Raw genomic sequence first — 57,010 nt, 5'->3', positions numbered from 1 at the left:
CTGGTCACCGTGGCGACCCTCGGCTACGGCGACATCGTTCCCCAGCAGCCCTGGTTGCGGCTGACCTCGCCGGTGCAGGCGCTGATCGGCTTCGCGCTGCTCACCGCGGCGGTGTCGTGGGTCATGCAGATCTACCCGGCGCTGGCCCGGCGCCGGGCCCTCGCGATCCGGCTGACTCTGCTGGAACGGGCCGGCGCCGCACAGCTGCTGCCCGCGGCGGACTCCTCCTCCTCGGCCACGCTGCTGCACTCGCTGACCGGTGAACTGGCTCAGGTGCGCGTGGACCTGACCCAGTACGCCGAGACGTACTACTTCCGGGAGACAGACGCGGCGGCATCGCTACCGGCGAAGCTGCCCTACGCCGGTGAACTCGCCCGGGCCGGCCAGGAATCCGCACCCGCGGAGCTGCGACTGGCCGGGACAGTGCTGGCCGAGGCCGTGCAGGACTACGCACACCTCCTGGCCCAGCAGTTCCCACTCGCCGGAGACAGCACCGACGACGTGCTGCAGAACTACGCCACAGACCACGGCTACACCAGGCCCTGAGCATTCGAGCGGCGACGGTCAGGCGACTTCTCGCCCCGGCGACGTGGCGGCTCGCCTGCCGCCTGCACGGGCAACATTGAGGCACGTGGAAGGCACGGGATCCGTCCACCCAGGCTGCGACCAGCGGGTTCACGGCTCGAGTGATCCAGCCTTCCAAGCTGGCCATGCCGGTTCGATCCCGGTCACCCGCTCTCACCGCCCGACGCCGGGCACCCGCCCAGCGGCGGGCCAGTGCGTCCAGCTCGCGCACCAGCCCGCCGGCGACGGGGGTGTTCCACAGCGGCCGCTGCACAGCCAGGTGCAGCGGGCGCCGGTCACCGCGCCGGCGACGGGTTGCGGGGCAGGCCGAAGAGGTCGAAGAGCCGGGGGCCGAGGAACGCCGTCATCCGTACGACCAGGCCGTCGCGGAACTCCAGGGCGTGCACCGCCCACGGCTCGAAGGACCCATCCGGCCCGCTGGGCCGCCACTGGGCGAAGCCGGGGTTGCCGTTGAGCTCCAGCGGGACGACGTGCGACCCGCGGCACCCGTGGCCGGGGCCGGTGAACCAGGTGGCGATGTCGGCCGAACCCCGCAGCCACATGGCGTAGGGCGGCATGTCCATCACCGCGTCCTCGTGCAGCAGCGTCACCAGCGTCTCGACGTCGTAGCGCAGGAAGGCATTCAGATAGCGGTCGAGCAGCGCGGTGTCGGCCTCGGCGACGTCCCGGGCGGGGGCGGCGCCGGCGCCCTGGTGGGCGGCGAGGGTGGCCCGGGCCCGCTGCAGCGCGCTGTTGGCCGCGGCGACCGACGTCTCGAGCAGCGTCGCCACCTCGTCGGCCTTCCAGCGCAGCACGTCGCGCAGCACCAGCACCGCCCGCTGCCGCGGCGGGAGCAGCTGCAGCGCGGCGATGAAGGCCAGCCGCACCGACTCCTTCTGCACGGCGAGGTCGGCCGGGTCGCTGCCCACCGGGAGCACCGCCCGGTCCAGCGCCGGCTCCACCCAGGACCCGTCGGGCAGCACCCCGGCCAGTGACTCGACCACCGGCGCACTGGCCTCGCCACCGGACAGGTCGACCGGGAGCGCCCGGCGCTTGCGGCCGTCCAGGGCGTCCAGGCAGACGTTGGTGGCGATGCGGTACAGCCACGAGCGCAGCGCGCCGGCGCCCTGCAGGCGGTCCAACGAGCGCCAGGCGCGGATCATCGTCTCCTGGACGGCGTCCTCGGCGTCGAAGGAGGACCCGAGCATCCGGTAGCAGTAGCCGGTCAGCTCCCGGCGGTGCTCGGCCAGCCTCGGCTCCAGGTCGGCGGCGTCCGCCACCCCCGGGCGTTCGGTCGTCACACCGGTCATCGCGCAGCTCCCGCCTGCTCCGCCGCCCTGCCCGTCGCCTCGGTCGAGGCGCCCTGCGACGTCCCGGCCGATCCTGCCGGAGGGGTCGGACAGAACCAAGGAGTCCGGCTACTGGTAGGTGACCAGCTCCGGGGTCGGGTGGACCTGCTCGATGGTCTCCCTGGGCGAGATCATCGGGACGTCCTCGTCGATGAAGTTCTTCCAGCCCCAGTACAGCGGCGCCGGGGCGTTGCGGTGCAGCACCTCCCAGGTGTCCTGCTTGGCCGGCTGGGAGCCCTGCCCGTCGACGTGCACCATGATCGCCAGCTCGTCCCGGGAGGTGTCCAGCCGCTCCCGGTCGGTGATCATCCGCACCTGGAACTGGTGCAGCACCAGCAGCTTCTGGGGCAGCGCGTTCGCCCGGGTCAGGTCGGCCAGCCAGGTGACCACCTGGTTGACCTCGTCGACGCCGACCTGGCCGATCTGGCGCAGGTGCACCTCGTTCGGGCCCAGCCGCCACTCCGGGTCCAGCGCCAGGCCGACGTAGGGCAGCTCCAGCAGCGACTGGTACTGCTTCGCCTGGGTGAGGAAGTCGGTGCGACCCGGCTGCAGGTCGAGCACCACGTACATCCCGGCGGCACCGGCCTGCTCGACCCAGGGGCGGAGGGTCTCGACGTCCTGCTCGGCCGAGTAGTTGCCGTCCGGGCCGGCGCTGGCCGACGCGACCGTGGCGATGATCTCGAAGGTCGGCACGACGGTGGTGTCCACCAGGGGCCGGTACTCGTCGGCGTACTGCTGCGCCCGCGCGATCGAGGCCGGCAGGTCCTGCTCGCCCAGCAGTCCCAGCGCGCCGCTGCCCGGGATGCCGTAGAGGGCGATCATCGTGTGCTCCGGGAAGAGCAGCTGGCCACCGCCGGGCAGCTGGGTGCCCGATGCCGCCGTGTCGAGCTTCCAGTCGATCCCGGGAGCCCCCGCCAGGTCGGCGCCCAGGACGACGACGGTGGGCTGGTCGGCCATCCGCTCGACCACCTCGGTGGAGGCGCGGGGGTCGGCGACGTCGCCGGTGAGCAGCACCTCGGCACCGGCGGCCCGGGCCGTGGCGATCCCGGCCACCGACTGCGGGCGCCCGCTGCTGATCACCAGGACGTCGGTCAACGGCTCGGGCGCCGCCAGGTCCGGCAGCTCGGCGTCGTCCCCGGACGAGGCCGACGACGACGAGGCCGACGACGACGAGGCGGACGACGACGAGGCCGACTCCGACGACCCGGGCGAAGTGGACTCGGACGCCGACGGGGCAGCCGGGGCGGCGGCAGCCGGCTCCGCGCGCAGGGCCGGCAGGGCGTCGGGCGCCAGCTCGGCCACGGCGGCCGCGCGATCGGCCTCGGGCACCTCGCGCCCGTCGTCGAGGGTCAGACCGGTCGCCTGCTCCACCGCTTCCGCGTCGGCGGGCACCGCCACGACGTCGACGTCCTCCGGCAGCAGGGCTCCGGCGCCCTCCCCCACCGCCAGCACGGTCTGCACACCGAGCCGGTCGAGCTCGGCGGCCAGCGCGTCGCCGCCCGCTTCGCCGCCCAGCAGCATCGGCACGCCGAGGCCGACGGCGGAGACGGCCCCGAGCAGCTCGTCGCCGGTCTCCCCGGCCGCGGTGACCACGGCCACCGGGGAGCTCTGGAAGAGCGCCCGGCTGGTGGAGACCGCGGCGGCCACCGGGTCCGGGTCGGCGACCAGGGTCCGCTCGGCGTCCGGCGCCACCGTGACCGCCGCCGCCGGCGCGTCCTCCGACCCCTGTCCCGCGGGCTCGTCGGAACGGTCCTCGCCGGTGCACCCGGCCAGCAGGACCAGGGCGAGGGCGGCGGACGGGACGGCAGTGGCGGGGCGCATGGCCTTCTTCCTGTGGCCGCGGCACCGGGGAACGGGGGTCCCCGACTGCGGGCGGGCACGAATGCGGTCGACAGCGTCCCGAGCCTAAGGCCCCGCACCGGGCTCGTGGGGGGCGACGGTGCTGGACTGCGGATCCGGCGGCCTGGATCATCCCCGCCGAGATGGACACCGACAGGTCGGGACAGCCCGAAGGCGCGGCGGCCAGCCTGCGGGCTCGGCGCGGGCCCACCGGCCGACCAGGCTGGTCGCCATGATCACCGACACCGCCGTGCTCCCGGCCGGACGCCCCGGCCGGCTCCCGCAGCGCAGCTGGTGGCGGCAGCTCGGCGTCGACACCGGTTACGTGCTGCTGGCCTTCCCGCTGTCGGTCCTGGCCTTCGTGCTCGTGGTCACCGGGTTGTCGGTCGGCACGGGCCTGGTGGTCGTCTGGGTGGGCGTGCCGCTGCTGGTCGGCACGCTGTTCACCGCCCGCGGGTTCGCCGCCCTGGAGCGCAGCCAGCTGCCCGCGGTGCTGCGGCGGGCCGTCCCGACGCCGGGCTACCGCACCGCCGCGCCGGGGGCCTCCGCCCTCCGCCGGTCGGTCACGCCGCTGCGGGACGCCCAGTGCTGGCTGGACGTGCTGCACGCGCTGCTGCGGATGGCCGTCGCGATCCCCGCGTTCGTCGTCGCGGTCGTGTGGTGGTCGATCACCCTGGCCGGCCTGACGTCGGCGACCTGGGACGGGGCGATCCCCTACGGCCGGGCCGAGGAGCCGGAGAACCACACGCTCCCCGAGATCCTGGGCATGGCCGACACCGGCACGAACCGGGTGCTGCTCTACACGGCGATCGGCCTGCTCTTCGCGCTCACCCTGCCGGCCGTCGTCCGGGGCTGTGCCCTGGCCCAGGCCCAGCTGGGCCGTGGCCTGCTGACCTGGCGGGGCGAGGCGCAGGCGGAGATCGGCCGGCTGGCCGAGGGCCGGGACGCCGCGGTGGCCGCCGAGGCGGTGGCGCTGCGCCGGCTGGAGCGGGACATCCACGACGGTCCGCAGCAGCGGCTGGTGCGGCTGAGCATGGACCTGCACCGGGCCGAGCGGATGCTGGAGCGCGACCCTGCCGGTGCCCGGACCACCCTGCGGGAGGCGGCCGAGCAGACCCGGGAGACCCTGGAGGAGCTCCGGGCGCTGTCCCGGGGCATCGCCCCGCCGGTGCTCGCCGACCGCGGGCTGGCCGCGGCGCTGGCCGCCGTCGCCGCGCGCTCCCCCGTGCCGGTCGAGCTCGCCGTCGACCTCGAACCCGGCCAGCGGCTGCCCCCGGCCGTGGAGAACTCCGCCTACTTCCTGGTCAGCGAGGCGCTGGCCAACGCCGCCAAGCACAGCGAGGCCACCGTCGCCCGGGTGACCGTGGGGTGCGCGGCCCGCCGGCTGCGCGTCGAGGTCGAGGACGACGGCCGCGGCGGTGCCGTCCTGGCGCCCGGCCACGGCCTGGCCGGGCTGGCCGACCGGCTGCGCGCGGTGGACGGGGCGCTCGCGGTGGACAGCCCCCGCGGCGGACCCACCCGGCTGATCGGAGACCTCCCGTGTCCATGACCACCACCCCCACGACCACGCCCCGCCGCGTCGTCCTGGCCGAGGACTCGGTGCTGCTGCGCGAGGGCCTGGTCCGGCTGCTCGGGGAGGCCGGCGCCGAGGTGGTCGCCGCCGTCGCCGACGGGCCGAGCCTGGTGCGCGCCGTCGTCGAGCACCGGCCCGACGTCGCCGTCGTCGACGTCCGGATGCCGCCGACGCACACCGACGAGGGGCTGCGCGCCGCCGTGGAGGCCCGCCGGCTCGCACCCGCGACGGCGGTGCTGGTGCTCAGCCAGTACGTCGAGGTCGCCTACGCCGACGAGCTGCTCGCCGACGGCGCGGGCGGGGTCGGCTACCTGCTCAAGGACCGGGTGGCCCAGGTCGAGCAGTTCCTCACCGCGCTGGACGACGTCGTCTCCGGCGGCACCGTCCTGGACCCGCAGGTGGTCTCCCAGCTGTTCGCCCGGCGCCGGCGCGACGACCCGGTGCAGTCGCTGTCGCCACGGGAGCGGGAGGTGCTGGGGCTGATCGCCGAGGGGCACTCCAACGCCGCGATCGCCCGGCAGCTGGTGGTCACCCAGGGCGCGGTGGAGAAGCACACCCAGCACATCTTCGCCAAGCTCGGCCTGGCCCAGGACGAGGACCAGCACCGCCGGGTGATGGCGACCCTGGCCTACCTGCGCAGCTGAGCCGCCGGCGCGCGGGGTGCCGCTGCCGGCCGCCATGAGAGCGCTGGGCGATCGCACGCGGTCGCTGCGCCGGCCGCCGGCCGGTGGAACTGGTTGGCGGATCGTCACCCCCGCCCGGTAGACACCACGCGTGACCGATCTCGCCGACCAGTTCCGCCCGATCACCGCCGAGGAGTGGCCGCGGTTCGTCCGCACCATGCGCACCACCTTCGGCCATGACCACTCCGGCCCGTACATGGACACCCCGGCCCCGGTCGCCGAGCTGGACCGGTCGCTGGCCCTCTTCGACGGCGACCGGGTGGCCGCCACCTCGGGCATCTACAGCCTGGAGATGAGCGTGCCCGGAGCGGTGGTGCCCACCGCCGGCGTCACCTGGGTGACCGTCTCACCCACCCACCGGCGGCGCGGCGTGCTGACCGGGGTCATGCGCCGGCAGCTCACCGAGGTGCACGAGGCAGGGCGGGAACCGGTGGCGGCGCTCTGGGCCGCGGAGTGGCCGATCTACGGCCGCTTCGGCTACGCCCCGGCCGCCTGGCGGGGTGGCTGGACCGGGCAGACCGAGCGGCTGCGGCTGCGCCCGGACGTCGACTGCGGCACCGGCACCGTGCGGCTGGTCGAGGTCGAGGAGTTCCGCCCCGCGGCCGCGACGCTGCACGAGCGGGTGCGCCGGTTCGTGCCGGGCAACATGGCCCGGGACGAGCGGTGGTGGGAGCGGCGGCTGCACGACTCCACCGAGCTGGCCGCGGGCGGCCCGCCCCGCCAGCTGGCACTGCACACCGAGGCCGACGGCACGGTGACCGGGTACGCCAGCTACCGGGTGCGGGCCTCCTGGACCGACACCAGCGAGCCCGAGGGCACGCTGACCGTCGAGGAGGTGCGGGCCAGCACCCCGGCCGGCTACGCCGCCCTGTGGCGGTACCTGCTCGGGCACGACCTGATGCGCACGATCGAGTACCCGCACGGCCCGGCCGAGGACCCCCTGGTGCACCTGCTCGTCGACGGGCGGGCCTGGCACTCCCGACCGGTCGACGCCCTCTGGGTGCGTCTGGTCGACGTGGGCGCGGCGCTCTCGGCCCGCCGGTACCCGGCCCCGCTGGACATGGTGTTCGAGGTGCGCGATCGGTTCTGTCCCTGGAACGACGGGCGCTGGCACGTCTGGGGACACCCGGCCGGTGCTTACAGTGACCGCACCGACCGCGACCCGGACCTGGTCATGGACGTGGAGGCGCTGGCCGCGGCCTACCTGGGCGGGGTCTCGTTCGCCGCCCTGCAGGCCGCCGGGCGGGTCACCGAGGTCAGTCCTGGAGCGGTCACCCAGGCGTCGACGGCGTTCAGTTGGCCGACCGCACCCTGGTGCCCCGACCAGTTCTGATGACGGGCCCCCGTGCCCCCCACCACTCGCAGGCTCGCGGCGGGCCCGGCACGGGGGCCGGACAGCGGCGGCTGTGGGAGGAGCTAGCTGGGCTGGGTGCCGTCCCACTCGTCGAGCGGGGCGCAGTGCCAGCGCCAGGAGGTGACCGGCTCGCGGCCCGGGACGTCGCCGCGGCCGGTCGCCCACAAGAGTGCGGCCCACGGGTCGGGCTCCGCCGGCGCCCACGGGAAGAGCCGGGCCCGGGTCGCCTCGGCCAGCCGGGACGGCGGCGTCCAGTCCAGCCCGCGGTCCATCGCCACGTCACCGGTGTGCAGCAGCAGCTCGGCGCAGCCCATCCCGGCGAACCCGGCGGCGTCGGCGAGGCCCCACTCGTGCGCGCCGCGCTCCTCCGGTCCGGCGGCGTCGACCACCCGGGCCAGCACCTCGGTCGCCGCGGCCAGCTGCAGGCAGGTCTCGGCCAGGTCGGCGTCGGGCCGGCGGACCACGTCGAACGCGCTCACCTCCACCGGACCGGCGACCAGGTCCTGGGCGTACCAGGTCAGGCACGAGGTGATGTGCGCGGCGACCCCGAGGACGTCGGTGCCCAGCGTCGGCACCGCCGCCGAACCGTCGGGCACCCGGGCGAGGAGCTGCTGGACCGCGACGCCGGCGGCCCGCAGGTCGTCCCCGGTCACCGGCGCGGGCTCACGGGGTGCGGGTGGGCAGCCCGCCGGCCGGGCGGTGCCGGTCGCGCTCGTAGTCGGCCAGCAGGGCGATCCGGCGGGCGTGCCGCTCCTCGCCGCTGAACGGCTCGCGCAGGTAGGTCAGCACCAGCGCGGTGGCTTCTTCGACCGTGTGCTGCCGGTTGCCCACCGCGGCGATGTTGGCGTCGTTGTGCTGGCGGGCCAGCTGCGCGGTGGACTCGTTCCAGATCAGCGCAGCCCGGACGCCGGGCACCTTGTTCGCGGCGATCTGCTCACCGTTGCCCGAGCCGCCGATGACGATGCCGAGGCTGCCGGGCTCGGTGACCACCCGCTCCCCCACCTCGAAGCAGAACGGCGGGTAGTCGTCCTGCGGGTCGTACTCGAAGGCGCCGCAGTCGACGGGCTCGAAGCCCTCGTCCGCGAGCACCTGCATCAGGTGGGACTTCAGTTCGAGACCGGCGTGGTCGGTGCCGAGGAAGACGCGCATGGTGCCGATCATCGCAGCACTGCTGGCAGGCTGGCCGGGTGGCGGTGCTCGGGGTCGACGGCTGGCGGGGCCAGTGGGTCGGCGCGCTGCTCGACGGCCGGTCGGTGCGGCTGCAGGTGCTGGCCGACGCCGCCGCGGTGCTCGCCGTCCCCGGCGTCGAGGTGGTGGCGATCGACATGCCGATCGGGCTGTCCGAGGACGGCGTCCGCGCCTGCGACGTGACCGCCCGCAACCTGCTGCGGCCCAGCGGGGCGGCGAGCTCGGTGTTCCCGGCCCCGGTGCGCGCCGTCCTCGCCGCCGCCGACTACGCCGAGGCCCGGGAGCTGAGCCGCGCCGCCGCCCACGGACGGGCCCCGTCGGCACAGACCTTCATGCTGGCCGCGGCGATCCGGGACCTGGACGACGTCCTCGGCGACCCGCCGACCGGGCGGGTGGTCGAGGTCCACCCCGAGCTGGCGTTCCGCCGCGGCCTGGGTGGGGTCACCGACCGGAAGGGCACCGCCCGCGGCAGCGTCCAGCGGCTGCGGGCGCTGCGCGCGGTGATGGACGTCGAGGACGCGCTCGCCGGGGCCCCCGCCGGCGTCCCGCTGGTCGACGCGCTGGACGCCTGCGCCGCCGCCTGGTCGGCCCGGCGGCTGGCGGAGGGCACCGCCGAGTGCGTGGGCGACGGGACGACGGACTCGCGCGGCCGGCCGATGCGGATCTGCTGGTGACCGCGGGCTGGCGGGAGGTCGGCGACCGGGTGTTCGTCCGCCGGCACCGGGAGCTGGATCTCAACTGCGGCCTGGTGGTCGGCGACGGGGGCTGCCTGGTGGTCGACACCCGCTCGCACCTGGGCGAGGGCCGGGCGTTGGCCGAGGCGGTCCGGTCGATCACCCCGCACCCGTGGGCGGTGGTGAACACCCACGCGCACTTCGACCACTGCTTCGGCAACGCCGCCTTCCGCCCGGCCGACGTCTGGGGGCACCGGTCGTGCGCCGCGGAGCTCGAGGCCACCGGGGAGCAGCAGCGCGCCTCGGTCGTCACCGGTCTTCGGGAGGACGGCGACCCGGCCGCCGAGCTCGTCGCCACCGCGCCGATCGACCCACCCGACCGCCTCGTCGACGACGTCGCCGTCCTCGACGTGGGCGGCCGGGCGGTCACGTTGCGCCACCTCGGTCGCGGGCACACCGGTGCCGACCTGGTGGTGGCCGTGGACGACGTCGTGTTCGCCGGTGACCTGGTCGAGGAGGGCTCGCCGCCGGCGATGGAGGACGCCTACCCGCTGGAGTGGGCGCCGACGCTCACCGCACTGCTCGAGCTGGTGCGGGGGCCCGTCGTCCCGGGGCACGGCAGCGTGGTGGACGCGGACTTCGTGGCCGCCCAGCGCGACGAGCTGGCCCGGCTGGCGGCCTGGCTGTCCGACCCGGCCACGCCCCCGCCCTTCGACGATGTCACCCGGGAGACCGCCCGGACGAGGGTGTGACGCGAGCCCGGCGAGGACCAGCACCCTGGGTCCTTCTCCGGCACGGGGGTGTCGTGATGAGATCTCCGGGCCTGGTCCGAGCAGCGGCGGGGCGCGCCCCGCCGATCCGGAGGATGCCCGTGCCCCACCGGGCCATCGCCCACCCGCTCACCGAGCCCGGCCGGGCCGGCGCCTGGGCGGAGTCCGTCGCCATCCCGCTGGTCTGCATGGACCACGGCTTCCGCTGGGTGTACGTCAACGCGGCCGCCGAGGAGCTGCTGGGGGAACGGCGGGAGGACCTGATCGGCCGCACCCAGTGGGAGATCCACCCGCTGACCCTGGGCACCGACGTCGAGCGCGCCTACCGGCACACGATGAGCACCCGGGAGCCGGTCGACTTCGAGCAGTTCTACCCGCCGCACGACCGCTGGTACCGGATGTCGGTGCGCCCGGCCGACGGCGGCATGGACGTCGAGTTCCACGACATCACCGCCGAACGTCGCCGCACCGGGGCACCCGCGGCGACGGTCGAGGACCCCGCGGCGGTGGACCTGCTGGACCTGCTCACCGAGACCTCGGCGGCACTGACCACCACCCTCGAGGTCGACGAGGGGGTCCGCCGGCTGGCCCGGCTGGTGGTCCCCCGGCTCGCCGACTGGGTCATCGTCAGCACCTACGACGCCGCCGGCGGCGCCCTGGCCGACGTCGCCGTGGTGCACCGGAGCCCGGAGCTGCAGCACGCCGCCGACGTGTACGCCGAGTCCCGCGCAGGCGCCCTCGCCGCGGACTCCCCGGCCCGCCGGGCGATCCGCAGCGGGCGGCCGGTGGTCCTCGGGAACGGCCGGGCCGACCAGGTCGACTCGTTCGTCGCCGAGCTCGTGGTCACCCCGCGGGCCCGGCAGCTGCTGGCCGGCCTGCGGCCGGGCAGCGTCGCCGCCGTCCCGCTGCTGGCCGGTGGCCGCACGGTGGGCCTGCTCAGCCTCTTCCGGGACGTCGGCTCCGCCCCGTGGACCGCCCGGGAGCTGCGCGCCGCCACCGACGTCGCCTCCCGGGCCGGCACGGCGCTGGACAACGCGCGCCTGTTCACCCAGCAGCGCCAGGTCGCCGAGGGCCTGCAGCGCAGCCTGCTCACCGACCCACCCGAGCCCGACTCCTCCGAGGTCGTGGTCCGGTACCTGCCCGCCGCCCAGGCCGCTCGCGTCGGCGGCGACTGGTACGACGCGTTCATCCAGCCCGGCCGCACCACGATGGTGGTGATCGGGGACGTGGTCGGGCACGACATCGAGGCGGCGGCCGCCATGGGCCAGCTGCGCAGCCTCCTCCGCGGCATCGCCGTCTACAGCGACGCCGGACCCGCCGAGGTGCTGTCCGGGCTGGACCGGGCGGTGGACCTGCTGGCCGTCGGCACCATCGCCACCGCAGCGATCGCCCGCTTCGAGCAGACCGGCGCCGAACGGGCGTGCGGTGTCACCCGGATGCGCTGGTCCAACGCCGGGCACCCGCCGCCACTGCTGCTGGACGTCGACGGCCGCGTCACCACCCTCGACGGCCCCCGGCCGGACCTGCTCCTGGGAGTCGACCCGACCGCCGCGCGCACCGAGCACGTCGTGGAGCTGGAGCGCGACAGCACCGTGTTCCTCTACACCGACGGACTGATCGAGCGGCGCGGCCCCGAGGGCCCCCTCGACCTGGACGCCGGACTCGACCGGCTGCGCGAGGCGCTGGCCGAGTTCGCCCACCTGCCGCTGGGTGCACTGTGCGACGCGGTCGTCGAACGGCTGGTGCACGGCCGCCCCGAGGACGACGTCGCGCTCGTGGCGGTCCGCCTGCACCGGCAGGACCGGCCCCGCCCGGCGGAGGCCGGCCCGGGACAGGTGCCGGACGCGGTCCCCGCACCGCCAGGGTCCTGACGCCCCCTCAGGTCAGCCGGCGGACCAGCGGCAGGGGCAGCACGCGCAGCAGACCGGCGATCGGCCGCCAGGGCCACTCCGGTACGTAGGCCCGCACCGGCTCGCGCTCGATCGCCGCGGTCAGGGCGGTGACGCCGGTCTGCAGGTCGACGGTGAACGGCCCGCGGCGGCCGACGTTGATGTCGGTCTCGATGAAGCCGGGGTGGATGGTGCTGACCCGGATCCCGCGGGTGCGGCGGTCGCCCAGCAGGTCGGCGCGGATCCCCTCGGCCAGCACGGCGTCGGCGGCCTTGGAGGTGGCGTACGCCGTGCGGGTGCCGCCCATCCCCCGCACCCCGGCGACCGAGGAGATCACCACCAGGTGACCGCTGCCCTGGGCACGGAACAGCGCCACGGCCGCCTCGCAGCAGGCATGCGTGCCCAGCACGTTGGTGACCAGCACCTGCCGGTTGGGCCTCGCACCGCCGGTGCCGACGGGCGCGCCCTTGCCCAGCCCGGCGTTGGCGACGAACCGGTCGACACCGCCGAGTTCTCCGGCGAGCGCGGGGACGGTCGCCGCGACCGCCTCAGGGTCGTCGACGTCCAGCTCGCCGATGACGACCCGGATGCCCGGGTGCCGGCCCAGCAGCTCCTCGCGGAGCTCGGCCAGCCGGTCCAGCCGGCGGGCCACCAGCACCAGGTCGCGGCCCCGGGCGGCGAACTCCCGGGCCATGCCCTGGCCGAGCCCGGCGCTCGCGCCGGTGATGAAGATCCGCTGACGGACGGGGTGCGGCACCCGGTCATCGTGCCGCACCCCGCCCGTCGCGGCCTGGCACGGCCCCCGTCCAGAGGCTCGGCCCGAGCCTGCGAGGGTGGAGGAGGACGGGGGTCCTTCCTCAGCGGGTGCCGGTGAGCTCCAGGGCGTCGGCGGGGACCGAGGACATGTCCGGGCCGGCGGTTCGGGTGCGCTTGAGCTCCCAGAAGTCCGGCAGGTTGGCCAGCAGGACGGCGCCGTCGAAGGCCTTGCCGGCGTCCTCGCCGGTGGGCACCTTGCTGATCACCGGGCCGAAGAAGGCCACGCCGTCGATGTGCATGACGGGGGTGCCGACGTCGTCGCCCACCGGGTCCATGCCCTCGTGGTGGCTCTTCTCCAGCGCCTCGTCGTACTCCGTCGAGGACGCCGCCCGGGCCAGCTCGGCCGGCAGGCCCGCGCGCTCGAGCGCCGGGGCGATGACGTCCTCGATCTCCAGCCCGTCGTGGTGCCGCAGGGTGCCCATGGCGGTGTAGAGGTCGCCCAGGACGGCGTCACCGTGCTGCTGGGCCGCGGCGACGGCGACCCGCACCGGGCCGATGGCCTTGGCCATCATCTCCCGGTACTCCTCGGGCAGGTCGCGGCCGCGGTTGAGCACCGACAGCGACATCACGTGCCAGTGCAGGTCGATGTCGCGCACCTTCGCCGCCTCCAGCACCCAGCGGCTGGTCAGCCAGGCCCACGGGCACAGCGGGTCGAACCAGAAGTCGACGCGGGCCGTCACGGGGGCGCTCTGCACTGCCTCGGTCATGGGTGCTCCTCAGTCTGTCGTCGGTGCTCCGGGCGCTCGTCCGAGCGGCGACCGGTCGTCTGGGGCCTGCAAGGCAGGCCGTGCCCGGCGTGTTCCCAGGCCCCGTCGCGACCACACCAGACGAGACCGTCGGCCCCGCATGGGAGGCTCCGGGGCGTGGCAGTTCCCAATCTGACTCGTGACGACGCCGCGGCCCGCGCCGCCCTCCTGGCCGTCTCCAGCTACGACCTCTTCCTGGACGTGACCGACGGCCAGGGCCATCCCGGCGAGGAGACGTTCCGCTCGGTCACCACCATCCAGTTCCAGGCCCGCACCGCCGGCGCGGACACGTTCGTCGACCTGGTCGCCGAGCGGGTGCGGTCGGCGACCCTCAACGGGGTGGAGCTGGACGTCAGCGGCTACACCGAGGAGGGCGGCCTCGCCCTGCCGGACCTGGCCGAGTCCAACGAGCTGGTCGTCGACGCCGACTGCCGCTACTCCCGCACCGGGGAGGGCCTGCACCGGTTCGTCGACCCCGAGGACTCACAGGTCTACCTCTACACGCACTTCGAGCCGGCCGAGGCCAAGCGGATGTTCGCCTGCTTCGACCAGCCCGACCTCAAGGCCACCTTCACCGTGCACGTCACCGCGCCCTTCGACTGGCAGGTCGTCAGCAACACCGGCGACCGCACCATCGAGGCCGGCGAGGCCGGGTCCCAGCTGGTGCACTTCACCCCCACCAAGCGGATCTCCACCTACCTGGTGGCGCTGGTCGCCGGCCCCTACGCCCGGGTCACCGACCTGCACGACGGCATCCCGCTGGGCATCTACTGCCGGGCGTCGCTGGCCCAGCACCTCGACCCCGAGGAGATCTTCGCGGTCACCAAGGCCGGGTTCGACTTCTACCACCGGGTCTTCGACTACCCGTACCCGTTCGACAAGTACGACCAGCTCTTCGTGCCCGAGTTCAACGCCGGGGCGATGGAGAACGCCGGCTGCGTGACCTTCCTGGAGGACTACGTCTTCCGGTCCAAGACCAGCCGGGCCCGCTACGAGCGGCGCGCGGAGACGATCCTCCACGAGCTGGCGCACATGTGGTTCGGCGACCTGGTGACCATGCGCTGGTGGGACGACCTGTGGCTCAACGAGTCCTTCGCCACCTACATCTCCACGCTCTGCCAGGCCGAGGCCACCGAGTACACGACGGCCTGGACGACGTTCGCCAACACCGAGAAGAGCTGGGCCTACGCACAGGACCAGCTGCCCTCCACCCACCCGATCGCGGCCGACATGGTCGACGTCGCCGCGGTCGAGGTGAACTTCGACGGCATCACCTACGCCAAGGGCGCCTCGGTGCTCAAGCAGCTGGTGGCCTACGTCGGGCAGGAGGACTTCCTCGCCGGGGTGCGCCGGTACTTCCGCAAGCACGAGTACGGCAACACCACCCTCGACGACCTGCTCAGCGAGCTGTCCGAGGCGTCGGGCCGCGACCTGTCGGACTGGTCGGACCAGTGGCTGCAGACCAGCCAGGTCAACACCCTGCGCCCGGTCTACTCACTCGACGACTCCGGCCGGTACTCCTCGTTCGCCATCGAGCAGACGGCGGTCGCGGCGCACCCGGTGCTGCGTCGGCACCGGCTGGCCGTGGGCCTCTACAGCGACGGCCCCGACGGGCTCACCCGGTCCCACCGGGTGGAGCTGGACGTCGACGGGGCCAGCACCGAGGTCGCCGAGCTGGTCGGCCACCCGGCCGCGGACCTGGTGCTGGTCAACGACGACGACCTCACCTACGCCAAGCTGCGGCTCGACGAGCGGTCACTGGCCACCCTGCGCAGCCGGATCGGCGCGATCCCGGACTCGCTCCCCCGGGCGCTGTGCTGGTCGGCGGCCTGGGACATGACCCGCGACGGTGAGCTCGCGGCCCGCGACTGGGTGCAGCTGGTGCTGGCCGGCGTCGACGCCGAGACCGAGATCAGCGTCGTCCAGTCGCTGCTGGCCCGGGTGCAGACCGCGCTGGCGTCCTACGCCGACCCGGCGTGGGCACCGACCGGCTGGGCGCTGCTGGGTGACAAGGCACTGGCGGCCCTGCACGGCGCGGAGCCGGGCAGCGACGCGCAGCTGCAGTGGTCCCGGACCCTGGCCGCCGCCGCCCGCACCGACGAGCACGTGGCTGCGCTGCGCGGCCTGCTCGACGGCTCGGTGACCGTCGAGGGCCTCGCCGTCGACGCCGACGCACGGTGGGCGTTCCTCCAGGGGCTGGTGGCGCTGGGCGCCGCCGGCGACACGGAGATCGACGCGGAGGCCGCCCGGGACGCCACCGCCACCGGCGCCCGCCGCACGGCCACCGCCCGGGCGCTGCGGCCCACCGCGGAGTCGAAGGCGGAGACCTGGGAGCGGGCGTTCACCGACGAGTCGATCGCCAACGCCGTCCACGAGGCGATGGTCGCCGGCTTCTGGCACCCCGCCCAGCAGGAGCTCACCGCCCCCTACGTGGACCGGTACTTCGCCGACATCCGCGGGCTGTGGGACCGGCGTCCGGGCGAGATCGCGAAGAACGCCGTGGAGTACCTGTTCCCGAAGGTCATCGACGACGCGACCCTCGCCGCGGCCGACGCCTGGCTGGCCGACGAGTCCGCCCCGGCACCGCTGCGCCGGCTGGTGAGCGAGGGCCGGGACGGCGTGGCCCGCGCGCTGTGGGCCCGTCGCCGGGACGCCGCCGCCGGCTGAACGAGGAGCCCCCGGCCCCACCGCGATCCCCACGGCTCGCGGTGGGGCCGGTTGCGGCTGGCTCCAGGCACGGCAGTGGAGCGGGCTCGTGACGGAGGCCGGACAGCGACGAGGCCCCGTCCCCTCAGCGGGGGACGGGGCCTCGTCGCGTCCCGGCGGTGGCCGGGTCGTCCGTGGTCGGCGGGCGTCAGTGGCCGGTGGCGATGCCCCGCGGCGCGTGGTCGCCCAGGCGGCCCGGGTGGCCGGCCGCGTCGGACATCTGCCGCAGGCCGTTGATGATCGCGCCGACGAGGTCACCGGAGCCGAGCCGGCTGGTCATCGACAGGACGGCGAGCGCGCAGGCCCGGTCGGGCAGCCGGCGTGCGGCGGTCGCACCGGTGACGATCTCCAGCACCCGCTGGCCGGGCGACAGGGCGACGAGCACGCTGTTGGCGGTGTCCCCACCGGACCTGCTGTGCAGGTCCTCGGCGGTGGCCCGGGTGTCGGTGCCCAGTTCGCCCACGTAGAGGGTGAACCGCAGCCCGGTCTCCCGGGAGGACATGGTCAGCGCCTCGTCGAGCCGGGCGAGGTCCCGGTAGCTGAACGGCCCGGAGCCGGGCTCCATGACCGAGCTGTTGCCGGTCTCCTGTGTCGCGCTGGGCCCGTACTGGTCGGCGGCCGGCTGCCGGTTGAGCTGCTGGGTCATCGGGGGCGTGTCTCCGGAGGATGGCGGGAGCTGGGCGGCGGAGGTGCTCATCGTCGGTTCACCAGGTCCCGCGGGCGCCACCGGCGGCGGTGCGCCGGGTCGCATCATGGCTGTACTCGGAGCCGTGCGGGTGCTGGCCGATGGCCAGCGCCGAGGCGGTGGCGCCCGGCCCCGGGGCTGCGTGCCCGGTGGCCCCGTGGTCGTCGTCGTGGCCACCGACCACGCCGGGGACGTCGGGGTGCGGCTCGTACCAGACGGCTTCGTGCTGCCAGGGCTGGCCGGGGCGGTACTGCGTCCGGTCCTTGCCGCGGCCGGGGATCAGCGTCGCCGCCGCGAACAGCAGCACCACCACCAGCGGGACGACGCCGTAGATGAGCACGGTCTCGATCACGGGCATGGCCGCAATCTACCGGGAGCCCCGCTCACCGGCCCGGCAGGACGGTCACCAGAGCGCGGGGTGTCGGTGCGCCCAGGGCCGGGCCTCCTCGAGCTGGGCCGACAGCGAGATCAGCGTCGCCTCGTCGGCCGGGCGCCCCACCAGCATCGTGCCGACCGGCAGCCCGCCCGCCGTCCACCACAGCGGCACGCTGACCGCCGGCTGGCCGGTGACGTTGTAGACGGCCGGGAAGGCGGCGTAGCGCTTCTGCCGCTCGAAGTCCTCGGCCCCGTCGTCACCGAACCAGCCCACCGGCCGGGGCGGCATGGTGCAGACCGGGGCGAGCAGCACGTCGAGGTGGCTGGTCGCCTGGACGAACCGTCGGGAGAAGACCCGCAGCCGGAACATCGCCTCCATCGCGTCCTGGGCCGAGAGAGCCAGGCCGCGGTCGCGGAGGAACCGGGTCAGCGGCCGGAGCTCCCCCAGCTGCGCCGCCGGGACCGGCAGGGTCGTCGCCGAGAGCGCCCAGACCACCTCGAAGGCACCGAAGACCTCCGGGGTCAGTGGTGAGGCCGGCAGGTCCTCGACGTCGTGCCCGAGGTCGGACAGCAGGGCGGAGGCGTCCTCGAAGGCGGCCCGCACCTCCGGGTCGAGGTCGGCGCCGGGCATGCCGGAGTCCAGGTAGCGGCCGATCCGCAGCCGGCCCGGCGCGCGGTCGGCGTGGCCCAGGAAGGTCTCCCCCGCCGGCAGGGGCGGAGCCCAGTACGGGTCGCCCACCACCGGCCCGGCCATCGCGTCCAGCATCGCCGCGGCGTCGCGCACCGTCCGGGCCAGCGGGCCCTGCACGCCCAGCCCGGTGGTCTCGCTGCCCAGCGGCGCGTTGCTCACCCGGCCGCGGCTGGGCTTGATCCCGAACAGCCCGTTGATGCCGGCCGGGATGCGGATCGAGCCCCCGCCGTCCGAGCCGTGCGCGAAGGGCAGCATCCCGGCGGCGACCGCGGCCGCGGCCCCGCCGCTGGAGCCACCGGCCAGCAGCGTGGTGTCCCAGGGGCAACGGGCCGGGCCGGCCAGGCCGTTGTCGGTGTAGCAGGGGAAGCCGAACTCCGGGGTGTTGGTCTTGCCCAGGCTGATGGTGCCGGCCGCGGCGAGCGCGGTGACCACGGCGTCGTCCACCGCGGGGACGAAGTCGGCCAGCACGGTCGACCCGAACGTGGTGCGCACCCCGGCGGTGTTCGCCAGGTCCTTGATCGCGGTCGGGACGCCGTGCAGCGGGGGCAGGTCGGCGTTGTCGAGCACCGCCCGGTCGGCGGCCGCGGCCTGCGCCCGGGCCCGCTCGGGGGTCACGGTGAGGAAGGCGCCGACGGCGGCGTCCAGCGCTTCGATCCGGGCGAGGGAGTGCTCGACCAGCTCGGTGGCGCTCACCTCCTTCCCGCGGACCGCGGCCGCCTGCTCCAGCGCGGTCAGGTCGTGCAGCTGCGTGCCGGTCGATGAGGTCACGGCCGGACGCTAGCGGGTGATCAGCTCGGGTCCACCGGCGTCTCCGCCCCGTCGTGGCCCCGCTGGGCACGGGGTCGGCCCGCACGCGCGAGAGGATCGGCCCGTGGACCTCTCCCGCGACGCCGCCCTGGCCGCCGACGTCACCGACCCGCTGGCCGGCTTCCGCGCCCGCTTCACCGGCACGGACGACGACGGCCCCGACCGGCTGCTCTACCTGGACGGCAACTCCCTGGGCCGGCTGCCGCGGGAGACCCCGGCCGCGGTCGCCCGGGTCGTCGAGCAGGAGTGGGGCACCGGGCTGGTCGGCTCCTGGCGGGACTGGGTGGAGCAGTCCCGCAGGATCGGCGACGAGCTGGCCGCCGGGGTGCTCGGTGCCCGGCCGGGTGAGGTGCTGATCAGTGACACCACCAGCGTCGACCTCTACAAGCTGCTGGTCGCCGCCGTCGACGCCCGGCCCGGCCGCGACGTCCTGATCTGCTGCGCCGACGACTTCCCGACCGACCGCTACATCGTCGCCGGGGTCGCCGACTCCCGCGGCCTGACCGTGCGCGAGGTCGAGGCGCACATCGACACCGGGCTCGACCTCGCCGTCCTCGCCCGGGCACTGGACGAGCGGGTCGCGGTCGTCGTGCTGTCCCAGGTGGCCTACCGCTCCGGCGCCCTGGTCGACGTCGCCGAGGTCACCCGGCTGGCCCGCGAGGCGGGCGCGCTGGTGGTCTGGGACCTCAGCCACGGGGCCGGCGCCGTCCCCGCCGACCTGACCGCCGCCGGCGCCGACCTCGCCGTCGGCTGCACCTACAAGCACCTCAACGGCGGTCCGGGCGCACCGGCGTTCTTGTACGTGCGCCGGGAGCTGCAGGAGCAGCTGCGCCAGCCGATCTGGGGGTGGTTCGGCCAGCATGACCAGTTCGCCATGGGCCCGGCCTACGAGCCGGCCGAGGGCGTGGACCGGTTCGCCGTCGGCACTCCCCCGGTGCTCGCGATGGCCGCGGTCGAGGTGGGCGTGCGGCTGACCGCGGAGGCACGGATCGAGCGGATCGCCGCGAAGGCGCAGGCGCTCACCGGGCTGGTGATCGAGCTGGCCGACGCCTGGCTGGCCGAACACGGCGTCACCGTCGCCAGCCCGCGGGACGCCGCCCGCCGCGGCGCGCACGTGAGCCTGGCGCACCCCGCCGCCTGGCAGCTGACCCAGGCGCTGATCGAGCGCGGCGTCGTCCCGGACTTCCGCACGCCCGACCGGCTGCGGCTCGGCCCGGCGCCGCTGTACACCCGGTTCGTCGACGTCTGGGACGCCATGGACCGGCTGCGTACCGTGCTGTCGGACCGGTCGTACGAGAGCCACCCGGTCGAGCGCAGCCGGGTGACCTGAGTCAGGACTCGGCGAAGACGATGAAGTTGTCGTCGGTGGTGCGGCCGTCGTCGTCGACGAAGCAGGTGATCAGCACGAGTCGGCCCGGCATGACCGTCCAGACGTCGGTCGCACCAGGCAGCGCGTCCTTGCTGTACCGCTCGGTGCGGGTGATCGTGTAGTCGACGCTGCTGTCGGGGGTCTCCACCGTCACCACGTCGCCGGTGGAGACCCCGGCACCGTGGTCACCGGGCATGAGCGGGTTGAACGCCGCCGCGCCCTTGGTCCAGGAGTGCCCGGCGATGTAGACGGTGTTGTCCGGCTGCGCACCGGGTTCGCCATAGGGCCGCACCCAGTAGCTGTCGGCCATGGTGGGCGGGTCGATCACCCCACCCGTCGGCGTCAGCGGGAGCACGGCGACGTCGACGCCCACGGACGGCAGCTCCAGCCGCACCGACGAGGACTTCGGCGGCTCCACCGGCGTGTCCACCGGCACCTCGACCGGGGCGGGCTCCGTCACGACGGGCGCCGGGGCCGGGGTCGGGGTCGGTTCGACGGTCGGGGCCACCGGGGACGGCACCGCGGCGGCGCGCACCGCCGGGTCGTCGCGGCTGCCGTTGAGCACCAGGGCGAACAGCAGCGCGACCACGCCGAGCAGGGCGGCCCCCGCGAGGGCCGCCCTGCGAGGGGTCCACTGGACCGGGAGCCGCACGTCAGGCCCGGGCGGCCGAACGGCGCGACCGCACCACGACCCCGGCGCCGGCCAGTGCGACGAGCGAACCGAGGGTGATCGGCAGGAGAGCGGGCGTGCCGGCGTCCCCACCGGTCTCCGAGCGCAGTCCCGGGTTCACCGCGGGTGCGATGACCTCGATCACCGAGTACGTGCCGGAGACCACCTGCCCTGCGCCGTCACCAGCGACCGAGACGAGCAGGTAGCGCCCGGGCTCGGTGCTGTCGGGGACCTCCATGGTGGCCGTCCGCCGGTCCGCGGAGAGGGTCGACTCGAGCGGGAGGGACATCCCCTCGATCAGGTCGGTGCTCAGGAAGTCGTTCAGGGAGAAGTCGCTGACCCCCAGGTCGGGGATGCCGAGCTCGGTCAGGTGCGACGAGGCGGGCAGGACGACGTCCATGGACGTGCCGGCCGTCACCTGGACCGAGGAGCAGGCGGGGAGCTCGAGATCGCTGTACTGGCAGCCCACGGCGGACGAGGTCACGACCTGGCTGGTCAGTGTCACGGCAGCCGGCGCCGCCGCCGAGAACTCCAAGGTCCAGAGCGCCGGGTCGACGAAGGTGCTCCAGCTCCCCAGCGTGGACGCCAGGTCGGTCAGTGCGAGACGCCCCGTCGGGCCGTTGGCACCGTCGTCTGCCGGCATGTCGATCCGGTAGGTGCCGCTGCCGAGGTCCGTGACCACCAGCAGGTCCGCCGGCGCAGCCGCACCGGTGGAATACGTACGGGTCGGGGTGATCCCGTCGGCGCCGACCAGGTCCAGGGAGGCGCCGGGTGTCGGCCCGGCAGGGGCCACCTGCGGCGGCAGGGTGACGGTCACCGCGCCACCCCAGGCGACCGGGATCGTCTCGAACCCGCTGCCGGGGAGCGGGCTCTGCACCGGCAGCGGGCCGTAGTTCTGCGACGGCCGCAGGTTGGACTCCACCGACTCCGGCGTCAGGGTGGTCGTGGGGTTCGTCGGCGCGGCACCGGCAGCCGATGCACCCAGCCACAGCGAGGCCACGGCGGCCAGGGCGACCACCCCAGCGTGAGCGAACGGACGACGAGCGGGAACGCGCGACGCGGGGCGGGATGACATGAGGAGGGACGCCTCTCTGGCAGGGGGCGACGCCCACGTGGCGCCACTGGCGCGGAACCTATCCGGCTGCCACGCATGGGCCGGTACAAGTCTGTGGATGTCGCCGAGTGGGCGATGCAACGGACTCAGGAGTTGCCAACTGCACCACCGGTCACAGCGGCTGCCGCACCAGTGCGGCGGCCAGTTCTGCGCATGAGTGGGCAGAACTGTGCGGCAGCCGCCGCTGTGGAGTGCCTGGTCAGGCGCTCACGGAATCCGGCATGCCCAGCCACTCGTGCCACCTCGGGTCGACCGTGCGGTGCCCGAGCAGTCGCCAGGCCGCCCCGCTGGGCGCCCCGGGCGGGTGCGGCAGCGACCAGCCCATCTCCGCCAGCGACCGGTCGGCCTTGGTGTGGTTGCACCGCCTACAGGCCGCCACCACGTTGTCCCAGGTGTGCGTGCCCCCGCGGCTGCGCGGCACCACGTGGTCGATGCTGGTCGCCGAGCCGCCGCAGTAGACGCAGGTCGACCCGTCGCGGGTGAACACCGCCCGCCGGGACAGCGGCACCTGCACCGGGTAGGGCACCCGCACGTAGCGGGTCAGCCGGACGACGATCGGGACGGCCACGGTCACCCGCTCGGCGTGCACCTCGTCGTCGGTGACGTCGACGGCCTCGGCCTTCGCCGCCAGGACCAGCACGATCGCGCGGCGGCTGGAGACCACGCACAACGGCTCGTAGGTGGCGTTGAGCAACAGGGTGGCGGCAGTGGTGGACGACGCCGGGGCGGGCGCGGGCGGACCGGGGGCAGGGCCGCGCCGCGCACCGGTCGACCCCGGCGCGGACGACCCCAGAGCGGTGATCGACACGGGACACCTCCGAGTGCCCGTGGCCACCGACGGCTTCGACAGCCCACGGGCACCCTCATCCTGCCCTGGGGACGGCGGTCTCGGCCATCGAGTGAGCTGAGCGGTCCGTCGGTGGTCGCCACTACGGTCGGTTCGTGCGCTACCCCGACGCCCCCCGCCTGGACCTGGTCGACGACCTGCACGGTCACCCGGTCGCCGACCCCTACCGCTGGCTGGAGGACCCCGACGACCCGCGCACCACCGCCTGGGCCGCCGCCCAGGACGAGCTCGCCGCCGAGCTGCTCGCCGGCCTCCCGGCCCGGCCGCTCTTCGCCGACCGGCTGGCCCAGCTGGTGCACGCCGGCGCCGTCGGCGTCCCGGTGGAGCGCCGCGGCCGCGCCTTCTCCACCCGCCGCGACCCGGGTCAGGAGCACGCCGTCCTGCGGGTCACCGAGCCCGACGGCAGCGTCCGGGTGCTGGTCGACCCGACCACCCTCGACCCGGCCGGCACCACCACGCTGGACGCCTGGCAGCCCTCCTGGGAGGGCGACCGGCTGGCCTACCAGCTGTCGGTCGGCGGCGACGAGGAGTCGCAGCTGTTCGTGCTCGACGTGGCCACCGGCGAGGTGCTCGAGGGCCCGATCGACCGGTGCCGCTACTCCCCCGTCGGCTGGCTGCCCGGCGGCGACGAGCTGTTCTACGTCCGCCGGCTGGCCCCGGAGCTGGTGCCGGCGGGTGAGGAGCAGTTCCACCGGCGGGTGTGGCGGCACCGGGTGGGCAGCGACCCGGACACCGACGTCCTGGTGCACGGCGAGGGCAGCGACCCCTCCACCTACTTCGGTGCCCGCACCAGCGCCGACGGGCGCTGGCTGGTCGTCTCCGCCTCGGTCGGCACCGCCCCACGGGACGACGTGTGGCTGGCCGACCTGGCCGGGGACGGCGCGCTCCGCGAGCTCCAGGTGGGCGTGGACGCGCAGACGTCGGCCTGGGTGGCCCGGGACGGTCGGCTGTGGCTGCACACCGACCGGGACGCCCCGCGCAGCCGGCTGGTGGTGGCCGACCCCGCAGACCCGGCCAGCTGGGCGCCGTCGGCCTGGCGGGAGGTCGTCCCGCAGTCCGACGACGGGGTGCTCTCCGACGTGGCCCTGGTCGACGGCCCGGACGGCGACCTGCGGGTGCTCGCCGTGCACGCGGTGGACGCCACCGACCGGCTGTCGCTGTGGGCCGGGGACGGCAGCGGCCGGCTGGCCGAGGTGACCGACCTGCCTCCGGGCAGCGTCACCGGGGTGAGCGCACCGCCGGAGGGCGGCAGCACGGCCTGGGTCGGGTTCACCGACCACTCGACGCCACCGTCGGTGCTGCGCTGGGACGCCGGGACCCCGGCCGCCCTGACGACGCACGAGCAGGCCCCGGTGGCCGGCGAGGTGCCCGCGGTGCAGGTGACCGAGGCGCACGCGACCTCCGCCGACGGCACGCCGGTGCACCTGTTCGTGCTCTCCCCCTCGGGCCTCCCGGACAGCCCGCGGCCGACGGTGCTGTACGGGTACGGCGGGTTCAACGTCTCGCTCACCCCGGCCTACAGCGCGCAGGCGCTGTCCTGGGTGGCGGCCGGCGGGGTGTGGGTGGTGGCGAACCTGCGCGGCGGCTCCGAGCACGGGGAGGAGTGGCACCGGGCCGGGATGCGGGAGCGCAAGCAGAACGTGTTCGACGACTTCGCCGCGGCCGCCGAGCACCTGATCGCCGAGGGCTGGACGACGCCGGCCCAGCTGGCGGTGATGGGCGGCTCCAACGGCGGGCTGCTGGTGGGCGCGATGACCACCCAGCACCCCGACCTGGTCGCCGCGGTGGTCTGCAGCGCCCCGTTGCTGGACATGGTCCGCTACGAGCTCTTCGGGTTGGGCCGCACCTGGAACGACGAGTACGGCACCGCCGCCGACCCGGTCGAGCTGGGCTGGCTGCTCGGCTACTCCCCCTACCACCGGGTGGTCGAGGACACCGACTACCCGGCGGTGCTGTTCACGACCTTCGAGTCCGACACCCGGGTCGACCCGCTGCACGCCCGCAAGCTGGCCGCGGCACTCCAGCACGCCACCACCGCCGACGCCCCGATCGTGCTGCGCCGGGAGCTGTCGGTGGGGCACGGCGCCCGGGCGGTCAGCCGCACGGTCGGGCTCGCCGCCGACCAGCTGGCGTTCCTGGCCGCCTACACCGGGATGACACCCGTCCCCGAGTGAGGCGTCCACCGGGCGACGCCCGGGTCCCGGGTCCCACGGACCCGGCACACCCGGGCGTCGCCCGGACCGGCCGGAGACGTTGGGGGTGACCCGGCGGGACGAGCGCCTCACCTGCGAACTCTCCGGTTCCGGAACGTCGGCGAACCGCCGCGCGTCGTCGCCAGGGGTCATCGACCGGATCAGTTCCACCTGCCACACTCCTGCGTCATGAAGCGCGCACAGGCGGTCACCGCGGGGTCGGCCGCCGCCGGCTCGGACGCAGGTCCACGCTGAGCCGCCGTCGTCCCGGGCCCGCCGGCCCGGGCAGCCGGCCGGCCACCTTCGGCCAGGTCTTCGCGGTGCGCGAGTTCCGCCCGCTGTTCGGCTCCTACCTGCTGTCCACGATCGGCGACGAGCTGGCCCGCGTCGCGCTGACCGTGCTCGTCTACCAGCGCACCGACTCCGCGCTGCTGTCCGCGGTCACCTTCGCGATCAGCTACCTGCCGTGGGTCCTCGGCGGTCCGGTGCTCGCCGCGCTGGCCGACCGGCTGCCCCGGCACCGGGTGCTGATCAGCAGCGACGTGGCCCGCGCCGTCCTGGTCGCGACGATGGCCGCACCGGGCATGCCGCTGCCCCTGCTGCTGGCCCTGCTGCTGCTGGTCTCGCTGTGCTCGCCACCGTTCGAGGCGGCCCGCTCGGCGCTCATGGCCGATGTGCTGGAGGGCGACCGCTACGCCGTGGCCACCTCGCTCACCGGGGTGACCGCCCAGGTCGCCCAGCTGATCGGCTTCCTGCTCGGCGGCGCGCTGCTGCTGCACTTCTCCCCCGCCGTGGCGCTGCTGCTCAACGCCGCCACCTTCGCCGTCTCCGCCGTCTGGCTGACCGTGGGGCTGCAGCGACGTCCCGCACCGGGCCTGGCGGACGCCGAGGACGAGGTGCGGTCGATCTGGCGGGACACCGCCAGCGGCGTGCGCTTCCTCGCCTCGGCCCCCCGGCTGCTGGCCATCGTCGGGGTGCTGTGGGTCGCCGCCCTCTTCGTCAACGCCCCCGAGGGGATCGCCACCCCGCTGGGCCTGCAGCTGCAGGGCACCACCGCCGCGGCCGGCGTGCTGCTCGCCGCCGCGCCGGCCGGCACCGCCCTCGGCGGTCTGGTGGTGGGCCGGTTCTGCCCGCCGCACGTCCGTGAACGACTGCTGGCCCCGCTCGTCGCGCTGTCCCTGGGCGGCGTGCTGCTGGCCGGCCTGGTGCCGCTGTGGCTGGGCACCGGCACCACCGCGTTCGTGGCGGTCGTGGCGCTGTTCTTCGTGGCCGGGGTCGGCGGGGCCTGCTCCATCCCGCTGAACGTGGCCTTCGTGCAGGCCGTGCCCAGCGCCTTCCGGGGGCGGGCGTTCGGGGTCGCCGCCGCCGGGCTCGCCGGCGTCCAGGGGCTGGGTGTCGTCCTGGCCGGGCTGGGCGCGGAGGTGCTGCGGCCGAGCACCGTGGTGGCGCTGTCCGGCGCGATCGGCCTGGTCGCCGTCGTCGTCCCGCTGGTGGCGCTGCACCGCAACCGCGCCCGGACGGGTCACGGAGACGACGCCCACGTGGCCCCGGACGTCTCCGCTGAGGGAACATCGCAGGCATGAGCGAGACGAGCCGGCCGCTGCCCGACGCGGCCACCTTCTACGCGGAGATCGGCGGAGAGCCCACCTTCCGCAGCCTCGTCGCGCACTTCTACGCCGCCGTCCGGGAGGACCCGGTGCTGCGGCCGATGTACCCGGCCGACGACTGGGACGGCGCGGAGACCCGGCTGCGGATGTTCCTCGAGCAGTACTGGGGCGGGCCACGCACCTACTCCGAGGAGCGGGGGCACCCGCGCCTGCGGATGCGGCACGCCCCCTTCGCCGTCGACCGCGTGGCCCGGGACGCCTGGCTCACCCACATGCGCGCCGCCGTCGACTCCCTCGGGCTCACCGCCGAGCAGGACGCGACGTTGTGGGGTTACCTGGAGATGGCAGCGCACAGCATGCAGAACCAGTAAGGACCCCGCTCCCCCTCCCGCCTCGCAGGCTCGGCGCGAGCCTCTGGAGCGGGGCCGTACCTGCACAGACCCCTGAGGAGCCCGGTGACCGCGGTCCCGCCAACGACCACGACCCCCGACTGGTGGCGGGAGGCGGTGTTCTACCAGGTCTACGTCCGCAGCTTCGCCGACGGCACCGGCGACGGGGTCGGCGACCTGGCCGGCATCCGCGCCCACCTGCCGTACCTGGCCGAGCTCGGCGTCGACGCGCTGTGGATCACGCCGTTCTACCCCTCGCCGATGCACGACCACGGCTACGACGTCGCCGACCCCCGGGGTGTCGAGCCGGTCTTCGGCGACCTGCCCGGTTTCGACGCACTGCTCGCCGACGCCCACGAGCGCGGCATCCGGGTGACGATCGACCTGGTGCCCAACCACAGCTCGCACGACCACGAGTGGTTCACCGAGGCGCTGGCCTCACCGCCGGGCTCCCCCGCCCGGGCGCGGTACTTCTTCCGCGACGGATCCGGCCCGCACGGCGACTCCCCGCCGAACAACTGGCCCTCGGTGTTCGGCGGGCCGGCCTGGACCCGGGTGCCCGACGGGCAGTGGTACCTGCACCTGTTCGCCCCCGAGCAGCCCGACCTGGACTACTCGAACCCCGAGGTCGTCGCCGACCTGGAGGAGACGCTGCGGTTCTGGCTGGACCGCGGGGTCGACGGTTTCCGGATCGACGTCGCGCACGGCATGGCCAAGCCGCCCGGCCTGCCGGACATGGTCCCGGCCGAGGACACCGGCCTGTTCGCCGACGACGGCCCCGGCGACCTGCGCTTCGACCAGGACCACGTGCACGCGCTGCACCGCCGGGTCCGGGCGGTGCTCGACCAGTACCCCGACCGGATGGCCGTCGGCGAGGTGTGGGTGTTCGACGACGAGCGGTTGTCGCACTACCTGCGCCCCGACGAGCTGCACCTGGCGTTCAACTTCCGGCTGCTCACCGCGGAGTGGGGCGCCGACGAGCTGCGCGCGGCGGTGGAGCACTCGCTGAACACGGTGGCGCCGACGCCGGCGCCGGCCTGCTGGGTGCTGTCCAACCACGACCGGCCCCGGCACGTCACCCGCTACGGCGGCGGTGAGGTGGGCACCCGGCGGGCGCGCGCCGCGGCGCTGCTCCAGCTGGCACTGCCCGGCGTGGCCTACGTCTACAACGGCGACGAGCTCGGCATGCCCGACGTCGACCTGCCCGACGAGGTGCTGCAGGACCCGATCTGGGAGCGGTCCGGGCACACCGAGCGGGGCCGGGACGGCTGCCGGGTGCCGGTGCCGTGGTCCGGCGACGAACCGCCCTACGGCTTCTCCTCCACCGCCGACACCTGGCTGCCGATGCCGCCCGGCTGGGGGCCGCTCACCGCCGCGGCCCAGACCGGGGACGCCGACTCGATGCTGTCGCTGTACCGGGAGGCGCTCGCGCTGCGGCGCGGCCCGGCGTTCCGGGGGGACGGCGTGGAGTGGCTTCCCGCGCCGGACGGGTGCCTGGCCTTCCGGCGTCCCGGTGGGCTGGTGTGCCTGCTCAACCTCTCCCCCGCGCCGGTGCCGCTGCCCGAGGGGCAGGTGCTGCTGGCCAGCGGGCCGGTCGTCGACGGGCAGGTCCCGGTCGACGGCGCGGTCTGGCTCAGCGCCTGAGCGGAGGCCTCCCGGGACCTGTCGTCCCGGGAGGCGCGGTGCCCCACGACCGGTAGCATCCAGGTAGTTGCACAGCGTCGCGGGAGACGCTGGAACCACCGTCCGCCGGCTCCGTCCGGGGACGCTTCCCGGGGAGGCCTGCCCGCCATGGCGTTGCTGCAGGTCGATGGACTGACGAAGTCCTTCGGTGCCCGACGCGTCCTGCGCGACGTGTCGTTCGCGCTCGAGCAGGGCGAGGTCGTCGGGCTCGTGGGGGCCAACGGAGCGGGCAAGTCGACGCTGGGCGACGTCCTGGCGGGCATCACCGCGGCCGACTCCGGGGCGATGACGCTGGCCGGCCACCCCTACGCACCGCTGTCCGCCGAGGACGCCCGGCACCTCGGGGTCGGGGTCGTCCAGCAGCTGGTCCGGATCGACCCGGGGCTCACCGTCGCCCAGGCGGTGTTCCGCGGGACGCCGCAGGCCGGGCGCCCGCAGGCCGAGCTGCGCCGGCAGGCCCAGGTGCTGCTCGCCGAGGTGGCCCTGGACGTCGACCCGGACACCGTGATCGGCGAACTGCCGCACTTCGTGCACGGGGTGGTGGAGATCGCCCGCGTGCTCGCCGAGGACACCCGGCTGGTCGTGCTCGACGAGGTCTCGGCCGCGCTGCTGCCGGTGGAGGTCGAGGGCCTGCACGCCGTCACCGGCCGGCTCAGCCGCCAGGGCCGCGGCGTGCTCTACATCAGCCACCGGCTGCCGGAGATGCTGGCCGTGGTCGACCGGGTGCTGGTGCTGCGTGAGGGCAGGATCGCCCTGGACAGCCCGGCCGCCGCGCTCGACCCGGTGCGGCTCGCCGCGGAGACCGTGGGTGAGCCGGTGGCGCTGCCGGCACCACGGGTGGCCACGCTCCCCCGACCGGACGACGCCCCGGCGCCCGCGCCGCGGCCGGTCGGCTCGGACGACGTGACCCTGCAGGTGCGCAACCTGCGGGTGCCCGGCGCGGTCGAGGGCGTGGACCTGCTGCTGCACCGCGGCGAGGTGATCGGGCTGACCGGTCACCGGTCGTCCGGGCTGGGTGAGCTCGTCGGCGCCCTGTCCGGCGAGCTGCCCGCGATCACCGACGAGCTGCTGCTGCACGGGGAGCCCCGGTCGCTGGGCTCGGCGACCGGCGCCGACGTGCTGCGGGTGCCCGCCTACCGCCCCGACGACGACGCCTACGGGGTGGACCCCGGCGAGACGATCGCCCGCACGCTCACCCAGGAGCAGTGGGGCGCCCTCACCGACATGCGCCAGGAGATCGCCACGCTGCGCAGCGTGATCCGCACCGTCCACCAGATGGACGTGAAGACGCTGAGCATCCGCACGGTGTTCGGTGCGCTCTCGGGCGGTGACCAGCACAAGATCGCCCTGGCCCGGTGGATGTCCGCCTCCGCGCAGGACGTCGTGGTGCTGCACGAGCCCACCCGCGGGCTGGACGTGCGCGCCCGCCACCAGGTGCGCCGGCTGCTGGACGACGCCACCGCCTCCGGCACGTCGGTCGTCGTGGTGTCGGTGGACCCCGACGAGCTCGCCGAGTGCTGCGACCGCGTCGGCATCGTCTCCGGCGGCCGGGTCGCCCGGTGGATCGACCTCGACGAGCTCGCCGCCGACGCGTTCCGCGACCGGATCGCCGAGGCCACCTCCGCGGCCTGACCGCCCGATCGGCGCCACATCGGTCGAGGCAGCTCCTCCGTCCCCGCCCGGGGCGCACAACGGCGGCGCGCCCCGGGTGGGGCAGCGCCGCCGAGGGCCGAGCGGTCGGGTCAGACGCTGACGCTGCCGGCGACCGCGCGCAGCTTGTGCCGGGCCAGCGCCAGGTTCGCCGTCGCCCGGTCGAGCACCAGGTAGATGAACAGGCCGGCGTTGCCCTGGCCCTTGAGCACGTTGATCAGGTGGTACTGGCCGGCCAGGGTGATCAGGATGTCCTCGATCTCGTCCTTGAGCTCCAGGTCGGAGATGGTGCGCAGCTTGGCGCGGACGACGTTGGAGTTGCCGGCGGCCGCGACGTTGAGGTCGAAGCCGGGTGCGCCGCCGGTCGCGAGGGCCATGCCGCTGTCGATGTCGACGATCGCGGCGCCGTTGGCGCCCTCGATCGCGAGCAGGTCGGCGATGACGTTGTCGAGCTGTGCCACGGGTGGGGCTCCTGTCGTTGTCGGGAGGGGACGCAGCGGGGTGCCGTGCCCTGGGTCAGTGGGCGGGACGAGCGCGGAGCGCCGGGGCGGCGGGGCCGCCTCGGCCCGGTGCCGAGCCCCCTGGTCATCGGTGGGCGGGGCGTCGGCCTCGGGCGGCAGGGCGGGCCGGGAGCCGTCGTCGGGCGCCCGGTCCGTCTGCCGCACCGGTTCCGGCTGCTGCACCGGTTCCGACGCGGTGGGCCGCGGCAGGGGTCGAGTCCATGACCACAGCGCTGCCCACCACCCGGTTGCCATGCCCTTGTTCCGCCTTCGCCGAGGGGCTCAGGACCTCAGACAACACGCCTCCCGAGGGCCCGGCAAACCGGCCGACGTACCTGCAGGTGAGCGGGCCGCCACCCAGTGCGATCGGTCCGGGATCGTCGGGAGCCATCCCGCGGGCGGGCCCTGACCACCCATCCGCCGTCGCCGGCCAGCGCCCGGGCGGCGGCCTCCGGGCCACCCTCCGGTACCTTCCGCCCGGAACGCAGGCCCGCCGGCCCGCTGCGTGGAGGAGACGACGTGAAGACCCGCGACCTGGCCTACACGGCCCTCTTCGCCGCCATCATCGCGGTGCTGGGCACGCTGCCGGCCATCAACGTCGGCCCGGTGCCGATCACCGCGCAGACCCTCGGCGTCATGCTCGCCGGCAGCGTGCTGGGCGCCCGCCGTGGCTTCCTCGCCGTCCTGCTGTTCCTGGTCCTGGTGTCGATCGGGCTGCCGCTGCTGGCCAGCGGCGCCGGCGGCCTGGCGCCGTTCGCCGGTGCGTCGGCCGGCTACCTGTACAGCTGGCCGATCGCCGCCGCCGTCATCGGCTGGCTGACCGAGCGCACCTGGGACCGCTACAACGTCGCCCTCGGCATGGTGGCCAACGTCCTGGGCGGCATCGTGGTGATCTACGCGATCGGCGTCCCGGTGCTCAAGGTCGTCGCCGGTCTGCCCTGGGACACCGCGCTGTGGAGCGGTGCTGCCGTCTTCGTCCCGGGCGACCTGGTCAAGGCCTTCGCCGCCGCGGCGATCGCCGACGTGGTGCGGCGCAGCTACCCGGTGATCGAGCGTCCGCGGCGGGCCGCCGGCGCCCGGTGAGGCTCCGTCGGCCCGGTGCCCGCGCCGCCGGCAGCGAGGTCGCCACCGGCAACGAGGTGGCCGACCCCGCCCGCGGCATCGAGCTGCGCGGGGTCGGGCACCGCTACGGCGAACGCGTGGTGCTCGAGGGCATCGACCTGACCCTGACCGAGCAGCGGGTCGGCGTGATCGGCGCCAACGGGTCGGGCAAGAGCACCTTCGCCCGGCTGCTCAACGGGCTGGTCGTGCCCACCGAGGGGCGGGTGCTCGTCGACGGGCTGGACACCGGCACGCAGGTGCGCGCGGTGCGCCGCCGGGTGGGCTTCGTCTTCCAGGACCCGGACGCGCAGATCGTGCACCCCACCGTCGCGGAGGACGTCGCCTACGGGCTGGAGAACCAGGGTGTGCCCGCCGACGAGCGCACCGTGCGGGTCGCCGAGGTGCTGGCCCGGTACGGGCTCGCCGGGCACGCCGACCACCCGGCGCACCTGCTCTCCGGCGGGCAGAAGCAGCTGCTGGCGATCGCCGGGGTGCTGGTCATGCGGCCGGCCCGCATCGTCTTCGACGAACCGACCACGCTGCTGGACCTGGTCAACGCCCGCCGGATCGCCGAGCTCATCGCCGGGGTGGACCAGCAGGTGGTCGTGGTGACCCACCAGCTCGACCTGCTCGACGGGTTCGACCGGGTGCTGGTGGTCGACGGTGGCCGGGTGGTCTGCGACGACGTCCCACCGGCCGCGGTGGCCGCCTACCGCGCGCTCATGGCCGACCGGTGACCCTGGCGCTGTACGTCCCGCGCAGCAGCGTCGTGCACCGGCTGCCGGCCGGGCTGAAGCTGCTCGTCCTGGCCGCGCTCGCCGTCGTGCTGTTCGCCCTGCCGACGCTCACCGCCGCCGGGGTGGCGCTGGCCGGGGTGCTCGCCGTGGGTCTGCTGGTCGCCCGGCTGCCGGTCGCGGTGCTGGCCCGGCAGGCTCGGGCGGTGCGGTGGTGGCTGCTGGCGCTGCTGGTCGTGCACGCCCTCACCACCGACTGGCGCACCGGCACGCACGTGGCGCTGCGGCTGCTGACCCTGGTGCTCGCCGCCGCAGTCGTGACCGCGACGACCCGGGTCAACGCGATGGTGGCGGTGGTCGAGCGGCTGTGCGCGCCACTGCGGCTGGTCGGCGTCCGCCCGGCCCGGGTGGGGCTGGCGATCACCATGGCGCTGCGGTTCATCCCGGTGCTGGTGGAGCGGGCCGACCGGATCCGGGAGGCCCAGGCGGCCCGCGGCGGGTCACCCCGTGGCGTGCGGGCACTGCGGACGACGATCGCACCGCTGCTGGTCCAGGTGCTGCAGATGGCCCACGACGTGAGCGAGGCGCTAGATGCCCGCGGCGCCGACGACGTCCCCCCGCCGCGTCGCCGGCGCTCCCCCACCCCGGAGGCATCGTGACCGTGCTGGAGATCTGGCGGACCCCGACGGCGGCTGGACCGATGCAACGGGTGCCCAGCGCGCGGCTGATGGCCGGCATCGGGCTGGACGGCGACCGGTACGCCCTCGGCGGGGGCACCTGGGCGCAGTACCCGGACCTGGAGAAGCAGCTCACCCTGATCGACCGGGACGACGTCGCTGCGGTGGCCGCCGAGGTGGGCGTGCCGCTGACGCCCGGCGACACCCGCCGCAACCTGGTCACCACCGGCGTGGACCTGCCCGCGCTGGTGGGCTACTGGTTCGCCGTGGGCGACGCGCTGCTGTTCGGGATGAAGCGCTGCCCGCCGTGTGCCCACCTGGAGCGGCTGACCGGGGCCCGGCTGGTGAAGGCGATGGTGCGCCGCGGTGGCATCAACGCGGCGGTGTTCGCCGGGGCGGAGATCGCCGAGGGCGCCGCCGTCCGGCTCGTGCCGGAGGACGAGGCCGCCCGGCGGGGCGCGCCGACCGGCGCCGACCGCCCGGTGCCCCGGATCGTCCCGCTCCCCGACTGATCCGCCCCCGGACCCCGCGCTCTCCGCGCTCCTGACATCGAGAGGTCAGTGCTCTCGGGACAGGAGGCGCGGGGCCTTCTGGACCGAGAGCCTCGCGCCTTCTGTATCGAGAGCCCCGCGCGCCCTGGAACGAGGGGTGGGGTGGCCGGTCGGGTCAGGTGGGGGTCGGCTCGTCCAGGTACTCGTTCAGGAAGACCTTCTCCACCGGGGTGAGCCGGCGCGGCCGGTTCAGCGCGAAGTCGACCGGCACCAGCAGCGTGCTGCCGGTGACGGCCAGCTGCCCGTGGTCGAACAGCTCGTAGTGGCAGGTGAAGGCGGCGGCCCGGATGCCGGAGACCCAGATCTGCACCTCCAGCGGTTCGGCGTCGTAGACGACCGAGCGCTTGTAGGCGATCTCGTGGGAGGCGACGACGATGCCCCGGCGCAGGCCGGTCTTCTCGTCATGCGTGGGCTGGTCGAAGAACAGGTCGACCCGCGCCATCTCGAAGTAGCCGAGGAAGGCCACGTTGTTGATGTGCTGGTAGGCGTCCATGTCCGACCAGCGCATCGGGACCGCGACGGTGTGCCTCACGGCGGTCACCCTGCCGCATGGCACCGCGCGCCCGGGCCGCGGGTGGGTGCGCCGGTCGCCACCGGGGCCGCTGCCCGGCCGGCCCGCGGGCCGCAGACTGCGGGCATGGACCAAACCTGGCCGGCCGACGCTGCCGGGGTGCTGACGCTCCCGTCGGGACGCCGGGTGCGGGGGCGCGGGCTCCGGGTCCCCCCGCCGCCGGGCCCGGCACCGCGGTTCGCCGTCCACCTGCTCGGCCGGCGTCCGGAGCCGGTGCCGTGGCCGGCGCGCTGGGTGCGCTGGCCGGACTTCCGGCTGCCCGCGGACCCGGCTGACCTGCGGTCGGCGCTGGCGGAGCTCTGGGAGCGGTGCGCCACCGAGCGGGTGGAGGTGGCCTGTGCCGGCGGCACCGGCCGGACCGGGACGGCGCTGGCCTGCCTCGCCGTCCTGGACGGCGTCCCGCCGCAGGAAGCGGTGGCGTTCGTCCGCGCGCACTACCGGCCGCGGGCGGTGGAGACGCCGGGGCAACGCCGCTTCGTCGCCCGGTTCGCCCCCTGAGACGCCGACGGCCGGCCGGAGCGGGTGCTCCGGCCGGCCAGGTGACGTGCTGGAACGGCCCCCTCGCAGGGTCCCGCCACGAGCTTGCTCGTGGCGGGGGGCGAGGGGGTCCTTTCTCAGTCGCGGGTCAGCTTGCGGTAGGTCGCGCGGTGCGGCCGGGCCGCGTCGGCGCCGAGCCGCTCGACCTTGTTCTTCTCGTAGTCGGCGAAGTTGCCCTCGAACCAGAACCACTTCGAGTCGCCCTCGTAGGCCAGGATGTGCGTCGCCACCCGGTCGAGGAACCACCGGTCGTGGCTGACCACCACGGCGCAGCCGGGGAACTCCAGCAGCGCGCCCTCCAGGCTGGTGAGGGTCTCGGTGTCAAGGTCGTTGGTGGGCTCGTCGAGCAGCAGCAGGTTGCCGCCCTGCTTGAGGGTCAGCGCCAGGTTCAGCCGGTTGCGCTCACCGCCGGAGAGCACGCCGGCCTTCTTCTGCTGGTCCGGGCCCTTGAACCCGAACGCCGAGACGTAGGCCCGCGAGGGCATCTCCACGTTGCCGACCTGGATGTGGTCCAGGCCGTCGGAGACGACCTCCCAGAGGCTCTTGTTCGGGTCGATGCCGCTGCGGCTCTGCTCGACGTAGGCGATCTTCACCGTCTCGCCGACCTTGATCTCGCCGCCGTCGGGCTCGTCCTGGTCGACCAGCATCTTGAACAGCGTGGTCTTGCCGACGCCGTTGGGGCCGACGACGCCGACGATGCCGTTGCGCGGGAGCGTGAACGACAGGTCGTCGATCAGCACCCGGTCGCCGAAGCCCTTGGTGAGGTCCTTGGTCTCGATGACCACGTTGCCCAGCCGCGGGCCCGGCGGGATCTGGATCTCCTCGAAGTCCAGCTTGCGGAACTTGTCGGCCTCGGCGGCCATCTCCTCGTACCGGGCCAGCCGGGCCTTGCTCTTGGCCTGCCGGGCCTTGGCGCCGGAGCGCACCCACTCCAGCTCGTCGGCCAGCCGCTTGGCGCGCTTGGCGTCCTTGGCCCCCTCGACCTTGAGCCGGGTCTGCTTGGTCTCCAGGTAGGTGGAGTAGTTGCCCTCGTAGGGGTAGGCCCGGCCGCGGTCGAGCTCGAGGATCCACTGGGCGACGTTGTCCAGGAAGTACCGGTCGTGGGTGACGGCGATGACGGTGCCGGCGTACTTCTCCAGGTGCTGCTCCAGCCACGCGACGCTCTCCGCGTCCAGGTGGTTGGTGGGCTCGTCGAGCAGCAGCAGGTCGGGCGCCTCGAGCAGCAGCTTGCACAGCGCGACGCGGCGGCGCTCACCACCGGAGAGAACGCGCACGTCGGCGTCCCCGGGCGGGCAGCGGAGCGCGTCCATGGCCTGCTCGATGCGGTTGTCGAGCTCCCAGCCGTCGGCGTTCTCGATGACCTCCATGAGCTCGCCCTGCTCGGCCAGCAGTGCGTCGAAGTCGGCGTCGGGCTCGCCCATCGCCTCGCTGACCTTCTCGAACCGGGTCAGCGCATCGCGCAGGTCCTTGACCGCCTCTTCCACGTTGCCGCGGACGTCGAGCTCCTCGTTGAGCGGGGGCTCCTGCTGCAGGATGCCGACCGTGGCGCCCGGGGCGAGCATGGTGTCACCGTTGGACGCCTGCTCCATGCCGGCCATGATCTTGAGGACGGTCGACTTGCCGGCGCCGTTGGGGCCGACCACACCGATCTTCGCGCCGGGCAGGAACGCCAGCGTCACGTCGTCGAGGATCACCTTGTCGCCGTGCGCCTTGCGGGCACGGACCATGGAGTAGATGTACTGGGCCACTGTGGGTTGGAGCCTTCCGTCAGGTGCGCGAGCGGGGGCAGGGCGGGGCAGCCGTCACCGGCGTCCACGGCCCCGCCCCCGGCGTTCTCAGCTCCGATCCTCCCAGTTGGGGAGGCTCACGTCAGCGCCGGCACCGCGGTGCGCTCATCGGTGAGGTCGGAGTCTGCATCGTGCAACGCCTCCTCCCCCACCTGGTAATCCGTGGACCGGTCGGCGTAGGGGTTCTCGGCCGGCGCCTCCTCCGACTCCCCGGCGGGCTCGGTCTGCGGGACAGCCCGGGAGGACCGGCGGAAGTCGGCGACGCCGCGGTTGAGGTCCGGTCCGACGTGGGCGGCCCGGACCTGCGGGCGGCTGCGCCGCCCCTGGTCGGTCTCCCACTCGTGCGTGTAGAGCTCACCCTTGACGACCACCGGGTCGCCCTTGCTCAGCGTGTGCGAGACGTTGCCGCCCAGCTCGCCCCAGCACTCGACGTCGACGAAGAAGGTGCGGTGGTCGGTCCAGGCCTGGGTCTCCCGGTCGAACCGGCGGGAGGTGGAGGCCATCCGGAAGTTGGTGACGCTGTCCCCGCTGGGCAGCCGGGTGCGCTGCGGGGAGTTGACGATGTTGCCGATGACGACGAGATCGGTCTCGTTCACGGTGCTCCTCAGGTGGTGGAACCGGCGCTCTGCCGGGCTGGGACCACCGTCCTGGGCCGAGGGCACCGCAGGACAGACATCGACCGCGACTGTGGACGACGCGCCCAGCTGGGGACGCCCGCCCCCGGGCGGGCGCCTGCTGGGGTACGCCACCGCCGGTCCGGCCCGACGTCCCACCCGGCACCCCTGTCACCCCTGACCACCCGGCGGCCTGGTCACGGGCGAGGGCCCCCGGTCCGGTGCGATGATCTGGCGACGAGCGCCCGTAGCTCAGCGGATAGAGCAGGTGCCTTCTAAGCACTTGGCCGCAGGTTCGATCCCTGCCGGGCGCGCAGGCAGAGCCGACAGGAGGTCCGACGGTGATCCTCCCTCGCGTCCGGGACCCGCGGCTGGTGACCATCCGCCGGGGCGGGACGCTGACCGACGCCGACCACCACCTGCTCGCCCTCTGGGCGGCGGCCTGCGCGGAGCACGTGCTCCCCCTGTTCGAGTCGGCCCGGCCGGCGGACCCGCGCCCGCGGGCGGCGATCGAGGCCGCCCGGGCCTGGGTCCGCGGTGAGCTGCCGATGATGCAGGCGCGCGCGGCCGGCGGTCATGCCATGGGCGCCGCCCGCGACCTGCGCGGTGCGGCCCGGCACGCCGCCTATGCCGCCGGCCAGGCCGGTGCGGTCGCGCACGTCGCCGAGCACGACCTGGGCGCTGCCGCCTACGCCATCAAGGCGTCTCGCGCAGCGGTGCCGGACGCCGAGCGCGAGGCGGCCGGGCGGGCCGAGTGCCGGTGGCAGCGGGACCAGCTCCCGCCGGCGGTCCGCGAGCTCGTCCTCGACGACCAGCGGCGGCGCAACGAGCTCTGCTGGTCGGTCTTCGACTGCTGAGAGCTCGAACCGCCGCCAGGGAGTCCGCAGGCCGCGCACAGCTGGCACCTCGGTCGGCGCCCTTGACTGATCGCGTGATCGAGACAGCAGAGACGCCCGCCCCCGCCGCACCCCCGCACCGGCGGATGCGGAACCGGATCGCGGCCATCGGCGCGCTGGGCGCCCTGGGCCTGGCCACCGGCACCGTCATCGGGGTGCAGACCGCGGCCGGAGACAGCGCCGCGACCGGCACGGCCGCCGCCTCCTCGGCCACCGGCAGCACCGACCCGCTGGTCGTCTACGGCGGCCCACGCGGGTACAGCGGGACCGGCGGCTACAGCGGGACCGGCGGCGGCTGGGCGCAGGGCGGTCTCGGCGGCTACGGAGGCACCACGCAGCCGGGCGCGACGGTGGCCGCCGCGTCCGAGGCGACCGCCGACCAGCTGGTCGGCGTCGTCGACGTCACCACCGTGCTCGGCTACGAGGACGCCGAGGCAGCCGGCACCGGCATGGTGCTCACCGCCGACGGGACGGTCCTGACCAACAACCACGTCATCGAGGGCGCCACCAGCATCACCGTCACGGTGCTGAGCACCGGGAACAGCTACGAGGCCACCGTGGTCGGCACCAACCCGACCGACGACGTCGCCGTCCTCCAGCTCACCGACGCCGCCGGCCTGGACACCGTCGAGGTCGACACCGACGGCGTGGCGGTCGGCGATGCGGTGACCGCCGTCGGCAACGCCGGCGGCGAGGTGGGCACGAGTGCTGCGGCCGGCACGGTGACCGGGCTCGAGCAGTCGATCACCGCCACCGACGAGACCGGCTCGGACGCCGAGCAGCTCACCGGCCTGATCGAGATCGCCGCCGACGTGCAGGCCGGCGACTCGGGCGGTCCGCTGTACGACGCCGAGGGCGAGGTCGTCGGCATGGACACCGCCGCCTCGAGCGCCGGCGGGGTGGCCTACGCGATCCCGATCGAGGACGCACTGTCGATCGCCGAGCAGATCGTGGCCGGCGTCGACGACGAGACCGTCCACCAGGGGTACCCGGCGTTCCTCGGAGTCTCGCTCGTCGACAGCGCCGGGGCCACCGTCGCCGGGGTCGTCGCCGGCGGCCCGGCCGACACCGCCGGGCTGGCCGCCGGCGACGTCCTCACCACGGTCGACGGGACGACGATCAGCTCCGCCGACGACGTCACGACCGCGCTGGCCGACCTCGACCCCGGCGATGAGGTGGCGCTGACCTGGACCGATGCCTCCGGCGCAGCGAGGAGTGCCACCACGGTGCTGGTCGCCGGACCGGCCGACTGAGGCACCGGACGGAACGACCCGGACCGCCCGCCACCCCTGTCAGCGAGCGCTACCCTCCGGGCATGCCCGACCACCAGCAGCTCACCGAGACCAGGCAGGCCGAGCAGGACCGGACCCCCGACGAGCTCGGCCAGGTGATGGGACGGATCGCCCGCACCCTGCAGGAGGAGCACGGTGACGTCGAGGCCACCCTGTCCTCGATCACCGCCGCGGCGGTCGCCACCGTGCCCGGCACCGACATGGCCAGCGTCAGCCTGGTGATCCGCCGTCGCGTCGACCCGCACGCCGCCACCAGCGAGCTGGCCCGGGAGATCGACTCCCTGCAGAGCGAGTTCGACGAAGGCCCGTGCCTGGACGCGCTCCGCGAGGAGCAGACCGTCCGGGTGGACGACCTCGCCAGCGAGTCCCGCTGGCCGCGCTTCGCCACCGAGGCCGCCCGGCGGGGGGCCAGGAGCATGCTGAGCTTCCAGCTGTTCACCGACGGCGACAACCTGGGGGCGCTGAACCTCTACGCCCGGCAGCCGCACTCCTTCGACGCCGAGTCGGAGTCGGTCGGGCAGATCTTCGCCTCCCACGCGTCCATCGCGCTCTCCGCGGCGCGCCAGGAGTCGAACCTGCGCAGCGCGATGGACCGGCGCGACCTGATCGGGCAGGCCAAGGGCATCCTGATGGAACGCCACCGGCTGACCGCGGCCCAGGCCTTCGAGCTGCTGGTGCGGGCGTCGTCCCACACCAACCGAAAGCTCTTCGACGTGGCCGACGAGCTGACCAGCACCGGGACGATGACCACCGACTGACGCACCGGTCAGCCCGCGGGGCGCTCCCCCGCCGGCACCCAGCCGATGGCCGGCGCGACGTGCCGGGCGACGGTCTCCAGCAGGTGGGCGTTGTACTCCACGCCCAGCATGTTGGGCACGGTCAGCAGCAGGGTGTCGGCGTCCCGGACGGCGGCGTCCTTGGCCAGCTCCTCGGCCAGCTGGTCGGGCTCCCCGACGTAGCTCTTGCCGAAGCGGGCCCGCACGCCCTCGAGGATGCCGACCTGGTCACCGCTGCCCCGCTCGCCACCGAAGTACTGCCGGTCCAGGTCGCTGGTGATCGGCATGACGCTGCGGCTGACCGACACCCGCGGCTCGTGCTCCCACCCGGCCTCGGCCCACGCGGCCCGGTAGAGCGCGATCTGCTCGGCCTGCAGCTCGTCGAAGGGCACGCCGGTGTCCTCGGACAGCAGCGTGGAGCTCATCAGGTTCATCCCCTGCTGCGCCGTCCAGACCGCGGTCTGCCGGGTGCCCGACCCCCACCAGACGCGCTGCCGCAGCCCCGGGGACTGGGGCTGGACGGCGAGCCGGCCGGTCGCGCCGCCGGTCATCCGCGGGTCGGCGTCGACGACGGTGGCACCGCTGATCGCGGCCAGGAACAGCGCCGTCTTCTCCCGGGCCAGCTGCGCGTCGTCGGCGTCGGCCGGCGGCACGTAGCCGAACGCCTCCGCGCCGCGCAGCGCCGTCTCCGGTGAGCCGCGGCTGATGCCCAGCTGCAGCCGCTCGCCGGCGAGGAGGTCGGCAGCCGCCGCCTCCTCGGCCATGTAGAGCGGGTTCTCGTAGCGCATGTCGATGACGCCGGTGCCCAGCTCGATCCGCTGCGTGCGCATCGCCATGGCGGTGAGCAGCGGGAACGGGGAGGCGAGCTGCCGGGCGAAGTGGTGCACCCGCACGTAGGCGCCGTCCAGGCCGAGCTCCTCGGCGGCCACCGCCAGCTCCACGCTCTGCACCAGCGCGTCCCGGCCGGTCCGCACCTGTGACCCCGGGATGGGCTGCCAGTGCCCGAAGGACAGGAACCCGATCCGCTTCTCCACTGCACTCACCTCTCGTCGTCTCACCTGGTCGAAGCGTCCGTGCGCTGCGCAGTGTTCCCGGCGTCCCCCACCGGGATGACGGCGGAGGCCGAGCGCGTTGCGCCGTGTGTCGGGCGGCACACCCGCCGCTCCGCCGAGTCAGGAGGACTGGACATGCGCGCCACCGTGGACGGAACGGTCATCGCCGAGGCTCCCGAGGAGGAGCTGGTCCGGATCGAGGGCAACTGGTACTTCCCGCCGTCGGCCGTGACCGACGGCGCCCTCACCCCGAGCCCGACCGCCTACACCTGCCCGTGGAAGGGGCCGGCCCAGTACTTCCACGTGGTCACGCCCGCCGGCACCCGCGAGGACGGCGCCTGGAGCTACCCGGACCTGTTGCCCTCGGCGGTCGACCGCGTCGGCCGCGACTTCGCCGGCTACGTCGCCTTCTCCCCCGGCGTCACCGTCGCCGCCTGACCGGGCGAGGGAGAGCGCCCCGCTCGACGGGGCGCTCTCCCCCGGCGTGGCGGCCCGTCCCGGCCCTGGCGTGTCGCGGCCGGCGGCCGATACGGTCGGAACCGGGTCGGAAGCACAGCTCTGCCGTCCCACCCGTGACCAGCCGTGCGAGCCCAGCACGGCACACGGGACGCGCTCTGCTCCCGGGAGACCCGTGGTCACCTCCACCACGCCGATCGGCTCACGGCCGGTGCCCCCGCTCGTCGTCACCGTCGACCTGGCCCGCGCGCGGGTGCGGGTGGCCGGTGAGCTGGACCGCGAGTCCGCCCACCACCTGCTGGACGCCGTCGCCGTCCTGGCCGCCACCCCGGCCCGTCGCTGGCAGCTGGACGCCGGGGACGTCACCTTCTGCGACGCCGGCGGGATGCGCGCACTGTGCACCGCGCACCAGCTGGCGACCGAGAACGGCCGGGTGCTCCGGCTGACCCGGGCCGGGAGGCCGATCACCCGGCTCATCGCCCTCGTCGCGGAGGCGCAGCCCTTCCCGCCGCCCTCGCGCCCCGGTGACCGGACGGCCGGCCGCGCGCCCCGCTCCCGCTACGTCGGGTGTGGCGCATCGCGGACCGTGTGACCAGAGAGGCGCCCTGTCACTGAACGTGACGGCACGAACACGTGTCACCCGGCCGGGTTGCACGGCTGGGCGGGCCGGATGAGCCACCCTGTCCCGGTGACACTCTCCGCCCCCGAGTCGCCGGGCGCCTCCGGGCCTGCCGACGGTGCCGGGCGACGGCTGCGTGCGGCCGACGTGCTGCTGGCCGACCGTGGCCAGCTGTTCCGCGCCCTCTTCCTCTCCGCGCCCGTGCCCAAGGCCGTCGTCGACCCAGGCGGCCGGATGCTGGTCGTCAACCCCGCGCTGTGCGAGCTCACCGGCCGCACCTCCGGTGAGCTGGTCGGCCGGCACCTGGACCTGCTGACCCACCCGGACGACGTCCCGCTGGAGGACCGCGCGGCCGAGCACCTGCCCGGCACCCCACTGCTGGACCCCCAGCTGCAGGTGGTCGGCGAGCGGCGGCTGCGGCGGTCCGACGGCGAGAGCATCTGGGTGCACCAGACCCAGGAGCTGGTGCACCGCAGCACCGGCGACCCGCAGTTCGTGCTGCTCACCCTGCTCGACGTGACCGACCGTCGGCGCGTCGAGGAGGACCTGGTCCGCCGCGCGTACACCGACCCGCTGACCGGGCTGCCCAACCGCCGGGCGCTCACCGAGCGGCTGCAGCACGCGCTGGCCGGCGCCGGCCGGCGCGGCACCTCGGTCGGGCTGCTACACCTGGACCTGGACCGGTTCACCGCGGTCAACGACGCCCTCGGCCACGAGGGCGGCGACCAGCTGCTGTGCCAGGTGGCCGACCGGCTGCGCTGGAGCACCCGGGTCGAGGACACCGCGGTGCGCTTCGGCGCCGACGAGTTCCTGGTGCTGGCCGAGGACGTCGAGGACGTCGAGGGCCTGCGCACCCTGGCCGACAGGCTGCTCGGTGTGCTGGACGAGCCCTTCCACGTCAACGACCGCGAGGTCACCCTGTCCGCCAGCGTGGGCATGACCCTCGGCGCGGACCTGGCGCCCGAGGCGCTGCTCCGCCAGGCGCACAGCGCGCTGGCGCGGGCCAAGGCCAACGGCGGCCGCGGCCGTCTGGAGATGCACGACGGCGGGCTCGGCGAGGCCTACGTGGACCAGCTGCAGCTGGAGACCGATCTGCGGCACGCGCTGGAGGCCGGCGAGCTGCGGCTGTTCTACCAACCGATCGTGGCGCTGTCCGACGAGCACCTGCTCGGCTACGAGGCGCTGATCCGCTGGCAGCACCCCACCCGCGGGCTGCTGCCGCCGGGCGCCTTCCTGTCCGCGGCCGAGGACAACCGGCTCACCTCCCGGCTGGGCGCGTGGGTGCTGCACCAGGCCTGCTGGGACGCCGCCGGCTGGCCCGCGGACCTGCGCGTGCACGTCAACATCTCCGCCCGGCACCTGGCCGAGCCCGGCTTCAGCGAGCTGGTCGCCGACGCCCTGGCCGAGTCCGGCCTGGCGCCGGAGCGGCTGGAGCTGGAGATCACCGAGTCGACCGCGCTGTTCGCCGCGGACGCCACGCTGCACGCCGTGGACACGGTCACCGAGTCCGGCGTGACGCTGGCGCTGGACGACTTCGGCACCGGCTACTCCGCGATCACCGCACTGCACCGGCTGCCGATCCACACGCTCAAGATCGACCGCTCGTTCGTCGCCGACGTGGTGGCCCAGCCGGCCACCGCCGCCCTGGTGCAGGGGCTGCTGCAGCTCGGGCAGGGCATGGGCCTGCAGGTCATCGCCGAGGGCATCGAGGACGGCGAGCAGGCCCGCTGGCTGCGTGAGCACGGCTGCTCGATGGCCCAGGGCTACGCGTTCGGCCGCCCGGCACCGCTGCCGGCCCGGGAGCTGGACGAGCTGGCCGGCCCGCCGGCCCTGACCGACCTCGGCGCACCGCCGTCGGACCGCACGCCCGGACGCCCAGGACTGCCCGACGTCGGCGCTCCGGAGCACGACACCCCGCCGGAGCAGACCGGCCCGGACGACGAGGACCACGGCCGGCTGCCCTTCGACCTGGGTGCGGCACTGGCCGAGCAGGACCTCCTGGGGCCGGCTCCCTCGGTCGGCTCCGCCGCGGTCCCGCAGTTGGACGCCTTCACCCTGCCCACCGAGGTCGCGGACGACGAGCCGGTCTCCGCCGCCGCGTTCCTCGAGCCGGCCGACGAGCCGGTGGACGAGGACGTGGACGAGGCCCAGGGCCCCGGCGAGGAGTTCGACCCCGGCGTCTTCCGGCCGTCGAAGGAGTTCCTGGAGCTGCGTGCGCTGCTGGCGGCCAACGGGGCCCCGGACCTGGCCGCCGTCCCGGAGCCGCGCGAGGCGGCCGAACTGGGCGACCTCCGGTCGATGACCGTCGACCCGACGGACCTGTCCGGCCTGCGCCCGTGGCTGGAGTCCTTCCAGCAGCGGCTGGGGCAGCCCCGCACCGGCGACCTGCCCGAGGTCGGGCGCAGCTGAGAACGGCACGAGCCGACCGGCTCAGGCGCCGGTCGGCTCGTGCAACCGCCCCATCGGGCGGGGTCTCACGTCCCCCACTGCCCTCCCGCGTCGAGCTCGGGGACGGTGGGGGCCTCCGTCAGGAGGTCTGGACGGTGATGGTCGCGGTGCCGATGACGAACTCGCCGGCGAGCGCGTCGGTGCCGAAGGTCGTGTTGAGCAGCTCGGCGGCCTCGGCGGAGAGCTTGACCGTCGTGCCCTGCAGCACGGCCGAGCCGTCGGCCTCCATGGTCGGCGGGTTCAGCGTGCTGCCGTCGAGGTTGAACAGCGGGGCGCTGGGCACGGCGAGCTCGCCGTTGACCGAGACGTTGCCGAACAACCGGGCCGGCTTGCCCGGGTCGATGGTGAAGTCGGTCAGCTCGACCGTGGTGTCACCGGCGGTCAGGCTCAGGCCGCTGCCCTCGTGGAAGAGGGTGCCCTGGACCCAGGGGCGGTAGCCGCTCTCCCGGTCGTACAGCGTGACCTCGCCACCGGTGAGCGGGAAGGTGAGGGTGCCGGTGGCGCCGTCCAGGGTCGCGCCGCCGACGGTGCCGGGGGTGAGGCCCAGCTGGGTCAGCGCGTCGGTGAAGCCGGTGTCCAGGGCGACCGCGGTGCTGCCGCCGGGGATGGCCGGCACGGTGGCCACCGGCTCCGGGCGGCCGTAGGAGGCGCTCGAGCTGGAGCTGTCGGCGGCCTGGGCGGTGTCCCCGTCACTGCTGCTGCAGGCGGAGAGACCGACGACCGCGGTGAGGGCAGCGGCGGCGGCGAAGGTGCGAGTGACGCGCGTGCTGTTCATGAGATCTCCCAGTCGTGTGGATCAGTGGTGCAACGACTGGTCTTCGGGGCTCACCCGCCCAGCGGTTCGGTGCTCTGCGTCACGAATCGGTAACGGACGATCCGGTAGCGCGCAATGGAACAGGCGCCGGGTGCTTGGCCACCCGCCCGTCGCCGGAGGACTCCCCGCGCAGCCGGCGGCCGATCCAGGGCAGCACGAAGCCGCGCACCCAGGCCAGCTCCTGGGCGGCCACCTCGCGGGCGGGGCGCGGCGGTGCCGGGTCCAGCGGGGTGCGCCAGCCGGTGTCCTCGCCGTCCACCGGGATGCCGAGCGCGGCGGCCGCGGCCAGCGCCGTCCGGCGGTGCCCCTCGGCGGTCAGGTGGATGCGGTCGCCCGGGTCCCACATCCGGGCGTCCTGCAGCCACGCGGCGCCCCACTGGTCGAGTACGACCGCCCCGTGCCGGGCCGCGATCGACCACAGGTGGGCGTTGAAGACGGCGACCCGGCCGCGGGTGCGCCGGATGATCGGGGTCTGCCGGGGGTCGACGCCGGTGGCCAGCAGCACGTCGGCCCCGACCTCCCGGAGTGCGAGGACGGCGGTCTCCAGGTCGGCGGCCAGCCGGTCGGGGTCGACGCCTGGGCGCAGCAGGTCGTTGCCGCCGGCGACCAGGCTGACCAGGTCGGGGCGGGCGGCCAGTGCGACCGGCACCTGCTCCTCGAGCACCTGGGCGAGCAGCCGGCCGCGGATGGCGAGGTTGGCGTACTCGACCTCCCCGGTCGGTGACGCGGCGGCCAGGTGCCCGGCCAGCCGGTCGGCCCAGCCGCGGAACGCGTCCGGGGTGCCCGGGTCGGGGTCGCTGAGCCCCTCGGTGAAGCTGTCCCCCAGCGCGATGTAGCGCTGCCACGTCCGACGGTCACTGCCCGGTTGCACGTCCCCTACTGCACCATGCGCCACTCGGCCGGGATGCCGGGGGTGCCAGGACACCCGTGCTCTGCGTCCCCCGTGCACGCAGAGCACCAGTGCCCGCCCGTGCACTCCCCGCCCCTGCCGGCTCGGCGGTGAACCTGGCGGTAACACGGGCCCGCCAGGATGCGGCCATGCGCACCGACGTCGCCTGCTCGCTCACCGTCTCCACCCCCGTCCCGGCGACCGCGCTGCTGCAGGTCGCCGTGGCGGCCCCGGCCGGCGAGCAGCTCACCGTGCTCACCGACGGGCACCCGGTGGCCGCGGAGGAGATCGCCGTCCCCGGGGCCCGGGTGCACCGGCTGCAGCTGCCCGCCGGGACGACGGAGGTCAGCTACTCCGCGCACGTCGACACGGCGGGCGACCCGCGGCCGGTCACGCCGGCGGAGTGGGCGGAGTTCGTGCGGCCCAGCCGCTACTGCCCTTCCGACCAGCTGGAGGGCTACGCCTCGGCGGAGTTCGACCGGTCGCTCCCCCGCGCCGAGCTGGTCGCCGAGGTGGCCGCCTGGGTGCACCGCCGGCTGGTCTACACCGCCGGGGCCAGCCGCTCGGTCGACACCGCGGTGGACACCCTGCTGCTCGGCCAGGGCGTGTGCCGGGACTATGCGCACCTGACCGTCACCCTGCTGCGCGCCCTCGAGACACCGGCCCGGCTGGTCGCGGTCTACGCACCGGGGCTGTCGCCGATGGACTTCCACGCCGTGGTCGAGGCCGATGTGGACGGCGTCTGGCGGACAGTCGACGCGACCCGGCTGGCCCCCACGTCGTCCCTGGTGCGGATCTGTGCCGGCCGGGACGCCGCGGACACCGCCTTCCTCTCGCTGTTCGGCGGCCGCGCCACGCTGGACCGGATGACGGTCACCGCCACCGTGGACGGCGACCTCCCGGCGCCGTCGGACGAGCCGTTCCCCCTGCCCTGAGACCGGCCGATCCCTGGGACCGGCCCGCCCTGCGGGACGGGCTCAGCCGACCTCGTCGGCGGGCCCGCGGGCGCTCTCCGGGGCGCGCACCGGACCGGTGCCGGGTGCGGGCACGCCGCCCGGGGTGCGGCGGCGCAGCTCCTCCGGGACCAGCTCGACCAGCTCCTCCGGCAGCAGCGGGAGGTCCAGCAGGGAGAGCTTGACCCGGCTGCGGTCGGCGGCCAGCCAGTCGTCCAGCCGCACCAGCAGGCCGGCGTCCCGGCGGGTCTCGACGTGCAGCTCGTCGCCTGGGCCCAGCCGGGCGACGACCAGGCCGTCGACCTCCACGGCCGGGTGGCCCGCCGTCTCCGGCAGCGCCAGGTGCAGCGGCTCGTGCGGGCCCAGCACCACCGTGCGGTCGATGCCGTTCAGCGGCGCCGACGGGGTGACCAGCACGCCCTCGGCCCCGGGGGACATCACCGGGCCGCCGGCGGCGAAGTTGTAGGCCGTCGAGCCCATCGGGGTGGCGATGATCAGGGCGTCGCTGCGGTAGTGGCCGTACCGGCGGCCGGCCACCGACAGGGTCGCGTCGACCATCCCCTCCCCCGGCACCCGGGCCAGGACGACGTCGTTGAAGGCCACCGTCTCCCAGCCGGGCCCGCGCACCACCAGGCAGCTGCGCGACTCGATCGTGGAGCGGCCCTCGGCCAGCGCGGTGAGCGCCCCGTCGAGCTCGCGGCCCTCGACCTCGGTGAGGAAGCCCAGCCGGCCGAAGTTCACGCCCAGCACCGGGACGGGGTCGGCGACCACCAGCCGCATCGCGCCCAGCAGCGTGCCGTCCCCACCCAGGGCGATGATCCCGTCGCAGCTGGTGGCCAGCTCCGCGACGTCGACCGGGGTCACCCCGTGCAGGTGCAGCCGCTCGACGTCGGCCGCCGCGGCGACCAGCTCCACGCCGTGGGTCGTCGTCCAGGCGAGCACCTGGGCCGCCGCGCCACCGCAGTCGCGGTGCGGGTGCAGCACCAGGCCGATCCGGCTGCCGTCGTGCACGCCTCAGCCCCGGTAGGTCTCGAGCAGGCGCAGCCAGATCTCGCTGATCGTCGGATAGGACGGCACGGCGTGCCACAGCCGGCTGATCGGCACCTCGGCGACCACCGCGATCGTCGCCGAGTGCAGCAGCTCGGCCACCCCGGCGCCGACGAACGTGACCCCGAGCAGCACCTCGCGCTCGGTGTCCACCACCGCGATCGCCGTCCCGGTGTAGCCGTCGGCGAACACCGAGGCCCCGGCCACGCTGCCGATCGGGTACTCGATCACCCGGTGCGGCAGGCCGGCGTCGGCCGCCTGCGCGGCGGTGAGCCCGACCGCGGCGACCTGCGGGTCGGTGAAGACCACGCTCGGGGTGGCGCGGCGGTCGGCGGTGGCCACGAACGGCGACCAGTCGCTCAGGTCGACCTGCTCGCCCCGGGCCCGGGCGACGATCGCGGCCCCGGCCTGGCGGGCCTGGTACTTGCCCATGTGGGTCAGCTGTGCACGCCCGTTGACGTCGCCGACGCCGTAGAGCCACGGCAGCCCGGGCACCTGCAGCGACTCGTCGACGTCGAGGTACCCGCCCGGCTCCAGGCCGACGGCGTCCAGGCCGATCTCGTCGGTGTTCGCCGCCCGGCCGGTGGCGACCAGCACCTCGTCGCCGCGCACCTCGTCACCGCTGTCGCAGGTCAGCACCACCTCATCGCCCTCACGGCGGGCGGACCGGACGCCGGTGCCGAGCTGGACGTCCACGCCCAGCGCCCGCAGGGACGCCTCCACCGCCTCGCCGGCGGCCGGCTCCAGGTGCGGCAGCAGCCGGTCCCCGTGCTGGAGCAGGGTCACCGAGGAGCCCAGCTGCTGCCAGGCGGTGGCCATCTCGCAGCCGACGTAGCCGCCGCCGACCACCAGCAGCCGGCGCGGGGCCTCCTTGGCGCTGGTCGCCTCCCGCGGCGTCCACGGCTGCACGTCGGCCAGCCCCTCGACGCCGGGTACCGCGGCCCGGGAACCGGTGCAGACGGCCACCGCGTGCCGGGCGGTCAGGGTCAGCTCGCTGCCGTCGGCCTGCGCGACGACCACCCGCTTCTCCCCCGCCAGCCGGCCGTGCCCGCGGACCAGGCCGATGCCCGCGCCCTCGACCCACTCCGCCTGGCCGGCGTCGTCCCAGTGGCTGGTGAAGCCGTCCCGGCGGTCCAGCGTCGCCGCGACGTCCTGCTCGCCGGTCACCGCGGCGGCCGCGCCGGCGACGGCGCGGGCCTGCGCCAACGCCTCCGAGCCGCGCAGCAGCGCCTTGCTGGGCATGCAGGCCCAGTAGGAGCACTCCCCGCCGACCAGCTCGCTCTCCACCAGCACCGCGCTCAGCCCCCCGCGGACGGCGATGTCGGCGACGTTCTCCCCGGTCGAACCGGCGCCCAGGACGATGACGTCGTACTCGTGCTCCGCAGTGGTCACCGGGCCATTGTGGTCGACTGACCCCCGTGCCTGTCGATGCCGCGGAGTACTCCGCCGCCCTCCGTCAGTACGCGGCCGGGGTGGTGCTGCTGACCGTGCGCGACGACATCGACGACGTCGGGACGACGGTCACCTCGCTGATGAGCGTCTCCGCCGACCCGCCGCTGGTCGCCCTCGGGCTGGCCGCCGAGGGCTACCCGGCGGAGGTGCTGCAGTCGATCGGGTCCTGCGCGGTGAACGTGCTCGGCGCCGGCCAGGCGATCCTGGCCAGCCGGTTCGCCTCGGCCGGCCGGCCCAGCGCCCGGCACCTGCTGGAGTCGGTGCCCTGGCAGCGCGGCCCGGTGAGCGACGCGATCGTGCTGGACGGCGCACTGGCGGCGCTGGACTGCACGGTGCACTCGGTGGTCGAGGCCGGCACGCACGTGCTGGTGCTGCTGCAGGTCGAGGGCGTGCCGGTGCTCGCCGACGGCGACCCGCTGGTGCGGCTGCGCGGCCGCTGGACCGACGGCGCGGGTGCGCCGCTGCGCCGTCCGTGAGCCGGGCCGTGCCGCGGGTGCGCACTCGTCGGGGTGTCGGCCGGACCAGGCTCCCCGGCTGGTGCGCAACGGCGGTGCTGCTGCTCGGGCTGAGCGGGTGCGGGAGTGGTGCCGAGACGACCGCGTCGGCCCCCTCGTCCGTTCCGTCGTCCTCCTCCCCAGCGCCGCCGGCTCCCGATCCGGCGGTCGCGGCGGCGTTCAGCGGGCTGGAGACGGAGTTCGGCGCCCGGCTGGGCGTGTACGCGCTGGACACCGGCTCCGGCCGGGTCGTCGAGCACCGGGCCGACGAGCGGTTCGCCTTCGCCTCCACGCACAAGGCGCTGTCGGTGGCCGCCCTGCTCGACGCGACGACGGACGCCGACCTCGACGAGGTGGTCCGCTGGACCGCCGCCGACCTGGTCACGTACTCCCCGGTCACCGAGCCGCGCACCGGCACCGGCCTGCCGCTGCGCGAGGTGGCCGCGGCGGCGGTGCAGCACAGCGACAACACCGCCGCGAACCTGGTGTTCGACCGGATCGGCGGGCCGGCCGGCCTGGAGCAGGCGCTGCGCGACCTCGGCGACGACGTCACCTCGGTCGACCGGGTGGAGACCGAGCTGAACAGCGCCGTCCCCGGTGACGAGCGCGACACCAGCACGCCCCGGGCGCTGGCCACCGACCTGCGGGCCGTGCTGCTGGACGACGTCCTCGACCCGGCCGACCGCGAGCTGCTCACCGGCTGGATGCGGGACAGCACGACCGGGGACACCTTGGTGCGGGCCGGGGTGCCGGCCGGCTGGGAGGTCGCGGACAAGTCCGGCAGCGGCGGGTACGGCACCCGCAACGACATCGCCGTGGTCCACCCGCCGGACGGCGCCCCGATCGTGCTGGCCGTGCTCTCCAGCCGCGACGAGCCGGACGCCGACCACTCCGACGAGCTCGTCGCCCGCGTCACCGAGATCGCCGTCACCGCCCTGCGCTGAGCCCCCGCTGGCCCTGGCCCCGGCGCCCACCTGCGGCCATGCCGGCCGACATGGCCGCACGGGCACGAACACGGGAACTGGCGCGCGCGGGTGTCAGCTCTCGGTGCTCGGGCGCCGTCCCGGCCTCCCGCCGCCGGGTTGACCCGGTCCAGCTGGGGTTGAGCCGCGCCAGGACGCGGCTCGACCCCGGCTCACCCGGGTTGACCCACCTCATCGACTGCTCGGGCCGGAGGCCACGGCACGCGGTGGTGACCCCGCGGGGTTAGCGTCGTCGCCGATGAGCAACGCCCTGCCCGCCCCGTCCGACTCCGCCCTCCGTCGCGCCCTGGTGCGCGCCGAGCGCGGGGTGACGCTGGACGCCACCGAGGCCGAGACCCTGCTGCACGCCCGCGGGCTGGGCGAGGGTGAACCGCTGGACCGGCTGCTGACCGCTGCCTCCCGGGTGCGCGACGCGGGGCTGGCCTCCGCCGGCCGGCCGGGGGTGGTCACCTACAGCCGCAAGGTGTTCGTCCCGCTCACCCACCTGTGCCGCGACCGCTGCCACTACTGCACGTTCGTCACGACGCCGGGCCAGCTGCGCGCGGAGGGCAAGGCGCCGTTCCTCTCCCCCGACGAGGTGCTCGACATCGCGCGCGCCGGCGCCGCGCTGGGCTGCAAGGAGGCGCTCTTCACCCTCGGCGACCGCCCGGAGGAGCGCTGGCCGGTGGCGGCCGAGTGGCTGGAGGCCGCCGGCTTCGACTCCACGCTGGACTACCTGCGGGCGATGGCGATCCGGGTGCTGGAGGAGACCGGGCTGCTCCCCCACCTCAACCCCGGCGTGCTGAGCTGGGAGGAGATCCAGCGGCTCAAGCCGGTCGCGGCGTCGATGGGGATGATGCTGGAGACGACGGCCACCCGGCTCTGGTCGGAGAAGGGCGGGCCGCACTTCGGCTCCCCCGACAAGGAGCCCGCCGTCCGGCTGCGGGTGCTCGAGGACGCCGGCCGCTCCGCCGTGCCGTTCACCACCGGCGTGCTGCTGGGCATCGGCGAGACCTCCGCCGAGCGCGTCGACGCGATCGCCGAGATCCGGGCCTCGGCCCGGCGGCACGGGCACGTGCAGGAGGTGATCGTGCAGAACTTCCGGGCCAAGCCGCGCACCGCGATGGCCGCGCACGACGACCTCGCCCTGCAGGAGTACGTGGCCGCGGTGGCGGTCAGCCGGCTGATGCTCGGCCCCTCGGCGCGGGTGCAGGCACCGCCGAACCTGAGCGACTCCACCGAGCTCGCGCTGCTGCTGCGCGCCGGCGTCGACGACTGGGGCGGGGTCTCACCGCTCACCCCCGACCACGTCAACCCCGAGCGGCCCTGGCCGAACATCGACAAGCTCGCCGAGCTGACCGCCGACGCCGGGTTCACCCTGCGCGAGCGGCTGGCCGCCCAGCCCGGCTACGTCACCCAGCCCGAGCCGTGGCTGGACCCCCGGGTGCGCCCGCACGTGTTCGCCCTCGCCGGCGAGGACGGGCTGGCCGTCGAGGGCCGCACCCCGTCCGGGCTGCCGTGGCAGGAGCCGGACGAGGCCTGGACGTCGTCCGGGCGCACCGACCTGCACACCGAGATCGACACCGTGGGGCGCACCGGTGACCGGCGCAGCGACTTCGACGCCGTCTACGGCGACTGGGCCGAGCTGCGCTCGCGCACCGAGAGCGCCCGCGACGGGCACTCGACGGCGATCGCGGCCGGCGACCCCGCGGTGCACGCCGCACTGCGGCACGCCGAGACCGACCCGGCGGGGCTGTCGGACGCCGAGTACCTGGCGCTGCTGGGCGCCGACGGTGCCGACCTCGATGCGCTGGCCGCGCTGGCCGACGCCGTCCGCCGGGACGTCAACGGCGACGACGTCACCTACGTGGTGAACCGGAACGTCAACTTCACCAACGTCTGCTACACCGGCTGCCGGTTCTGCGCCTTCGCCCAGCGGCGCACCGACGCCGACGCCTTCACCCTGTCGATGCAGCAGGTGGGCGACCGGGTCGACGAGGCGTGGGCCGGCGGGGCGACCGAGATCTGCATGCAGGGCGGCATCCACCCCGACCTGCCGGGCACCGCCTACTTCGACCTGGCCCGTGAGGTGAAGTCCCGCCGTCCCGACATCCACCTGCACGCCTTCTCGCCGATGGAGATCGTCAACGGGTCGGCCCGCACCGGGCTCTCCTACCGTGACTTCCTCACCGCGGTGCGCGAGGCGGGTGTCGACAGCCTGCCGGGCACGGCGGCGGAGATCCTGGACGACGACGTCCGCTGGGTGCTCACCAAGGGCAAGCTGCCCGCGGCGGCCTGGCTGGAGATCGTGCGGACGGCGCACGAGGTGGGCCTGCCGACGACGTCGACGATGATGTACGGCCACGTCGACACCCCGGCGCACTGGGTCGCGCACCTGCGCACGCTGGCCGCCCTGCAGGACGAGACCGGCGGCTTCCGGGAGTTCGTGCTGCTGCCGTTCGTGCACCACAACGCCCCCATCTACCTGGCCGGCGTCGCCCGCCCGGGGCCGACGAACCGGGAGAACCGCGCGGTGCACGCGGTCGCCCGGCTGCTGCTGCACGGCCGGATCGACAACATCCAGACCTCGTGGGTGAAGCTCGGCGACACCGGCACCCAGGCGATGCTCGACGGCGGCGCCAACGACCTGGGCGGCACGCTGATGGAGGAGACCATCAGCCGGATGGCGGGCTCGGGCAACGGGTCGCTGAAGACGATCGCCGAGCTGGAGGCGATGGCCGCCGCGATCGGCCGCCCGGCCCGCCAGCGGACGACGGAGTACGGCACCCCGAGCCCCGAGCGGATGGCCACCGCCCGCAGCGACGAGGGCCGCCGCGCCCTCACCCTGAAGCTCCTCTGAATCGAGCGGACGCACCCTGGACCACCAGGACCGCGGCGCGCCCGCCGACCTGCCCCGGACCGGCCTCGCTCGCTTCTAGGGTCTGGCCGTGCCGTCCCCCTCCCTGGAGTCGCCCCGCGCCCCCCGCGAGCGGAGCGCTGCCGGGCCGGCCGACGACGCAGTCCGGTTCGCCCACGGCTCGGAGCTCACCGTGTCGCCCGGCAACGTCACGCTCGTCCCGGGCAGCGCCTTCCGCGTCGCACCGCTGCTGGTGGTGGCCGACCTGCGGCACAGCCACCTGGTCGTGGTCGGGCACACCCGCGTGGTCGTCAGCCCCGAGGGCCGGTTGCGGTTCACCGTCCACGTGAGCGCCAGCTGGGCGACCGGTGAGCTCGCGGTGCGCCTGGACCCTCGGTCGTCCCAGGTCACCCACCGCCGGGCGACGGGGAAGCTGGAGGACTGGCAGGTCCTCGACCCCGAGGCGCCCGAGGTCCGCCGCGAGCAGGAGACGGCGGTCCAGGCGGCGCTGCGGCTCGTCGTCTCCGGGCACGCCGATCCCGAGGCCCAGGCCACGGCGGTGGCGAAGACGCTGGCGGAGCGGTCGCGGCAGGCCGTCGCCGAGCTGCGCACGCTGCGGTACGAGCTCGAGCGGGTGCTCTCCGGAGAACTGCGGCAGGCATCGACCCGGACGCTCGAGCGGCTGCTCGCCGACCTGCTCGAGCTGTCGAACGCCGCCAGCCGGGCCCGCGACCAGGCCCGCGAGTGCGCCCGCGAGGGCCTCTGGACCTGGCGGAGCGATGACGCCGCCTACCACGCGCAACGCAGGCGGCAGGACCGGACGCTGCCGCCACGGCCGGGCACCGACGGCCAGGTCCGCCGTGACTGGCTGCACACGCTGGACGCCGCCGTCCGGCACTGCCAGGCCATCGACGCCCAGCTCGCCGACGAGGCCGCCGCGCTGCGGGGGCTGCTCAGCGCGACGTCGACGATGTCCGTCACCCGGGACGCGCGGTCGTCCGAATCGTTCAACCTGGTCGCGAGCGTCGGCGGGATCATGCTGGGGCTGCCGGCCCTGGTCCTCACGCTGTACGGCGCGTCCTCGGTGCTGCCCCTGGACTCGAACTACGTGGCCCTCGTGCCCCTGGCCGTCGCCGGGCTGGCCGCCGCCGTCATCGCCGCCTTCCTCCCGGGCCGCGAGCGGTCGGGCAAGCTGCGCCGCTTCTCCTTCGCCCTGCTCGCGGTCGTGGTCACCCTCCTGCTCCTCGCCGGGGCGGGCTCTCTCGTCCGCCCGGCCTCCCCCGGTGAGCCAGCCGCCCCGGGTGGACCTGACCCGACCGCGCCGGCCACGACGAACGCACCGGGCTGACCAGCGTCGGCCCGCCGCCGGCACTCCCCTGCCGAACGATCGAGCGCCCATCCGGCACGCCGTGCCCCTCGGCGCCGTGGGGCCCGTAGCGTGCCGCCTCCGGCGCGGCGGAGGAGGACCATGGGACGGCGCAGACGGGGCGCAGCGGCCGCGTCGAGCGGCTGGCTGCTGGTCGGCGGCGTGCTGGCCGGGTGTGGCGCCGACGACGCGGGCACGGCGAGCCCCCTCGACGTGACGCTCGACGGGTTCCACGCAGCCGGCGACGCGCCGCCTCCCACGACGCTGTGCGCGCCCGACCCCGGCGACCCGGTGGACACGCCACCGCAGCTGCCGGCCGCGCTGGGGCGCCCGGACGACGCGTTCTTGCTGTCCGCGTCCACCGCCGTCGAGGCCCATGCCTGGACGCTGCCGGACGCCGACGCGGCCCAGGACGTCGTCGCCGAGGCCACCGCCGCCGCGTCCGCCTGCACCTGGACGTCCGCCGTGGACCTCGACGGCGACGGCGTCCCCGAGACGGTCGGCGCGGAGACCCAGCAGGTCGAGGAGTGGTCCGCCGGTGACTGGGTCGGGATCCGCATCGTGCGTACCGTGGCCGGGGTCGAGCAGGTGGACTCCCGGCTGGTCGCCGACGGGGACCTGGTGCTGCTGGTGGAGATCCAGACCGACAGCGACGACCCGGCCGACCTGGCCCCGGCCGACGACTACCTCGCCGCGGTCGCCGAGCGCCTGGGCTGAGCCGGCACGGCCGGCCAGGAGGACGTGCTGCCGCGCGCCCGCCGCCGGTGGCAGGGTGACGCCAGCGCGGCCGGGCCGGCCGCCCGACACCGAGGAGCGCGCATGACCCAGCAGCAGGGCTTCCCCGACGACTGGCACCAGCCGTTGCGGCACGTCCGCGCCGGCGAGCTCTCCGCGGAGACCGCGCAGACGTCGGGCATGACCCGGCACGAGGCGATCTCGGCCACCAGCGTCGGCGCGCAGCGGCTGTGGATGGGCGAGACCCGGGTGCCCCCGCACACCGGCTCCGGCGACCACCACCACGGCGACTCCGAGACCGCGATCCACGTGCTGCGCGGCCACCCGGTGTTCGTCTTCGCCGAGCACGGCGAGGAGGTGCGGCTGCAGACCGGCCCGGGCGACTACGTCTTCGTGCCGCCGTACACCCCGCACCGCGAGGAGAACCTCGGCGCCGAGGAGGCCGTGGTGCTCATCGCCCGCAGCAGCCAGGAGGCGATCGTGGTGAACCTGCCGAGCCTGCTGCCCCAGCCCGACCGCGCCGACGACTAATGGGGCTTACCGAGCCTGCTGGTCTCTGGCAGGTTCGGTGCCGGTAGCGGCCGGTGGGTCAGCACTCCC

At 74.9% G+C, this 57,010-nt stretch carries 53 protein-coding genes and 2 tRNA genes (1 of these 55 cut by a window edge); 34 read left to right on the top strand and 21 right to left on the bottom strand.

Going from position 1 to position 57,010, the window contains the following annotated elements:
• Positions 1-546, top strand: partial view of a potassium channel family protein gene (locus Q1A09_RS15240; protein ID WP_299956471.1) — the 3' portion only. Its footprint begins 333 nt before the window's first position; the window shows 546 of its 879 coding nt (coding positions 334-879); its start codon lies beyond the left edge, outside the window; it ends in the stop codon at positions 544-546.
• A 123-nt stretch (positions 547-669) separates the two neighbouring features.
• Positions 670-737: transfer RNA gene (locus tag Q1A09_RS15235), tRNA-Gly, on the top strand.
• A gap of 123 nt (positions 738-860) precedes the next feature.
• Here the strand turns inward: Q1A09_RS15235 and Q1A09_RS15230 are convergent.
• The gene (locus tag Q1A09_RS15230; protein WP_299956468.1) at positions 861-1,874 is read right to left on the bottom strand and encodes a sigma-70 family RNA polymerase sigma factor; all 1,014 of its coding nucleotides are present in this window, start codon (positions 1,872-1,874) and stop codon (positions 861-863) included.
• A gap of 108 nt (positions 1,875-1,982) precedes the next feature.
• Positions 1,983-3,734 carry a hypothetical protein gene (locus Q1A09_RS15225; RefSeq protein WP_299956465.1) on the bottom strand — a complete coding sequence of 584 codons (1,752 nt, stop codon included), beginning with the start codon at positions 3,732-3,734 and terminating at the stop codon, positions 1,983-1,985.
• A 250-nt stretch (positions 3,735-3,984) separates the two neighbouring features.
• Between Q1A09_RS15225 and Q1A09_RS15220 the strand changes: the two genes are divergently transcribed.
• The 3 genes from Q1A09_RS15220 (at position 3,985) to Q1A09_RS15210 (ending at position 7,341) form a co-directional block, all read left to right on the top strand.
• A complete protein-coding gene (locus Q1A09_RS15220) occupies positions 3,985-5,301 on the top strand; it encodes a sensor histidine kinase (RefSeq protein WP_299956462.1) in 1,317 nt (438 codons plus the stop codon).
• On the top strand, positions 5,298-5,969 hold the full coding sequence (locus tag Q1A09_RS15215; protein ID WP_299956460.1) for a response regulator transcription factor: 672 nt from the start codon (positions 5,298-5,300) through the stop codon (positions 5,967-5,969). The genes Q1A09_RS15220 and Q1A09_RS15215 overlap by 4 nt, the downstream gene beginning before the upstream one ends.
• Positions 5,970-6,099: 130 nt before the next feature.
• Positions 6,100-7,341: a GNAT family N-acetyltransferase gene (locus Q1A09_RS15210; RefSeq protein WP_299956457.1), complete on the top strand. Its 1,242-nt coding sequence runs from the start codon at positions 6,100-6,102 to the stop codon at positions 7,339-7,341.
• 83 nt (positions 7,342-7,424) lie between these two features.
• On the opposite strand, the gene Q1A09_RS15205 is transcribed toward Q1A09_RS15210, so the two are convergent.
• Positions 7,425-8,015, bottom strand: a complete 591-nt coding sequence (locus tag Q1A09_RS15205; protein ID WP_299956454.1) for a hypothetical protein — start codon at positions 8,013-8,015, stop codon at positions 7,425-7,427.
• Between the two features lie 10 nt (positions 8,016-8,025).
• Positions 8,026-8,511: a ribose-5-phosphate isomerase gene (locus tag Q1A09_RS15200; RefSeq protein WP_299956927.1), complete on the bottom strand. Its 486-nt coding sequence runs from the start codon at positions 8,509-8,511 to the stop codon at positions 8,026-8,028.
• A 38-nt stretch (positions 8,512-8,549) separates the two neighbouring features.
• On the opposite strand from Q1A09_RS15200, the gene Q1A09_RS15195 reads away from it, so the two are divergent.
• The 3 genes from Q1A09_RS15195 (at position 8,550) to Q1A09_RS15185 (ending at position 11,865) form a co-directional block, all read left to right on the top strand.
• Positions 8,550-9,224, top strand: coding sequence for a DUF429 domain-containing protein (locus Q1A09_RS15195; protein WP_299956451.1), 675 nt, complete (start codon positions 8,550-8,552; stop codon positions 9,222-9,224).
• On the top strand, positions 9,221-9,976 hold the full coding sequence (locus Q1A09_RS15190; protein ID WP_299956448.1) for an MBL fold metallo-hydrolase: 756 nt from the start codon (positions 9,221-9,223) through the stop codon (positions 9,974-9,976). The genes Q1A09_RS15195 and Q1A09_RS15190 overlap by 4 nt, the downstream gene beginning before the upstream one ends.
• 113 nt (positions 9,977-10,089) lie before the next feature.
• Positions 10,090-11,865: a SpoIIE family protein phosphatase gene (locus tag Q1A09_RS15185; protein ID WP_299956445.1), complete on the top strand. Its 1,776-nt coding sequence runs from the start codon at positions 10,090-10,092 to the stop codon at positions 11,863-11,865.
• A gap of 7 nt (positions 11,866-11,872) precedes the next feature.
• Here the strand turns inward: Q1A09_RS15185 and Q1A09_RS15180 are convergent, their stop codons facing one another.
• Both Q1A09_RS15180 and Q1A09_RS15175 read right to left on the bottom strand, forming a co-directional pair.
• Positions 11,873-12,640 (bottom strand): SDR family oxidoreductase, encoded by a 768-nt coding sequence (locus tag Q1A09_RS15180; protein ID WP_299956443.1) that lies wholly within the window; start codon positions 12,638-12,640, stop codon positions 11,873-11,875.
• A 100-nt stretch (positions 12,641-12,740) separates the two neighbouring features.
• Entirely contained in the window at positions 12,741-13,406 is a 666-nt protein-coding gene (locus Q1A09_RS15175) for a DsbA family protein (protein ID WP_299956440.1), read from the bottom strand.
• 156 nt (positions 13,407-13,562) lie between these two features.
• Between Q1A09_RS15175 and pepN the strand changes: the two genes are divergently transcribed.
• On the top strand, positions 13,563-16,112 hold the full coding sequence (gene pepN / locus Q1A09_RS15170; protein WP_299956437.1) for an aminopeptidase N: 2,550 nt from the start codon (positions 13,563-13,565) through the stop codon (positions 16,110-16,112).
• A 187-nt stretch (positions 16,113-16,299) separates the two neighbouring features.
• Here pepN and Q1A09_RS15165 read toward each other — a convergent pair whose 3' ends face one another.
• Genes Q1A09_RS15165 through Q1A09_RS15155 form a run of 3 tightly spaced genes read right to left on the bottom strand, consistent with a single transcriptional unit; the run spans position 16,300 to position 18,670 of the window.
• Positions 16,300-16,797 carry a DUF5130 family protein gene (locus Q1A09_RS15165; RefSeq protein WP_299956434.1) on the bottom strand — a complete coding sequence of 166 codons (498 nt, stop codon included), beginning with the start codon at positions 16,795-16,797 and terminating at the stop codon, positions 16,300-16,302.
• Positions 16,798-16,855: 58 nt separating this feature from the next.
• On the bottom strand, positions 16,856-17,194 hold the full coding sequence (locus tag Q1A09_RS15160; protein WP_299956432.1) for a hypothetical protein: 339 nt from the start codon (positions 17,192-17,194) through the stop codon (positions 16,856-16,858).
• 45 nt (positions 17,195-17,239) lie between these two features.
• Positions 17,240-18,670: an amidase gene (locus Q1A09_RS15155; RefSeq protein WP_299956429.1), complete on the bottom strand. Its 1,431-nt coding sequence runs from the start codon at positions 18,668-18,670 to the stop codon at positions 17,240-17,242.
• Positions 18,671-18,773: 103 nt separating this feature from the next.
• Between Q1A09_RS15155 and kynU the strand changes: the two genes are divergently transcribed.
• Positions 18,774-20,039, top strand: coding sequence for a kynureninase (kynU, locus tag Q1A09_RS15150; RefSeq protein WP_299956426.1), 1,266 nt, complete (start codon positions 18,774-18,776; stop codon positions 20,037-20,039).
• Position 20,040: 1 nt separating this feature from the next.
• Here kynU and Q1A09_RS15145 read toward each other — a convergent pair whose 3' ends face one another.
• From Q1A09_RS15145 to Q1A09_RS15135, 3 genes are all read right to left on the bottom strand, one after another.
• A complete protein-coding gene (locus Q1A09_RS15145) occupies positions 20,041-20,667 on the bottom strand; it encodes a class F sortase (protein ID WP_299956421.1) in 627 nt (208 codons plus the stop codon).
• 64 nt (positions 20,668-20,731) lie between these two features.
• Positions 20,732-21,766, bottom strand: coding sequence for a hypothetical protein (locus tag Q1A09_RS15140; protein ID WP_299956418.1), 1,035 nt, complete (start codon positions 21,764-21,766; stop codon positions 20,732-20,734).
• Positions 21,767-22,061: 295 nt separating this feature from the next.
• Positions 22,062-22,559 carry an HNH endonuclease gene (locus Q1A09_RS15135; protein WP_299956925.1) on the bottom strand — a complete coding sequence of 166 codons (498 nt, stop codon included), beginning with the start codon at positions 22,557-22,559 and terminating at the stop codon, positions 22,062-22,064.
• A 245-nt stretch (positions 22,560-22,804) separates the two neighbouring features.
• On the opposite strand from Q1A09_RS15135, the gene Q1A09_RS15130 reads away from it, so the two are divergent.
• The 5 genes from Q1A09_RS15130 (at position 22,805) to Q1A09_RS15110 (ending at position 30,212) form a co-directional block, all read left to right on the top strand.
• Complete coding sequence (locus tag Q1A09_RS15130; protein WP_299956415.1) at positions 22,805-24,883, top strand: prolyl oligopeptidase family protein; 2,079 nt, start codon at positions 22,805-22,807, stop codon at positions 24,881-24,883.
• Between the two features lie 338 nt (positions 24,884-25,221).
• Entirely contained in the window at positions 25,222-26,484 is a 1,263-nt protein-coding gene (locus Q1A09_RS15125; RefSeq protein ID WP_299956412.1) for an MFS transporter, read from the top strand.
• Entirely contained in the window at positions 26,481-26,879 is a 399-nt protein-coding gene (locus Q1A09_RS15120; protein WP_299956409.1) for a globin, read from the top strand. The genes Q1A09_RS15125 and Q1A09_RS15120 overlap by 4 nt, the downstream gene beginning before the upstream one ends.
• Positions 26,880-26,963: 84 nt before the next feature.
• Positions 26,964-28,541: a glycoside hydrolase family 13 protein gene (locus Q1A09_RS15115; protein WP_299956406.1), complete on the top strand. Its 1,578-nt coding sequence runs from the start codon at positions 26,964-26,966 to the stop codon at positions 28,539-28,541.
• A 147-nt stretch (positions 28,542-28,688) separates the two neighbouring features.
• Positions 28,689-30,212, top strand: a complete 1,524-nt coding sequence (locus Q1A09_RS15110) for an ATP-binding cassette domain-containing protein (RefSeq protein ID WP_299956404.1) — start codon at positions 28,689-28,691, stop codon at positions 30,210-30,212.
• Positions 30,213-30,322: 110 nt separating this feature from the next.
• Here the strand turns inward: Q1A09_RS15110 and Q1A09_RS15105 are convergent, their stop codons facing one another.
• Positions 30,323-30,691, bottom strand: coding sequence for a hypothetical protein (locus Q1A09_RS15105; RefSeq protein ID WP_299956401.1), 369 nt, complete (start codon positions 30,689-30,691; stop codon positions 30,323-30,325).
• A 558-nt stretch (positions 30,692-31,249) separates the two neighbouring features.
• On the opposite strand from Q1A09_RS15105, the gene Q1A09_RS15100 reads away from it, so the two are divergent.
• From Q1A09_RS15100 to Q1A09_RS15085, 4 genes are read left to right on the top strand one after another with little or no spacing between them, the layout of a single operon-like run.
• Positions 31,250-31,813, top strand: coding sequence for a biotin transporter BioY (locus Q1A09_RS15100; RefSeq protein WP_299956398.1), 564 nt, complete (start codon positions 31,250-31,252; stop codon positions 31,811-31,813).
• Positions 31,810-32,568 carry an energy-coupling factor ABC transporter ATP-binding protein gene (locus Q1A09_RS15095; RefSeq protein WP_299956395.1) on the top strand — a complete coding sequence of 253 codons (759 nt, stop codon included), beginning with the start codon at positions 31,810-31,812 and terminating at the stop codon, positions 32,566-32,568. The genes Q1A09_RS15100 and Q1A09_RS15095 overlap by 4 nt, the downstream gene beginning before the upstream one ends.
• The gene (locus Q1A09_RS15090; RefSeq protein ID WP_299956392.1) at positions 32,565-33,224 is read left to right on the top strand and encodes an energy-coupling factor transporter transmembrane protein EcfT; all 660 of its coding nucleotides are present in this window, start codon (positions 32,565-32,567) and stop codon (positions 33,222-33,224) included. The genes Q1A09_RS15095 and Q1A09_RS15090 overlap by 4 nt, the downstream gene beginning before the upstream one ends.
• Positions 33,221-33,754, top strand: coding sequence for an MOSC domain-containing protein (locus Q1A09_RS15085; protein ID WP_299956389.1), 534 nt, complete (start codon positions 33,221-33,223; stop codon positions 33,752-33,754). The genes Q1A09_RS15090 and Q1A09_RS15085 overlap by 4 nt, the downstream gene beginning before the upstream one ends.
• A gap of 154 nt (positions 33,755-33,908) precedes the next feature.
• Here Q1A09_RS15085 and Q1A09_RS15080 read toward each other — a convergent pair whose 3' ends face one another.
• A complete protein-coding gene (locus Q1A09_RS15080; RefSeq protein WP_299956387.1) occupies positions 33,909-34,325 on the bottom strand; it encodes a thioesterase family protein in 417 nt (138 codons plus the stop codon).
• Between the two features lie 105 nt (positions 34,326-34,430).
• On the opposite strand from Q1A09_RS15080, the gene Q1A09_RS15075 reads away from it, so the two are divergent.
• A complete protein-coding gene (locus tag Q1A09_RS15075; RefSeq protein WP_299956383.1) occupies positions 34,431-34,862 on the top strand; it encodes a protein-tyrosine phosphatase family protein in 432 nt (143 codons plus the stop codon).
• 116 nt (positions 34,863-34,978) lie between these two features.
• Here Q1A09_RS15075 and ettA read toward each other — a convergent pair whose 3' ends face one another.
• Together ettA and ssb are read right to left on the bottom strand one after the other, a co-directional pair.
• Positions 34,979-36,649, bottom strand: coding sequence for an energy-dependent translational throttle protein EttA (gene ettA, locus Q1A09_RS15070; protein WP_299956380.1), 1,671 nt, complete (start codon positions 36,647-36,649; stop codon positions 34,979-34,981).
• Positions 36,650-36,765: 116 nt separating this feature from the next.
• On the bottom strand, positions 36,766-37,284 hold the full coding sequence (gene ssb, locus Q1A09_RS15065; protein WP_299956378.1) for a single-stranded DNA-binding protein: 519 nt from the start codon (positions 37,282-37,284) through the stop codon (positions 36,766-36,768).
• Positions 37,285-37,543: 259 nt separating this feature from the next.
• On the opposite strand from ssb, the gene Q1A09_RS15060 reads away from it, so the two are divergent.
• The 4 genes from Q1A09_RS15060 (at position 37,544) to Q1A09_RS15045 (ending at position 40,248) form a co-directional block, all read left to right on the top strand.
• Positions 37,544-37,616: transfer RNA gene (locus Q1A09_RS15060), tRNA-Arg, on the top strand.
• A gap of 27 nt (positions 37,617-37,643) precedes the next feature.
• Positions 37,644-38,159: a putative immunity protein gene (locus Q1A09_RS15055; protein WP_299956375.1), complete on the top strand. Its 516-nt coding sequence runs from the start codon at positions 37,644-37,646 to the stop codon at positions 38,157-38,159.
• Positions 38,160-38,233: 74 nt separating this feature from the next.
• Positions 38,234-39,451 carry a S1C family serine protease gene (locus tag Q1A09_RS15050; protein ID WP_299956372.1) on the top strand — a complete coding sequence of 406 codons (1,218 nt, stop codon included), beginning with the start codon at positions 38,234-38,236 and terminating at the stop codon, positions 39,449-39,451.
• Positions 39,452-39,513: 62 nt separating this feature from the next.
• Entirely contained in the window at positions 39,514-40,248 is a 735-nt protein-coding gene (locus Q1A09_RS15045) for a GAF and ANTAR domain-containing protein (protein ID WP_299956369.1), read from the top strand.
• An 8-nt stretch (positions 40,249-40,256) separates the two neighbouring features.
• On the opposite strand, the gene Q1A09_RS15040 is transcribed toward Q1A09_RS15045, so the two are convergent.
• Positions 40,257-41,309 carry an LLM class flavin-dependent oxidoreductase gene (locus Q1A09_RS15040; protein ID WP_299956366.1) on the bottom strand — a complete coding sequence of 351 codons (1,053 nt, stop codon included), beginning with the start codon at positions 41,307-41,309 and terminating at the stop codon, positions 40,257-40,259.
• Between the two features lie 144 nt (positions 41,310-41,453).
• On the opposite strand from Q1A09_RS15040, the gene Q1A09_RS15035 reads away from it, so the two are divergent.
• The 3 genes from Q1A09_RS15035 to Q1A09_RS15025 all read left to right on the top strand — a co-directional run bounded on the left by Q1A09_RS15035 (position 41,454) and on the right by Q1A09_RS15025 (position 44,802).
• The gene (locus Q1A09_RS15035; RefSeq protein WP_299956363.1) at positions 41,454-41,756 is read left to right on the top strand and encodes a DUF427 domain-containing protein; all 303 of its coding nucleotides are present in this window, start codon (positions 41,454-41,456) and stop codon (positions 41,754-41,756) included.
• 193 nt (positions 41,757-41,949) lie between these two features.
• Positions 41,950-42,366, top strand: a complete 417-nt coding sequence (locus Q1A09_RS15030) for an STAS domain-containing protein (protein WP_299956360.1) — start codon at positions 41,950-41,952, stop codon at positions 42,364-42,366.
• A 96-nt stretch (positions 42,367-42,462) separates the two neighbouring features.
• Complete coding sequence (locus tag Q1A09_RS15025; protein WP_299956357.1) at positions 42,463-44,802, top strand: EAL domain-containing protein; 2,340 nt, start codon at positions 42,463-42,465, stop codon at positions 44,800-44,802.
• A gap of 118 nt (positions 44,803-44,920) precedes the next feature.
• On the opposite strand, the gene Q1A09_RS15020 is transcribed toward Q1A09_RS15025, so the two are convergent.
• Together Q1A09_RS15020 and Q1A09_RS15015 are read right to left on the bottom strand one after the other, a co-directional pair.
• Positions 44,921-45,616 (bottom strand): hypothetical protein, encoded by a 696-nt coding sequence (locus Q1A09_RS15020; RefSeq protein ID WP_299956355.1) that lies wholly within the window; start codon positions 45,614-45,616, stop codon positions 44,921-44,923.
• 79 nt (positions 45,617-45,695) lie between these two features.
• Positions 45,696-46,526 (bottom strand): SGNH/GDSL hydrolase family protein, encoded by an 831-nt coding sequence (locus Q1A09_RS15015; RefSeq protein WP_299956352.1) that lies wholly within the window; start codon positions 46,524-46,526, stop codon positions 45,696-45,698.
• Between the two features lie 167 nt (positions 46,527-46,693).
• On the opposite strand from Q1A09_RS15015, the gene Q1A09_RS15010 reads away from it, so the two are divergent.
• Entirely contained in the window at positions 46,694-47,479 is a 786-nt protein-coding gene (locus Q1A09_RS15010; protein WP_299956349.1) for a transglutaminase family protein, read from the top strand.
• 42 nt (positions 47,480-47,521) lie between these two features.
• Here Q1A09_RS15010 and Q1A09_RS15005 read toward each other — a convergent pair whose 3' ends face one another.
• A complete protein-coding gene (locus Q1A09_RS15005; protein WP_299956346.1) occupies positions 47,522-48,508 on the bottom strand; it encodes an NAD(+)/NADH kinase in 987 nt (328 codons plus the stop codon).
• Positions 48,509-48,511: 3 nt separating this feature from the next.
• On the bottom strand, positions 48,512-49,936 hold the full coding sequence (locus tag Q1A09_RS15000) for an NAD(P)/FAD-dependent oxidoreductase (protein ID WP_299956343.1): 1,425 nt from the start codon (positions 49,934-49,936) through the stop codon (positions 48,512-48,514).
• Between the two features lie 26 nt (positions 49,937-49,962).
• Between Q1A09_RS15000 and Q1A09_RS14995 the strand changes: the two genes are divergently transcribed.
• The 6 genes from Q1A09_RS14995 to Q1A09_RS14970 all read left to right on the top strand — a co-directional run bounded on the left by Q1A09_RS14995 (position 49,963) and on the right by Q1A09_RS14970 (position 56,941).
• On the top strand, positions 49,963-50,472 hold the full coding sequence (locus Q1A09_RS14995) for a flavin reductase family protein (protein WP_299956338.1): 510 nt from the start codon (positions 49,963-49,965) through the stop codon (positions 50,470-50,472).
• Between the two features lie 74 nt (positions 50,473-50,546).
• Positions 50,547-51,434: a class A beta-lactamase gene (gene bla / locus Q1A09_RS14990; protein WP_299956336.1), complete on the top strand. Its 888-nt coding sequence runs from the start codon at positions 50,547-50,549 to the stop codon at positions 51,432-51,434.
• Between the two features lie 277 nt (positions 51,435-51,711).
• Complete coding sequence (locus Q1A09_RS14985) at positions 51,712-54,312, top strand: bifunctional FO biosynthesis protein CofGH (RefSeq protein WP_299956333.1); 2,601 nt, start codon at positions 51,712-51,714, stop codon at positions 54,310-54,312.
• 88 nt (positions 54,313-54,400) lie between these two features.
• Positions 54,401-55,657: a hypothetical protein gene (locus Q1A09_RS14980; protein WP_299956330.1), complete on the top strand. Its 1,257-nt coding sequence runs from the start codon at positions 54,401-54,403 to the stop codon at positions 55,655-55,657.
• A 120-nt stretch (positions 55,658-55,777) separates the two neighbouring features.
• A complete protein-coding gene (locus Q1A09_RS14975; protein WP_299956327.1) occupies positions 55,778-56,392 on the top strand; it encodes a hypothetical protein in 615 nt (204 codons plus the stop codon).
• Positions 56,393-56,494: 102 nt separating this feature from the next.
• Entirely contained in the window at positions 56,495-56,941 is a 447-nt protein-coding gene (locus tag Q1A09_RS14970) for a cupin domain-containing protein (RefSeq protein ID WP_299956324.1), read from the top strand.
• The last annotated feature ends 69 nt before the right edge of the window (positions 56,942-57,010 follow it).

The organism is uncultured Modestobacter sp., assembly GCF_947486615.1.
Classification (GTDB): domain Bacteria; phylum Actinomycetota; class Actinomycetes; order Mycobacteriales; family Geodermatophilaceae; genus Modestobacter.
This window is presented reverse-complemented; position numbering and strand designations above follow the sequence as displayed.

Coding starts and splice junctions, on each gene's coding strand:
- Q1A09_RS15230 (WP_299956468.1), bottom strand. CDS start 1,874: ATGACCGGTGTGACGACCGAACGCCCGGGGGTGGCGGACGCCGCCGAC.
- Q1A09_RS15225 (WP_299956465.1), bottom strand. CDS start 3,734: ATGCGCCCCGCCACTGCCGTCCCGTCCGCCGCCCTCGCCCTGGTCCTG.
- Q1A09_RS15220 (WP_299956462.1), top strand. CDS start 3,985: ATGATCACCGACACCGCCGTGCTCCCGGCCGGACGCCCCGGCCGGCTC.
- Q1A09_RS15215 (WP_299956460.1), top strand. CDS start 5,298: ATGACCACCACCCCCACGACCACGCCCCGCCGCGTCGTCCTGGCCGAG.
- Q1A09_RS15200 (WP_299956927.1), bottom strand. CDS start 8,511: ATGCGCGTCTTCCTCGGCACCGACCACGCCGGTCTCGAACTGAAGTCC.
- Q1A09_RS15185 (WP_299956445.1), top strand. CDS start 10,090: ATGCCCGTGCCCCACCGGGCCATCGCCCACCCGCTCACCGAGCCCGGC.
- Q1A09_RS15175 (WP_299956440.1), bottom strand. CDS start 13,406: ATGACCGAGGCAGTGCAGAGCGCCCCCGTGACGGCCCGCGTCGACTTC.
- Q1A09_RS15165 (WP_299956434.1), bottom strand. CDS start 16,797: ATGACCCAGCAGCTCAACCGGCAGCCGGCCGCCGACCAGTACGGGCCC.
- Q1A09_RS15160 (WP_299956432.1), bottom strand. CDS start 17,194: ATGCCCGTGATCGAGACCGTGCTCATCTACGGCGTCGTCCCGCTGGTG.
- Q1A09_RS15120 (WP_299956409.1), top strand. CDS start 26,481: ATGAGCGAGACGAGCCGGCCGCTGCCCGACGCGGCCACCTTCTACGCG.
- Q1A09_RS15110 (WP_299956404.1), top strand. CDS start 28,689: ATGGCGTTGCTGCAGGTCGATGGACTGACGAAGTCCTTCGGTGCCCGA.
- Q1A09_RS15075 (WP_299956383.1), top strand. CDS start 34,431: ATGGACCAAACCTGGCCGGCCGACGCTGCCGGGGTGCTGACGCTCCCG.
- Q1A09_RS15045 (WP_299956369.1), top strand. CDS start 39,514: ATGCCCGACCACCAGCAGCTCACCGAGACCAGGCAGGCCGAGCAGGAC.
- Q1A09_RS15035 (WP_299956363.1), top strand. CDS start 41,454: ATGCGCGCCACCGTGGACGGAACGGTCATCGCCGAGGCTCCCGAGGAG.
- Q1A09_RS15020 (WP_299956355.1), bottom strand. CDS start 45,616: ATGAACAGCACGCGCGTCACTCGCACCTTCGCCGCCGCCGCTGCCCTC.
- Q1A09_RS15010 (WP_299956349.1), top strand. CDS start 46,694: ATGCGCACCGACGTCGCCTGCTCGCTCACCGTCTCCACCCCCGTCCCG.
- Q1A09_RS14985 (WP_299956333.1), top strand. CDS start 51,712: ATGAGCAACGCCCTGCCCGCCCCGTCCGACTCCGCCCTCCGTCGCGCC.
- Q1A09_RS14975 (WP_299956327.1), top strand. CDS start 55,778: ATGGGACGGCGCAGACGGGGCGCAGCGGCCGCGTCGAGCGGCTGGCTG.
- Q1A09_RS14970 (WP_299956324.1), top strand. CDS start 56,495: ATGACCCAGCAGCAGGGCTTCCCCGACGACTGGCACCAGCCGTTGCGG.